50 protein-coding genes, 1 tRNA gene and 1 pseudogene are annotated in these 56,675 nt (G+C 69.1%); 14 read left to right on the forward strand and 38 right to left on the reverse strand.

Features of this window, described 5'->3' with window-relative positions:
* Positions 1-130: 130 nt before the first annotated feature.
* From AB0M02_RS29980 to AB0M02_RS30000, 5 genes and pseudogenes are all read right to left on the reverse strand, one after another.
* Positions 131-739: a transposase gene (locus AB0M02_RS29980; RefSeq protein ID WP_364232768.1), complete on the reverse strand. Its 609-nt coding sequence runs from the start codon at positions 737-739 to the stop codon at positions 131-133.
* Positions 625-1,209 (reverse strand): winged helix-turn-helix domain-containing protein, encoded by a 585-nt coding sequence (locus AB0M02_RS29985; RefSeq protein ID WP_364232771.1) that lies wholly within the window; start codon positions 1,207-1,209, stop codon positions 625-627. Before AB0M02_RS29985 ends, AB0M02_RS29980 begins: the two co-directional genes overlap by 115 nt.
* A 110-nt stretch (positions 1,210-1,319) precedes the next feature.
* Positions 1,320-3,704 carry a hypothetical protein gene (locus tag AB0M02_RS29990; protein WP_364232773.1) on the reverse strand — a complete coding sequence of 795 codons (2,385 nt, stop codon included), beginning with the start codon at positions 3,702-3,704 and terminating at the stop codon, positions 1,320-1,322.
* Positions 3,701-4,876, reverse strand: a complete 1,176-nt coding sequence (locus tag AB0M02_RS29995) for a DNA sulfur modification protein DndB (protein ID WP_364232776.1) — start codon at positions 4,874-4,876, stop codon at positions 3,701-3,703. Before AB0M02_RS29995 ends, AB0M02_RS29990 begins: the two co-directional genes overlap by 4 nt.
* 490 nt (positions 4,877-5,366) lie before the next feature.
* Positions 5,367-6,353 (reverse strand): annotated as a pseudogene (locus AB0M02_RS30000) (IS256 family transposase); the annotation flags it as partial.
* Between the two features lie 67 nt (positions 6,354-6,420).
* Here AB0M02_RS30000 and AB0M02_RS30005 point away from each other — a divergent pair.
* Positions 6,421-7,623 (forward strand): helix-turn-helix transcriptional regulator, encoded by a 1,203-nt coding sequence (locus tag AB0M02_RS30005; RefSeq protein WP_364232778.1) that lies wholly within the window; start codon positions 6,421-6,423, stop codon positions 7,621-7,623.
* Here AB0M02_RS30005 and AB0M02_RS30010 read toward each other — a convergent pair.
* The 6 genes from AB0M02_RS30010 to AB0M02_RS30035 form a co-directional block, all read right to left on the reverse strand.
* Positions 7,572-8,192 (reverse strand): dihydrofolate reductase family protein, encoded by a 621-nt coding sequence (locus AB0M02_RS30010; protein WP_364232781.1) that lies wholly within the window; start codon positions 8,190-8,192, stop codon positions 7,572-7,574. The two genes, AB0M02_RS30005 and AB0M02_RS30010, sit on opposite strands and share 52 nt — an antisense overlap.
* Positions 8,189-8,998, reverse strand: coding sequence for a metalloregulator ArsR/SmtB family transcription factor (locus AB0M02_RS30015; protein WP_364232784.1), 810 nt, complete (start codon positions 8,996-8,998; stop codon positions 8,189-8,191). Before AB0M02_RS30015 ends, AB0M02_RS30010 begins: the two co-directional genes overlap by 4 nt.
* A gap of 99 nt (positions 8,999-9,097) precedes the next feature.
* Positions 9,098-9,943, reverse strand: a complete 846-nt coding sequence (locus tag AB0M02_RS30020; RefSeq protein ID WP_364232786.1) for an LPXTG cell wall anchor domain-containing protein — start codon at positions 9,941-9,943, stop codon at positions 9,098-9,100.
* 87 nt (positions 9,944-10,030) lie between these two features.
* Positions 10,031-10,852 (reverse strand): LamG-like jellyroll fold domain-containing protein, encoded by an 822-nt coding sequence (locus AB0M02_RS30025; protein ID WP_364232788.1) that lies wholly within the window; start codon positions 10,850-10,852, stop codon positions 10,031-10,033.
* A 112-nt stretch (positions 10,853-10,964) separates the two neighbouring features.
* Positions 10,965-12,005: a hemolysin family protein gene (locus AB0M02_RS30030; protein ID WP_364232791.1), complete on the reverse strand. Its 1,041-nt coding sequence runs from the start codon at positions 12,003-12,005 to the stop codon at positions 10,965-10,967.
* A complete protein-coding gene (locus AB0M02_RS30035; RefSeq protein WP_364232794.1) occupies positions 11,998-13,332 on the reverse strand; it encodes a hemolysin family protein in 1,335 nt (444 codons plus the stop codon). Before AB0M02_RS30035 ends, AB0M02_RS30030 begins: the two co-directional genes overlap by 8 nt.
* 86 nt (positions 13,333-13,418) lie before the next feature.
* Between AB0M02_RS30035 and AB0M02_RS30040 the strand changes: the two genes are divergently transcribed.
* Positions 13,419-14,072 carry a GPP34 family phosphoprotein gene (locus AB0M02_RS30040; RefSeq protein ID WP_364232797.1) on the forward strand — a complete coding sequence of 218 codons (654 nt, stop codon included), beginning with the start codon at positions 13,419-13,421 and terminating at the stop codon, positions 14,070-14,072.
* Positions 14,073-14,119: 47 nt separating this feature from the next.
* Here the strand turns inward: AB0M02_RS30040 and AB0M02_RS30045 are convergent, their stop codons facing one another.
* Together AB0M02_RS30045 and AB0M02_RS30050 are read right to left on the reverse strand one after the other, a co-directional pair.
* Positions 14,120-16,255 carry a (Fe-S)-binding protein gene (locus tag AB0M02_RS30045; RefSeq protein WP_364232800.1) on the reverse strand — a complete coding sequence of 712 codons (2,136 nt, stop codon included), beginning with the start codon at positions 16,253-16,255 and terminating at the stop codon, positions 14,120-14,122.
* Positions 16,256-16,411: 156 nt separating this feature from the next.
* A complete protein-coding gene (locus tag AB0M02_RS30050; protein WP_364232802.1) occupies positions 16,412-16,678 on the reverse strand; it encodes a cell division protein CrgA in 267 nt (88 codons plus the stop codon).
* A 172-nt stretch (positions 16,679-16,850) separates the two neighbouring features.
* Between AB0M02_RS30050 and AB0M02_RS30055 the strand changes: the two genes are divergently transcribed.
* Entirely contained in the window at positions 16,851-17,660 is an 810-nt protein-coding gene (locus AB0M02_RS30055; protein ID WP_364232805.1) for a DUF881 domain-containing protein, read from the forward strand.
* 76 nt (positions 17,661-17,736) lie between these two features.
* On the opposite strand, the gene AB0M02_RS30060 is transcribed toward AB0M02_RS30055, so the two are convergent.
* Positions 17,737-18,600: a hypothetical protein gene (locus AB0M02_RS30060; RefSeq protein WP_364232808.1), complete on the reverse strand. Its 864-nt coding sequence runs from the start codon at positions 18,598-18,600 to the stop codon at positions 17,737-17,739.
* Between the two features lie 478 nt (positions 18,601-19,078).
* On the opposite strand from AB0M02_RS30060, the gene AB0M02_RS30065 reads away from it, so the two are divergent.
* The 3 genes from AB0M02_RS30065 to AB0M02_RS30075 are packed head-to-tail and all read left to right on the forward strand — an operon-like array spanning position 19,079 to position 20,945.
* Positions 19,079-20,005 carry a class E sortase gene (locus AB0M02_RS30065; RefSeq protein ID WP_364232810.1) on the forward strand — a complete coding sequence of 309 codons (927 nt, stop codon included), beginning with the start codon at positions 19,079-19,081 and terminating at the stop codon, positions 20,003-20,005.
* A gap of 3 nt (positions 20,006-20,008) precedes the next feature.
* Entirely contained in the window at positions 20,009-20,290 is a 282-nt protein-coding gene (locus tag AB0M02_RS30070; RefSeq protein ID WP_364232813.1) for a hypothetical protein, read from the forward strand.
* Between the two features lie 4 nt (positions 20,291-20,294).
* A complete protein-coding gene (locus AB0M02_RS30075) occupies positions 20,295-20,945 on the forward strand; it encodes an aminodeoxychorismate/anthranilate synthase component II (RefSeq protein ID WP_364232816.1) in 651 nt (216 codons plus the stop codon).
* A 66-nt stretch (positions 20,946-21,011) separates the two neighbouring features.
* Here AB0M02_RS30075 and pknB read toward each other — a convergent pair whose 3' ends face one another.
* From pknB to AB0M02_RS30110, 7 genes are all read right to left on the reverse strand, one after another.
* Positions 21,012-22,763, reverse strand: a complete 1,752-nt coding sequence (gene pknB, locus AB0M02_RS30080) for a Stk1 family PASTA domain-containing Ser/Thr kinase (protein WP_364232818.1) — start codon at positions 22,761-22,763, stop codon at positions 21,012-21,014.
* A complete protein-coding gene (locus tag AB0M02_RS30085; protein WP_364232820.1) occupies positions 22,760-24,115 on the reverse strand; it encodes a serine/threonine-protein kinase in 1,356 nt (451 codons plus the stop codon). Before AB0M02_RS30085 ends, pknB begins: the two co-directional genes overlap by 4 nt.
* 1 nt (position 24,116) lies before the next feature.
* Positions 24,117-25,616 (reverse strand): penicillin-binding protein 2, encoded by a 1,500-nt coding sequence (locus AB0M02_RS30090; RefSeq protein WP_364232823.1) that lies wholly within the window; start codon positions 25,614-25,616, stop codon positions 24,117-24,119.
* Positions 25,613-27,070 (reverse strand): FtsW/RodA/SpoVE family cell cycle protein, encoded by a 1,458-nt coding sequence (locus tag AB0M02_RS30095; protein ID WP_364232825.1) that lies wholly within the window; start codon positions 27,068-27,070, stop codon positions 25,613-25,615. The genes AB0M02_RS30090 and AB0M02_RS30095 overlap by 4 nt, the downstream gene beginning before the upstream one ends.
* Before the next feature lie 78 nt (positions 27,071-27,148).
* On the reverse strand, positions 27,149-28,513 hold the full coding sequence (locus AB0M02_RS30100; protein ID WP_364232827.1) for a PP2C family serine/threonine-protein phosphatase: 1,365 nt from the start codon (positions 28,511-28,513) through the stop codon (positions 27,149-27,151).
* Positions 28,510-28,992, reverse strand: a complete 483-nt coding sequence (locus tag AB0M02_RS30105; protein ID WP_364232830.1) for an FHA domain-containing protein — start codon at positions 28,990-28,992, stop codon at positions 28,510-28,512. The genes AB0M02_RS30100 and AB0M02_RS30105 overlap by 4 nt, the downstream gene beginning before the upstream one ends.
* Before the next feature lie 5 nt (positions 28,993-28,997).
* The gene (locus AB0M02_RS30110) at positions 28,998-29,783 is read right to left on the reverse strand and encodes a DUF3662 and FHA domain-containing protein (protein WP_014440161.1); all 786 of its coding nucleotides are present in this window, start codon (positions 29,781-29,783) and stop codon (positions 28,998-29,000) included.
* Positions 29,784-30,014: 231 nt separating this feature from the next.
* Here AB0M02_RS30110 and AB0M02_RS30115 point away from each other — a divergent pair.
* The 3 genes from AB0M02_RS30115 to AB0M02_RS30125 all read left to right on the forward strand — a co-directional run bounded on the left by AB0M02_RS30115 (position 30,015) and on the right by AB0M02_RS30125 (position 31,929).
* Positions 30,015-30,097: transfer RNA gene (locus AB0M02_RS30115), tRNA-Leu, on the forward strand.
* A 328-nt stretch (positions 30,098-30,425) separates the two neighbouring features.
* Positions 30,426-31,238, forward strand: coding sequence for a WecB/TagA/CpsF family glycosyltransferase (locus AB0M02_RS30120; protein ID WP_364232832.1), 813 nt, complete (start codon positions 30,426-30,428; stop codon positions 31,236-31,238).
* Between the two features lie 85 nt (positions 31,239-31,323).
* Entirely contained in the window at positions 31,324-31,929 is a 606-nt protein-coding gene (locus AB0M02_RS30125; RefSeq protein ID WP_364232835.1) for a hypothetical protein, read from the forward strand.
* On the opposite strand, the gene AB0M02_RS30130 is transcribed toward AB0M02_RS30125, so the two are convergent.
* The 3 genes from AB0M02_RS30130 to AB0M02_RS30140 all read right to left on the reverse strand — a co-directional run bounded on the left by AB0M02_RS30130 (position 31,926) and on the right by AB0M02_RS30140 (position 33,615).
* The gene (locus AB0M02_RS30130; RefSeq protein ID WP_364232837.1) at positions 31,926-32,384 is read right to left on the reverse strand and encodes a hypothetical protein; all 459 of its coding nucleotides are present in this window, start codon (positions 32,382-32,384) and stop codon (positions 31,926-31,928) included. The genes AB0M02_RS30125 and AB0M02_RS30130 overlap by 4 nt on opposite strands.
* A gap of 161 nt (positions 32,385-32,545) precedes the next feature.
* Entirely contained in the window at positions 32,546-32,764 is a 219-nt protein-coding gene (locus AB0M02_RS30135; RefSeq protein ID WP_364233286.1) for a DUF397 domain-containing protein, read from the reverse strand.
* A complete protein-coding gene (locus AB0M02_RS30140; RefSeq protein WP_364232839.1) occupies positions 32,734-33,615 on the reverse strand; it encodes a helix-turn-helix transcriptional regulator in 882 nt (293 codons plus the stop codon). Before AB0M02_RS30140 ends, AB0M02_RS30135 begins: the two co-directional genes overlap by 31 nt.
* Before the next feature lie 363 nt (positions 33,616-33,978).
* On the opposite strand from AB0M02_RS30140, the gene AB0M02_RS30145 reads away from it, so the two are divergent.
* A complete protein-coding gene (locus AB0M02_RS30145; protein ID WP_364232841.1) occupies positions 33,979-34,308 on the forward strand; it encodes a hypothetical protein in 330 nt (109 codons plus the stop codon).
* Positions 34,309-34,315: 7 nt separating this feature from the next.
* Here AB0M02_RS30145 and AB0M02_RS30150 read toward each other — a convergent pair whose 3' ends face one another.
* Positions 34,316-35,011, reverse strand: coding sequence for a PASTA domain-containing protein (locus tag AB0M02_RS30150; RefSeq protein WP_364232844.1), 696 nt, complete (start codon positions 35,009-35,011; stop codon positions 34,316-34,318).
* 143 nt (positions 35,012-35,154) lie between these two features.
* Between AB0M02_RS30150 and AB0M02_RS30155 the strand changes: the two genes are divergently transcribed.
* Positions 35,155-36,462: a Hansenula MRAKII killer toxin-resistant protein 1 gene (locus AB0M02_RS30155; protein WP_364232846.1), complete on the forward strand. Its 1,308-nt coding sequence runs from the start codon at positions 35,155-35,157 to the stop codon at positions 36,460-36,462.
* A 4-nt stretch (positions 36,463-36,466) separates the two neighbouring features.
* Here the strand turns inward: AB0M02_RS30155 and AB0M02_RS30160 are convergent, their stop codons facing one another.
* Positions 36,467-37,945: a glutamate-cysteine ligase family protein gene (locus AB0M02_RS30160; protein WP_364232848.1), complete on the reverse strand. Its 1,479-nt coding sequence runs from the start codon at positions 37,943-37,945 to the stop codon at positions 36,467-36,469.
* A 164-nt stretch (positions 37,946-38,109) separates the two neighbouring features.
* Positions 38,110-38,682 carry a YceI family protein gene (locus tag AB0M02_RS30165; RefSeq protein ID WP_364232850.1) on the reverse strand — a complete coding sequence of 191 codons (573 nt, stop codon included), beginning with the start codon at positions 38,680-38,682 and terminating at the stop codon, positions 38,110-38,112.
* A 101-nt stretch (positions 38,683-38,783) separates the two neighbouring features.
* On the opposite strand from AB0M02_RS30165, the gene AB0M02_RS30170 reads away from it, so the two are divergent.
* Positions 38,784-39,275: a MarR family transcriptional regulator gene (locus AB0M02_RS30170; protein ID WP_364232853.1), complete on the forward strand. Its 492-nt coding sequence runs from the start codon at positions 38,784-38,786 to the stop codon at positions 39,273-39,275.
* Positions 39,276-39,281: 6 nt separating this feature from the next.
* Here AB0M02_RS30170 and AB0M02_RS30175 read toward each other — a convergent pair whose 3' ends face one another.
* The 11 genes from AB0M02_RS30175 to AB0M02_RS30225 form a co-directional block, all read right to left on the reverse strand.
* A complete protein-coding gene (locus tag AB0M02_RS30175; protein ID WP_364232855.1) occupies positions 39,282-40,439 on the reverse strand; it encodes an acyl-CoA dehydrogenase family protein in 1,158 nt (385 codons plus the stop codon).
* A gap of 11 nt (positions 40,440-40,450) precedes the next feature.
* On the reverse strand, positions 40,451-41,974 hold the full coding sequence (locus AB0M02_RS30180; RefSeq protein ID WP_364232856.1) for an acyl-CoA carboxylase subunit beta: 1,524 nt from the start codon (positions 41,972-41,974) through the stop codon (positions 40,451-40,453).
* A 155-nt stretch (positions 41,975-42,129) separates the two neighbouring features.
* Positions 42,130-43,440, reverse strand: a complete 1,311-nt coding sequence (locus tag AB0M02_RS30185) for a chaplin (protein WP_364232859.1) — start codon at positions 43,438-43,440, stop codon at positions 42,130-42,132.
* Between the two features lie 275 nt (positions 43,441-43,715).
* The gene (locus AB0M02_RS30190) at positions 43,716-44,780 is read right to left on the reverse strand and encodes a hypothetical protein (protein WP_364232861.1); all 1,065 of its coding nucleotides are present in this window, start codon (positions 44,778-44,780) and stop codon (positions 43,716-43,718) included.
* A gap of 153 nt (positions 44,781-44,933) precedes the next feature.
* The gene (locus AB0M02_RS30195; RefSeq protein WP_364232863.1) at positions 44,934-45,812 is read right to left on the reverse strand and encodes a hydroxymethylglutaryl-CoA lyase; all 879 of its coding nucleotides are present in this window, start codon (positions 45,810-45,812) and stop codon (positions 44,934-44,936) included.
* A gap of 8 nt (positions 45,813-45,820) precedes the next feature.
* Positions 45,821-47,155, reverse strand: a complete 1,335-nt coding sequence (locus AB0M02_RS30200) for a biotin carboxylase N-terminal domain-containing protein (RefSeq protein ID WP_364232866.1) — start codon at positions 47,153-47,155, stop codon at positions 45,821-45,823.
* Between the two features lie 161 nt (positions 47,156-47,316).
* Complete coding sequence (locus AB0M02_RS30205) at positions 47,317-47,922, reverse strand: helix-turn-helix domain-containing protein (protein WP_364232867.1); 606 nt, start codon at positions 47,920-47,922, stop codon at positions 47,317-47,319.
* A gap of 48 nt (positions 47,923-47,970) precedes the next feature.
* Positions 47,971-50,751, reverse strand: coding sequence for a tetratricopeptide repeat protein (locus tag AB0M02_RS30210; RefSeq protein WP_364232870.1), 2,781 nt, complete (start codon positions 50,749-50,751; stop codon positions 47,971-47,973).
* Entirely contained in the window at positions 50,751-52,487 is a 1,737-nt protein-coding gene (locus AB0M02_RS30215; protein ID WP_364232873.1) for an HSP90 family protein, read from the reverse strand. The genes AB0M02_RS30210 and AB0M02_RS30215 overlap by 1 nt, the downstream gene beginning before the upstream one ends.
* Before the next feature lie 66 nt (positions 52,488-52,553).
* Positions 52,554-53,453 (reverse strand): sulfurtransferase, encoded by a 900-nt coding sequence (locus AB0M02_RS30220; RefSeq protein WP_364232875.1) that lies wholly within the window; start codon positions 53,451-53,453, stop codon positions 52,554-52,556.
* Between the two features lie 20 nt (positions 53,454-53,473).
* Positions 53,474-54,244, reverse strand: a complete 771-nt coding sequence (locus tag AB0M02_RS30225) for an SGNH/GDSL hydrolase family protein (RefSeq protein WP_364232876.1) — start codon at positions 54,242-54,244, stop codon at positions 53,474-53,476.
* Between the two features lie 101 nt (positions 54,245-54,345).
* Here AB0M02_RS30225 and AB0M02_RS30230 point away from each other — a divergent pair, with 101 nt between their 5' ends.
* Positions 54,346-56,079 carry a proline--tRNA ligase gene (locus AB0M02_RS30230; protein WP_364232879.1) on the forward strand — a complete coding sequence of 578 codons (1,734 nt, stop codon included), beginning with the start codon at positions 54,346-54,348 and terminating at the stop codon, positions 56,077-56,079.
* Positions 56,080-56,114: 35 nt separating this feature from the next.
* A complete protein-coding gene (locus AB0M02_RS30235; RefSeq protein WP_364232881.1) occupies positions 56,115-56,504 on the forward strand; it encodes a CBS domain-containing protein in 390 nt (129 codons plus the stop codon).
* Positions 56,505-56,675 lie beyond the last annotated feature (171 nt).

The following is a 56,675-nucleotide window of genomic DNA, read 5'->3' on the forward strand; positions in this document are numbered from 1 at the left end:
CCGCGGCCGGCGGACACACCGCACGAACCACCCGGCACTCCAACGCTCGACAGAACACTTGCCGAACGCAACGCCACACACCACAGAAAGGTTACGAAGACGACAAACTACCGCTAGACACCTTTCGCTGTCAGGGTCTGGCGGGGGCTGGTGGGGAGAGTCCGGTCCCGGCGAGGTAGGCGTCGGCCAGGTCGTGGCGGTATTGCATGCGTTTGAGCCGGTTCTTCACCGCGGCGGCGAGCGCGGTGGCGGTGCGCAGGCCGTGGTTGGCCAGGCTGCGTTTCATCGTCGACCAAACCTTCTCGACCGGGTTGAGCTCGGGCGCGTAAGCGGGGAGCTCGTAGACGCGCAACCACCGCCGACGGGCGAACGCGGTCCGGATCTCGGGGGTCTTGTGTAGTGACAGCCGGTCCCAGATGAGCACTATCGGTCCGGACAGTTGCTGATGAGCGGCGTCGAGCAGGCTGATCAGGCCGGGTTCACGGAATCCTTTCGGCTCACCCTTACGCCCACGGTAGAGCAACGTGCGGTAGATCAGCCGGCTGCGGTGGCCGGGCCGGTAGCAGCACAACCCGGCCACCGAGACCCGCACGGTGCCTTTCGCGGTCACCTTGACCACCGGCGTCATGCCCCTGGGAGCCCAGGTCGTGGCCTTGTGAGCTCGGAAAGCCTGCCCGCACTCGTCGGCGGAACAGATCCATGCGCCGCTTCCCGCGGCGACTCTTTTACCGCAGGCCACTGATACCTGCGCCAGTGGGCGATCTCTTCTTCGTCGCGTTCGATCGCCCGGTGGACCGGCATCTGCGCGGTGTAGCCGAGCCGCTGCATCGTTTGCCACGCGGTGGTGATGCCGACGCGCTGGTGGAACAGGGTGGCGATCAACGTGACCACCCGCGCGAGGGTCCACCGCTGGTCATCGCCGTAACCGGCCGCGGCCGGCCTGGCGTCCAGACGCTCGCGCAGCCGCTGCAGCTGGGTGTCCGACAGCCTCGGGTCCGGGCCTGGTGGCCCCTTCGAGGCCAGCGCGGCGGTCCCGCCGGCCGTCCACGCCCGCCGCCACTGATACGCCGACTTGTCCGACACCTCCAGGATCCTCGCGACCCGCGGCGCCGGCACGCCCGCCGCGAACAGGCCCGCGGCCTGCCAGCGGACCTGTTCCCGCCGTTCCCGCTGCGCCTCGTTCAGGCCGCCACCATCGCCGTACCGCATACCACCAGCACACCCGAAACCACCGAAACCGGTCGATCCCCCAAAAGCGTCTTCAATAGACCTGGCACAGACCCTGACCGCGAAAGGTGTCTAGCGGCTGAGGCAGAACCTTAGTCTTCCGCGTACTGCGACGTTTCGCCGCTGTCGCCGGCGTCGTTCACCCCTGCGGCCTTCTTGATCACCTGCTCGAACTCAGGCATGACCGCAAGCACACCTCGAGCGGCCGCTCGCGCTGCGTCGTGGAAGATCTCCGAGGGATACTCCTCGTCGGCCTTGTCCAGGCGCTGCCTGGTCTGGTCGAGGACGAGGAGCGCCAAGCCGACCCCTAAGGCGTAACGCTCTCGCGGGCGGCTCAGGTCGTCGATGTCGCGGGAGCGGGCTGCAATGTAGGTCTTGAATGCCGGGTACTGTTCGTTAAGCTGCACCACTGGAATCTTGGCGTCGCCGAGGCCAGCGACGTGCTCGAAGCCCTCGATCGTGATAGCCACGTCCGCAGCGCGGACATACTCCACGTCGCCGACGTCGCGCTTCTCCCAGCCGTCGACCGATGTGTGGTCTGCCCAACGGAGCACAACCTCGCTGCCGGGTCCAGACCCATCGGACCCGGCAGAGCCTCCGGTGGCACGGCGTCCGTTGCCAGCGCCGCGACCCTGGATCTCCGCAACGACGTCGACCTTGGTCGTCCAGGTCAGCTCCGATCCGAGACCTCCCGCGGCGCGATGCCAGTCTCGCAGCGCCGCGGTCAGCTCGTACCGTCCTGTAGCGGCCGTCTCGGGCACTGTCAGCATGACCCTGACGCGACCAGCGCGGCCGCGCCCAACGGTGATTTCACGCGGGCCGATGTCAGGATGGTCGGTGGTGACTACGAGAATCCCCCGCTCATCCGCCCAGAACTGGTCTACGACATCGACGACGAAACCCACTGAGCGGGTCTGACCCAGCTCGACCTTGATCTCGGCCGGGCCCTCGACCCTGGTGGGGTTGGGGTGCAAGGTGATGGGGCGGCGGCCGCCAGGGGAGCCACCGCCGCTGCGGCCCCCCTTGCCGGGTCCGCCGCCGTTGCCGCGGCCACTGCCACCGCCGAAACCGGTGGCCTGGAACGCTGCGCCGATGCGACGCCCAAGGTCGGCCGACAGGGCCTCGCCGCCAGCGCTGAGCGCCTCGCGAACCAACCGGTCGTTCTCGTCCTTAAGCTCGTCCCAGTCGCTCAGGAAGGCACCGACCGCATCCTCGAGCCGAATCGCGTCATCGGTGCGAACCAAGTCGTTGCGGTCGGCCGTGAACAGGCTCGTGCGGACGAGGATGGGCAACTCGTCGGTCTCGACCACAACCAGTACTCGGTCATGAATCTTGTGAAGCTTCGTGCGGCGCCGGAACTCTGCCGGCGTCCAGTGATGGTGGACCTGCCCGTTCGACGTGAAAAGCACCGCGTGGTCACGCGCCGCGAACTTGTCGATGCCGCTGGCCTCTCTGCGCTTGTCGAACAGCACAAACCTGACTGGAAGGTGCTGAGTCTGACCAGCGGCACGGAATGGAAGAACCTGCGAGGCGGACGGCAGCGCGGTCGCCGTCCCCTGCTCAAGCCGGCGCTCGAGACCGCGCAGGATCGTGCTTCGACTGCGGTCGGTCTCGTTCGTGAACAGCACCGGCATGACCGGCGCGAACAGACGCGTGTCAGCCACAGTGTTGAACGAGCGTTCGTCACGCTCAGTCTTTCTTTGGATGCCGTCGGTCCGGTAAGAGATCAAGGCCAGGTGAGTGCCGGGTTCAAAGCCAGGAACCTTCTCGGCCGGGCACGACCACGGTTCCGCGATGTCGCCGGCGTTTTCCCACGGGGCATCGACAAGGTACATCGCGGTTTTGCCCTTCGTGTTGCTGCGCCACTCCACCACTGCAACTGAGATCACATCTGGCTCATCCTCGGCAAGCAGGTCAGGATGGCGGCGAGTGACAAGCACGACCGCGCCGGCGTTGCGGTAGGTCATCGCGCCGCCCATTCCGAATGCGCCCTGCAAGTACAGCGCGTCTTCCTTGTGGCCACCGCCGAGACGGAAGATGGTACGGGCGATCATGTCCGGTGTCAGACCGCAACCCTTGTCCCGGAACACCGGCGTCAGGCGCTTGGTCTTGCTGGCTGGAGGGTCGGATTCCCGCAGACGGACGGTAACCTGACTCGCCACATCGCGCTCCTCGACGCCGTAGAGCAACGTGCTTGCAGCCTCCCTGGGCGTCTTGAAAGGAATGTCTGTGGCTTCCCCGTACTCCTGCAGCGCCAGCAGCTCGAGCACCGCATCCTGCATATTCGTGACCAGCTCGATGAGCTTGTAGTCGTAGGAGCCTGATGACCCCATCAGCCCGTGGTTGTTCCAGGTATCCGCCAGAGGCCGGTACTCTTCGCCGCCCAGCGCTACGCGGAGCATCGACTGCACATTCATGGCGTCCTGCACCGTCGCGGCGTCGAGCGCGGCGTTAACAATCTGTGCCGGGGTAATCATCGAGAAGATCCCGCCTTAGTATTCGCGTTGTCGTGCGGCGAGGCGCCCTTGGTGCGGACTTGGCGTCCACGGTGGGAGTCGGGGTTCAGCAGAGCGTCGGAGACGTTGTACGCAAATTCTTTCGCGCCACCCACCGCGAACCGCCCGAGGGCATGGTTGGCCTTGCCCGCGATGCCGTCCCACGGATACTGGGGTCCGTTCGGCGTGGGTACAACACGGTCCCAGCGGACCGACTGGAGGCGCTCGACGACCTCGACGACGCTGAGCGCGGACACGTCGTCGCGGCGGATGCCATCCGGCATACAGGCGTTGGCTAGGACCCCGATGCCCGCCATGATCGACGGTGCCGGAAGTACGGTGGTCTTGCGGCCAACGGCGTCGAGGTACGGCTCGATCACCTTCGCAATCCGAGCCCACACCTTAGTCACGGCGGCGGTCAGCTCTTCCTCCCCTACCGAGGTCGGCAGCTCGTACGGCTTGGAGCCGAGCTGAATGCCGGGCCGTCCCGCGACCGTCGTTAACACCCCTTGACGCAACGCGGACAGCGTGACCTGCTCAGGATCCTTCGCGCCGAGCTGCCGAGCGTTCGTGGCCACCCGGAGCCCGGTGGCATCGATGACGCGGCGCGTCAGGGCGGTGACTGGGTCATACGAGTCACGCTCAAGCGCCTCGCTGCTACTCATCTTCACGCCGTAGGTGTTGCGGTCGTGCAGCTGCTGCTGCGCCCACTCCGTCGATCGCGCCGAGTGGATCACCACCGGGACGACGTAGTTGAGCACCTGCTCGTCGTCGGACTGAAGCAGATCGAACCAGGCGCATAGCTGGGTGTCCGAGTCAAAAGCAACCAGCTGCTCGCCCCACGGCAAGTAGGCAGTTCCACCGACGACTTCGATCTTCTCTGGGGTCCAGCCCTCGATCGGCGGCATCGAGCCGGGCCGACGACCTGTAATGGTCTCGTGGATGTAGGTCCGGTAGGCGGCGACGTTCTTCCGCTTCTTCGCCTGAGTCTTCATCAGCCTCTGCACGAGTTCCCGTCTCTCCGCAAACTTGCGCACCTGCGGCAGCGCTTGCAGCACGACTGGATTCTCGGCGACATAGGGGTTTAGGAACACGTTCGGCAGCTGCGCAACGCGCAAACCAGTCAGGAACCGATGCGGGTCGAGCATCGACATGCCTAGCAGAGGGATCCCGTCCGGTGCGGAGTTGGGAGTGGTCACTAGGTCTCCTCGAGTGGGATTATCGTTAACTCGAGTTCCAGAGTAACAGCTCGAGTATGCATGTCAAGAACTCGAGTTCCGAGGCGGCGTCTATCACGGCTCCCCGACCTCATCGCCGATCGACGCTGTGACCATGTTCGACGTGCCGACACGCAAGGCTTCAGCTGCCGTGGCTCTGCTCGAACGCAGTTGAACGCTGCGGATGCACTCCTTACCCCGGCAGGTGTTAAGAGACGAGCCCGACGCGGACCCGTCCTGCGTCACCGGTGCAGAGGAGAACACTGAAAACGGAGGGGCACGGCATTGGTGCGGCAACGTCACCCACCTGGTCCCTGTTTCAGCAGCTAAATACGTGCAGGCGCTAATCTTGAAAACGGTGTGGGGAACGGTCACGTCCGCTGGCGTGGTGTAAGAGGCGGCCAGCGCTGATCCGTGCGCGTTGACCTTATGCGGCGATTGCAGTCGTTTCGACGGTTTCGATGTCGTGTCGTTCGGCATTGATGCTGTTCAGACGTGCTTTGCCAAGGATCTCCAAGCCCATGTAGCGGCGGCCCTCGACCCATTCGTCGGTCTGCTCGGCCAGGACCGCGCCGACGAGCCGGATGATCGCGTCCCTGTTCGGGAAGATCCCGACGACGTCGGTGCGGCGGCGGATCTCCTTGTTCAACCGCTCTTGCGGGTTGTTGGACCAGATCGGGCGCCAGAGCTCGCGGGGTAGGTGGCGAAAGGCAAGCAGGTCGGCGCGGGCGTCGTCGAGGTGCTCGGCGGCGGCCGGGAACTTCTCGCTGACGCTGTCCAGGACCCGCTCGAACTGGGCCGTGACCGCGGCGGTGTCGGGCTGGTCGAAGATCGTGCGGACCAGAGTGGCGACCCAGGGTTGCGCACTCTTCGGGGCCTTGGCGAGAAGGTTTCGCAGGTAGTGGGTGCGGCATCTCTGCCATTGAGCGCCGGGCAGCGCCGCCCCGATCGCGCTGACGAGGCCGCGGTGGGCATCGGAGATGATCAGGCGGACGGCCGGACAGGCCGCAGGCGGTCAACGAGCGCAGGAAGGCCAGCCAGCCGGCGCCGTCCTCGTCGGATGCGACGCCGCGGCCGAGGACCTCGCGGGCGCCGTCGGCGTTGACCCCGACCGCTACCAGGGCGTGCACGTTGACCGTGCGGCCGTGTTCACGGACCTTGACCAGAGCGTCGGTCCACACGAACGTGTACGGCCCAGCATCGAGGGGCCGGTTGCGGAGCGCCTCGACCCGGGCGTCCAGGTGCCGGGCCATCTCCGAGACCTGAGACTTCGACAGCGACTTGACCCCGAGCTGCTCGACCAGCCTCTCCATCCGCCGTGTCGACACCCCGAGCAGGTAGCTACCCCGAGCAGGTAGCTGGTAGCGACCACGCTGACCAGGGCTTGTTCGGCCCGGCGGCGGTGCTCCAGCAGCACCATCAAACCACGCGGTGGTACAGGGACGAACCACGTCCGGGGCCGCCGGGGATAGCGTCGGGGTATGGGGCTGCGGCGCGGTGGGGAATCGGGGGTTGGGGAGCGGATTCGCCAGCGGCGGCTGGTCAAGGGGTGGAGTGTTCGGTTCGCGGCCAGTCGGGCCGGGGTTTCGCATGCCACCTGGAGTCGGATCGAGCGGGGGCTTCAGGCGGCTGACAACCGGTTCATGCTGGCGGGCATCGCTGCCGCTCTCGAATGTTCGCCGGCGGACCTCGTGGGGGTGGATGTTCCGGCGGAGGACCGGCTGGCGGCTGCCGCGCGGGCCGGCGTGGTGGGGTTGCGGCGGGCGATCGTCGACATCGATCTGAGTGATCCGCCCGGTGGGGCTGCGCCGGAGATCAGCGAGCTGCGGCGCGGGGTTGAGCTGGCTGACGGGCTGCATCAGGCGTGTGACTACGCGGGTGCGGCTCGGCTGCTGCCGGGGTTGTTGCGTGACCTGCACACGGAGACGGCGGGGCCGGACAGCCGGGAGGCGCTGCGGCTGTTGTGTGAGGCCGCGTCGATCGCGTCATCGGTGCTGCGCAGTCTCGGGTGTCCGGCGGATGCGTGGTTGAGCGCGGAGCGGTGCCGGGACGCGGCGGAGGCGGCCGGGGATCCGCTGCTGCGCGGGCACGCCGCGTACGTTCTGGCCAGGTCGGCGGTCGCCTGCGGGTCCTATCAGCGGGGGCAGACGCTCGCGGAGCGGGCCCTGGACGACTTGAGTGGGGAGCTCGGCCGGCCCGGTGGGCTGGAGATGCTCGGCTCGCTGCACCTTGTGGCCGCGCTGGCCAGCCGGTGCCGGGACAGCCTCGAGGACAGCCGGGACCATCTGGACGGGGCTGCCGAGCTGGCGCGGCGCACCGGCGAGACCAGCACGATGGGCATGTTCTTCGGTCCCACCAACGTGGACATCTGGCGGATGACCATCGAGGTCGGCAACGGTGATCCGGGCCGGGTCGTGGAGATCGCGCGGCGTACCGATCCGGCGGCGGTGCCGGCCGGGGTTCGGCAGGTGTTCTACTACGCCGACACCGCGCGGGCGCTGACCCGGATCGGCGGCCGGGATCGTGAGGCGATCCGGTTCCTGCTCACCGCCGAGCGCGTCGCGCCGCAGCATGTGCGCACCTCGGACGAGATTGCGGAGACCGTGCGGGTTCTGCTTGAGCGGTCCCGCCGTCAGGCGGGCGGGACCGAACTGCGCGGGCTGTGCGAGCGCATGCGGTCGTAGACAAGAGCCAGCTCGCCGTGAACGCCGCTCTCCTGGCTCACGAGAGTCCAGTCGGCGGCGGGCAGACCGTCGGTGAAGAGGCGGGGGCCCGCGCCGAGGGTGACCGGGAAGATCATCAGGGCCAGACGGTCGACCTGGTCGGCGGCCAGCAGCGACTTGATGACGCTCGCGCTGGACAGGACGAGGATGTCGCCTCCGGGAGCCGCCTTTAGTTCGTCGGCCACGTCGGCCGCCGGCGCGGAAAGGACGGTGGTGTTGTCCCACGGCGCCTCGGTCAGCGTGCTGGACAGGACAGTCTTCTCGCAGGTCACCAGCCATTTCGCGAACGCCTCGTCGCGCGGGTCGGCGCCTTCCATGCCGATGACGGTGGGCCAGAAACCCATGAAACCTTCAGCATTCGTACGCCCGAGCAGCGCTGTCGTCGCCGGCTCCCAGAGGCTCGTCAGGTGATCGCGTGCGACGTCGGAGACGGCGTAGGGCATCACCCAGCTCATGTCGATCGTGTTCTCGGCACGTGCGTAACAACCGTCCAGCGAGAGGCTCATGTTGGTGACGACTCGGCGGGTCATTGCGGACTCCCATCAATAGCTGTCGTGAGTTTGTCGAGGCTCTGCCCGAACCCGATCTCGATGCCGGCGATGAAGTCGGCGGCGTCGACGGTGCTGCCGGTGACGCGGTATTGGACGTCCAGATCGACGCCGTCCGGTGCGGCACGCAGGTCGAGGTCGACCAGCGCGGTGAAGGCGACACCACCGCCGGGCAGCAGCGGGCTCAGTCGGTACGCAAGGTGCTCGCCGGCCCGGACCTCGATCACCTCGCCCTCGGCACGTCCCACCACCACGTCCGAGCCGTCAGCGTCGTCGACGTCGCGATACTCCTGGACGATGCGGCCGCCGGGCCGGGCCTCGAAGACGAACTCGGAGATACGCAGGTCGTCCGGAGCCCACCAGCCGGCGAGCAGAGCGGCGTCGGTCAGGTGGCGCCACAGCTGCTCGGGTGAGGCGGCCAGGGAGCGCCGGAACCGGAACTCCCGCTCGTCGGCCCAGCCCGCCCGGTCGGCCGCCAGCCGCTCGGCCCGGACAGTGCGGCCGTAGCGCTGGAAGCCCTCGGCCTGTTCGGCCTGGTCGGCCAGTCGGGTCAACTCGGCGGCGAGGTCGCGGAGAGCCGCGGGACGCAGCTGGTAGACGCGCCGCTGGCCGATCCGCTCGGAGGCGACGGCACCCGCCCGCTCCAGCGCCTGGAGGTGCTTGGTCGTCTGCGGCTGGCGCGCCCGCGCGAGCTGGGCCAGCACACCGACGGGACGAGGCCGCCCGGCCAGCAGGCTCACGAGGCGCCAGCGTGCCGGATCGGCCAGCGCGGCGAGGAGTTCGTCCATGCCCAAATCATTCCCAGAGAAGAATATTCTTGTCAAGGAATACTGTGGCTGCGGAAAAGGGCCGCTCGATCGTGGGGATCGAGCGGCCCGGGGAAGAGGTCAGGCGGTGAAGCGGGTCCGGCGACGGCGAGCCAGCACGAAACCGACAGCACCGACGGCGAGGAGCGCGGCACCGATACCGGCAACCAGGCCGGTGGAGGAGCCGGTCACCGGAAGACCGCCACCATCGCCGCCGTCACTGGTCGGCGTCGCGGCGGGAGCCGAGGAGGTCGAGGTGGCGGAAGGAGTGGCCGAAGCGGTGGCGGAAGGAGTCACGGTGGGGCTGGCGGTCGGCTTCTGCACCTTCAGGTACAGGAAGCCGAGCGGGTGCGCCTTCTCCCGGAAGGTGAGCTGGTGCGGAACCAGCGTCACCTTGCCACCGGTGCCGCGGGTGGCCTCACCGGCGGCGTTGCTCTTCTTGGCGGCCGCGTCGATGCCGCCCATCTTCTCGACGGCCGCCTTCGTGTGCCAGAAGTAGTTGATCGAGCCGAGCTCTTCCTCCCACGTCGGCTTCGACGACGCGGCGATGGTCGACTCGGAGAAGGCGTACGTGGTCCGCGCCGCCAGAGGCGCGTCGAACTCGCACCACGCGCCGTCGAGGTTGCTGTCCACGTAGTACGCACAGTTCTCGAAGCGGCGCAGCAGGTCCGCGTCGTCGAGGGCGCGGATGTGCACCACCGCGCCGGGCAGCGCCTCGGCCGTCGTGTTGCCCACGCCCAGGACCGAGGTGGAGACCTCGCCCGGCTTGAGGGAGTCGACCTTGATCTTCCCGTTCGCGTCCAGCTCGGTGAGCGCGTCCAGCGCCGACTGAGTGGGTTCGTCGGCGTATGCGGGCCCGCCGGCCAGACCGGACACGAGCCCGGCGAGGCACAGGCCGAGTGCCGCCCGCGCAACCGTCTTCATCATGGAGACCCCCGTGAGTCCTCATCGATTTCCAGAGCGCGGGTGAGGTTAGCGGACATCGATGAAAGAGATCGACCCGGGTGGCGAAGTTCAGCCGATGTCCACGAACACGTCATCGATCGAGCCGGCGAACTGGTCGTTGCCGAAGCCGGGTCCCTTGCCCCCGATGCGCAGCGGTTCGGTGTTGGCGATCGTGAGCATCGGCGGCACCGGCACCCAGGCGCGTGGCCGGCCGTCGACGATCATCGTGAGGCGGTTCGGTGAGCGGCGGCACTCCAGGCTGTGCCAGGTGCCGTCGGCCACGTCGACGAACGGCTCGGCTCGGTAGATCCGGGCACGCTGACCCGCGATGACACAGCTCGGATGGCCCTGCCGGTGATCGACCTGCAGCTTGAACTGGCTGACGCCACCGACGGAATATCCCTTTTGGACCACGTTGGCGCCGTCAGCCAGGTCGCCGTGAGTCATCAGGACCGAGGCGCCGTACCGCAGTGGGCGCCGGCCGGGGTTGAGGTTGTCGTCACGAGTGCCTTCGAGGATGGCGCGGGGGCAGTCCCGCTCACGCGGCAGAGCGCACCGGTCCGGATAGACGACCGCAAGACCACCGCGCTGGGGTACGAGCCGAAGCCGCCCACCGTTCTGCCCGAGCGCCCGGAGCAGGTGCCGCCCGGTGGCGTCCGTGATCGGGCGACCGGCACCACCGTCGAAGGTGTACCGCACGGTCGTCGGAGTCTCCGCCACCCCGATCCGGCCCGGCGCGGTGGTCAGCGGAGCAACGGTGGGTGGGGTACGCACGACGCTGCGCACGGCTTTCACGGCACCCGCATCCGCCGACGCGGCCGGGATGTGGAGTGCCAGAACGAGGGCTGACAGGGCGCCGATGTGTACGACGCGCCGCCGAGAGTGAAGCATGGGGGATATTGTCCGGATTACCACTTGCCTGCCCAAATGAAACTCCGGACCCGGTCAAATGCACCCGTACGCGTTCGCCCGAAATACCGACACCGAATCGGGGAGGCCCGACTCAGCGCGCCCGGCTCACCGGCTGTGCCGCCCCGGCGGGTTCACCGACCACGGCGTGCAGCACGTCGTCTAATGTGATCACTCCGAGCGGGCGCCGGCCATCGCTGACCAGCACGATGTGCAGCCGGTCGCGGCGCATGGTGAGCAGCAGGTCGGCCAGGCTCCGCTCCGGGGCGACGACGGCGAGCGGGCGGATCACCTCCGCCGGGATCGGCAGGTGGCGCTGCGTGGCCGCGAAGCCGAGGACGTCCTTGATGTGCACGAAGCCCAGCACCCGGCGGGTGTCGCGCTGCACGACCGGGAAGCGTGACCGGGCGCTGCGGGTGGCCACCGCCTCCAGGGTCGCCGGCGAGACGTCGTCCGCCACCGTGGTCACCCGCGACCAGGGCAGCAACGTGTCGGCGGCGGTGCGGTTGTTGAGGCCGAGCGCGGCGTGGATCCGTGCGTACTGCTCCGACCCGAGCAGGCCCTCGGTGCGCGCCTGCGTGACCATGCCGGCCAGTTCCTCGGCCGTGAAGACCGTCTTGACCGCGTCGGTGGTCTCGATCTTCCAGAGGCTCAGGATGATCCGCGACGCCCAGCGCATCGCGGTGAGCAGCGGCTTCGTGGCGGTGCAGAACGCCAGCATGAACGGGCCGAGGATGAGCGCGGAACGCTCCGGCCCGGCCAGCGTGATGTTCTTCGGCACCATCTCGCCGATCACCGTGTGCAGGAACGTCACAATCATCAGGGCGATCACGAAGGCGACCGGGTGCACCGCGTTGTCCGGCAGGCCGGTCGCGGCGAACGGGCCCTCCAGCAGGTGGGCGATCGTGGGCTCGGCGATCGCGCCGAGCACCAGCGTGCAGATCGTGATGCCGAGCTGGGCGCCGGCGATCATCAGCGGGATCTGGCTCATCGCGGCCAGCGCCCACCGGGCCGCCTTCGAGGTCTCGGCGAGCGGTTCCAGAGCGGTACGCCGGGAGGCGATCAGTGCGAACTCGCCGCCGACGAAGAGACCGTTGCCGACCAGCAGCACCGCCACGAACAGCAGCTCAGTCATCGGCGGGCTCCGGCGGGGCGACCACGCGGACCTGCTCGATGCGGTGCCGGTCGACCTCCATGACAGTGAACTCCCACCCGTGCTCCTCGTACGACTCGCCGACGACCGGGATGTGGCCGAGCCGGGCGAGGAGGAAGCCGGCGAGCGTCTCGTACGGCCCCTCGGGCAGGCGGAAACCGGTCTGCTCGAGGACCTCGTCCTCGCGGAGCAGACCGTCGGCCAGGTACGTCTTGTCGCCGCCCGGCGCGGTCACCTCCTCGCTGCCGATCTCGTCGAGGTCGGTGTCGTGCTCGTCGGCGATCTCACCGACCAGTTCCTCGATCAGGTCCTCGACGGTCACCACGCCGTCGGTGCCGCCGTACTCGTCGACCACGATGGCCAGGTCGGCGTCCGCGGCGCGCAGGGCGGCCAGCACCTTGTCGAGGCTGAGGCTCTCCGGTACGTACACCGGCTCCTTGGCCAGCGTGGAAACTCGGGTCGAGGCGCGGCGCTCGGGCGGGACACCGAGGGCCTCGTTCACGCCGACGACGCCGGTCACCACGTCGAGCGTGTTCTCGTACACCGGAAAGCGGGTGTGCCCGGTCTCCCGGGCCACCGTGATCAGATCCGCCGCGCTTGCGGTGATCTTGAGGCCGACCACGTCGACGCGCGGGGTCATCGCCTTGGCCGCCCGCTTCTCGCCGAACCGGATCGTGCGGCGCAGCAGCGTCGCGGTCTCGTTGGGCAGCGCCCCGGCGCGGGCGCTGATCGCCGCGAGCAGGCCCAGCTCCTCCGGCGAGCGGGCGCTGGCCAGCTCCTCCTGCGGCTCGATGCCGAGACGGCGGACCAGCCAGTTGGCCGTGCCGTTGAGGACGACGATCAGCCACTTGAAGAGCGTGGAGAACCCGCGCAGCGGCGCCGCGGTGAGCAGGGCGACGCGCATCGGGCGGGCCAGGGCGGCGTTCTTCGGCACGAGCTCGCCGAAGAGCATCGAGAGGAGCGTCGCCACGACCAGCGCGCACACGTGGGTGACGGTCTCGGTGGCCGACCCGGCGATCGGCTCCACGATCGGGATGAACAGCTCGGAGAGGGCCGGCTCGGCCAGGTAACCGGTGAGCAGCGCGGTGAGCGTGATGCCCAGCTGTGCCCCGGAGAGCTGGAAGGAGAGGCCGTGCAGGGCGGTGCGTACGGTCCGGGCCCGGCGGTCACCCGAGGTCGCACGCTGCTCGATCTCCGCCCGGTCGACGGTGACCAAGCCGAACTCGGCGGCCACGAAAAACGCGTTGCCACCCGTGAGCAGCACGAAAGCCACCAGCGGGAGCACCGCGGTCAGGAACAGGCCGTCCATGATCGCTTCACCTCGGCCATCATTCTGCCGGATTGCCGCCAACAGGTACCAACCGCGCCCGTGACGAGGGGGATTACCGTCAGGGAATGAGTCTCCTCGACGAGTTCATGCTTCTCGCGCACGACCGGCTGGGCCGCCGGATCGCCGATACCACCCGCCTCGACTACGGGCTGGGCGGCGCGGTGCTGCTGGAGCTGGCGATGGCCGAGCGCATCGACGTGGTCGACAAGAAGGTCGCTGTCCTGGACCGGTCGCCGATCGGTGATCCGCTCGTGGACGCCGGGCTGGCCCGCATCGACGCCGACAGCCGGCGCCGCAAGGCCGGCCACTGGGTGAACAAGCTGGCCAAGGGCACTCGGCAGCAGGTCCTGGACCGACTCGTGACCACTGAGGTCCTCGACGTCGAACGCAGCACGGTGCTGGGGTTCATCCCCAGGACGCGGTATCCGTGGGTCGGCGGCCACGAGGCGGTCGCCGCCACCGACGCGCGGGAACGGATGCGGGCCGCGCTTCTCGGGGCGACGCCGGACCCCCGTACATCTGCTTTGTGCTCTTTGATCGCCGCGGTGGAGATCGACCGCAAGCTCTTCCCGGACATGGACCGAAAGGTGGTCCGCAGGCGCCTCAAGGAGATCAGCGAGGGCGCGTGGGCCGCCGCGGCGGTGCGCAAGGCGATCCAGGAGGTCCAGGCGGCGATCACCGCTGCCGCCGTCGCCGGTGCGGTCGCTGCCGGCAGCTGAGACGACGATGGCCGGCCGCAGCGGCGACCGGCCATCCGAAGCGTTGGTCAGGCTTCCTGCTTGAGCGACCGCAGCAGCACCGTGGCGACGTCGACGACCTCGACCTCGTCCTGCTTGCCCTTGCCGGTCACCCCGTCGCCGATCATCGTGTAGCAGAACGGGCAGCCCACGGCGATCGTCTTCGCGCCGGTAGCGAGGGCCTCCTCGGTCCGCTCGACGTTGATCCGCTTGCCGATCCGCTCCTCCATCCACATCCGGGCGCCGCCGGCGCCGCAGCAGAAGGAGCGTTCCTGGTTGCGGGGCATCTCGACGAGGTTGGCCGCTTCGCCGAGCACCTCACGCGGCGCGTCGAAGACCCGGTTGTGCCGACCCAGGTAGCAGGGGTCGTGGTAGGTCACGTCACCGTCGATCGGCTGGACCGGGGTGAGCTTGCCTTCCTTCACCAGATGCGCGAGCAGCTGCGTGTGGTGCACCACCTCGACCTTGAGGCCGAGCTGTTCGTACTCGTTGCCGAGGGTGTTGAAGCAGTGCGGGCAGGTCGCGACGATCTTCTTGACCTGCGCCTCCTGCAGCGTCTCGACGTTCTGCTGAGCGAGCATCTGGAAGATGAACTCGTTGCCGATCCGCCGCGCCGGGTCACCGGTGCAGGTCTCGCCCTCGCCGAGGATGGCGTAGCTGACACCGGCCTCGTTGAGCAGCGTTGCCACCGCGCGAGTGGTCTTCTTCGCCCGGTCCTCGAAGGCACCCGCGCAGCCGACCCAGAACAGATACTCGAAGTCCTCGGTCTCGCCGACGCGCGGCACCTCGAAGTCGAGACCCTTGGTCCAGTCCTCGCGGGTGTTCTGCGGCGCTCCCCACGGGTTGCCCTTGTTCTCCAGGTTGCGCAGCATGACGCCGGCCTCGGAAGGGAAGCTCGACTCGATGAGCACCTGGTAACGGCGCATGTCGACGATGTGGTCGATGTGCTCGATGTCGACCGGGCACTGCTCGACGCAGGCACCGCAGGTGGTGCAGGACCAGAGCACGTCCGGGTCGATGACGCCGTTCTCGTCGACGCCGCCGATCAGCGGGCGGTCAGCCTCGGCCATCGCCAGCACGTCGACGCCGGCCAGCTGCTCCTCGGTGCCCTTCTCCTCGCCCATCAGATCTTTCCCGCCTCCGGCGAGGAGATAAGGGGCTTTTGCGTACGCGTGATCGCGCAGTGACAACACGAGGAGTTTCGGTGACAGCGGCTTGGCCGTGTTCCACGCCGGGCATTGCGACTGGCAACGACCGCACTCTGTGCACGTCGAGAAGTCCAGCAGGCCCTTCCAGGTGAACTGCTCGACCTGGGCGACGCCGAACTGGTCCTTCTCCGGGTCGGCCTCCTCGAAGTCGAGCGGCTTGCCCTCGCTCATCATCGGCTTGAGCGCGCCGAGACCGGAACCGGCCGGCTTCTCCGGGCTGCGCTTGAAGTAGATGTTGAAGAACGCCAGGAAGCGGTGCCAGGCCACACCCATCGTCGGGTTGAGCGAGATGGTGATCAGCCAGGTCATCGAGATGCCGATCTTGATGAGGGCGGCCCAGGTGGCGCCGTCCTCCCAGGCCGGCAGCACCGCGCCGACGGCGTGGCTGACCGGAGTGGCCCAGAGCGGGTACTCGAAGTGGTCGGTGGCGACCTTGAAACCGCGGATCAGGAAGCCGAAGAGCAGCACGCCGACGATGACGGCCTCGACGAAGTACGCCTGCCACATGGTCGAGCCGAGGAACCGGCTCCGCTTCACCGCGCCGGGCTTCTGCCGCTGGCGGACGAACACCAGGTACAGGATGCCGATCATGCCGAGGATGCCGAACCACTCGGTGACCAGGCCGAAGATCGTCCAGTGGCCGACGAGCGGCAGGCCCAGCTTCGGGCTGACGACCTCGAAATACGCCTCGAGGACCAGCAGCGACAGGATGACGAACGAGACCATCACGAACCAGTGGGCCGCGCCGATCGCGCTCCACTTCAGCATCCTGGTGTGACCGAGGGTCTCGGTCAGCATGGTCCTGGTCCGGGTCTTCGGCTCGGCGAACCGGGCCGGTTCCGGCTGACCCTGGCGGATCACTGCGGTGATCGTGAGAACGGCTCGGACCGCCAGGTAGACGGCCACCACGGTGACCGCCCCCGCTAAGACGGTGGCGACGATCTGCGCGATGCCCATCTGCGTTGTGCCTCCTCGGTCCGGCCAGTGCGCCAGCCCAATGTTACCCACGAGTAATAGACGAGCGCGCGTCGCGGGTCAAGCAAAGCGCACCCCACGCGGAGCGGGGGTGCGCTTACTTTCGGCGTTTTTGACCCTTCTGACCTAAACCAGAGGTCAGCGCCAGCGGGACAGCAGCCCCAGCGAGGCGACCATGCAGCCGAAACCGACCGCAAGGTTCCAATAGCGCCAGCTCTCGACGGGCCACTGCTGCGACGAGAGGTAGTAGACGACGAGCCAAGCGATGCCGATGACGATCAGGCTCACTGCGGTGACTGGCAGCCAGACCGGACTCGGCTTCTTGGATGCAGCCGCCTTCACCGCCGGGCTGATGTCCGACGGCGGGGTGTAGACCTTCTTCTTGCGAACCTGAGACTTCGGCACGGTGCTCTCCTGAGGGCAACAAGTGGTGAACAACCCACCGCTGAGCGGCTCCGGGATCCCCGAATGCTGCCCGTGGCGAATACTGTTCGACAGCTAGCGTAGTCAAGTCGATGCGGAGACAGGCACCCGCCGGGGCAGGAAATACCTCGGCGTCGGTTCTTGAGGGGGCTGGGTGGTCTTTCAAGGGGGAGGCGATGCCTCCTGGCGACTAGTGCTGCGCCGTGCCGCGCGAGGCCTCCGGCCCCGTCGCGACCAGCGCAGAACCATCTGGTCCGCGGGCGTTCCGCTGATCGCTTTGGCTGCGGGTCTGCTCTTCACCACCTCAGCGACAACAGCAGACGGTACGGCGTTGCGCGACGACCGCCGGCCACAACTGACTCAGTTGATCACTGAGAAACGCAAGCGCCTTGCCTCGAGCCAGGAGGAGGCCGCCAAGCTGATGGCCGACGTCGACCAGGAGACGGCTCAGCTGGCCGAGGTGGACGAGCCGGTCGCGACCGCCCGGGAGAACGTGGCCGCCATGCGCCAGCCGGCCGGCTTCACGGCATTGCGCGGCCCCGGCGTCACGGTGACGTTGAACGACTCACCACGAAGGGGTACGGACTTCGGCGACAACGCCCCGGACAATGACGATCTCGTTGTTCACCAGGGCGACGTCCAGGCCGTGGTGAACGCTCTCTGGGCAGGTGGGGCGGAGGCTATGACGATCATGGATGTCCGCGTGATCTCCACGAGCGCGGTACGCTGTGTCGGCAACACGCTGCTCCTTCACGGCCAGGTCTTCTCACCCCCCTTCAAGATCACCGCGATTGGCGAACCCACAGCGATGAGTCAAGCGTTGGAGTCGTCAGAGGGAGTCAGGCAGTTCCGGGAGGCCGTCGCCGACTTCGGGCTCGGTTACACGGAAAAGGTGGAGAAGAACGTGACAGTGCGGGCGTACGACGGATCGACCGACCTCCGATCGGCGCAGGCTGCCCGGTGATGGTTCCCCCCGAGCAGTCCCCGAACCCGCCCGGCAAGGGCCGCCACCGCGCACCGGATGGCGACGCGCAGACCGCTTACATCCCCCGGATCACCGACGCCTCACCGGACGGTGTCCCCGGCGGGCCACTCGCGCCCCCGGTCGGCCTGGGCGGCAACGTCGACCCGCGTCCCGCGCGGTCGCCTCTGCCCATCCCGGCTCCGGCGGGTCCGGGCGTGACGGGCACACCACCCGTAAACGGCACAGGATCCCCGCTACCGGCCGAAAGCCCGGTGGGCGGCACCGCGGTGGCCCCGCTGCCCACGCGAGGCGCAGCCGCCCATTCCGAGCCGGTTGCGCCACAGAGCGGCGGCGGCTGGCAGGGCGGCTCAGCCACCGACCCGTCGGTGACCGCGCAGATCGGCGCCCCTCTGGAGGCGACCGGCCGCCGCAGCGCCCCGGCCGAGACCTGGCCGACCGCGGCACAATCGAGCGCCCCGGCCGAGACCTGGCCGACCGCGGCACAATCGAGCGCCCCGGCCGAGACCTGGCCGACGGCCGCGCGAACGAGCGCCCCGGCAGACAACTGGCCGACAGCCGCCCGGCCGGTCGCGCCGGAGCCCTCATGGCCGAGCGCACCGGCGGAGACACCCGCCTGGCCGACGGCAGCGCGAACGGACGCTCCCGCCGGCGGCTCGGGATGGGACGCCGCGACGAGCTGGAACAACGGGGCGGGCGCGACCGCGATGCCGCGCGGGTGGGACGAGAGCGCCCGAGCCAACGCCACCACGCCGCCCCACGGAGCCACTCCGTCCAACGGGAGCACGCTGCCCAACGGGGGAATGCCGTCGAACGGGGGAATGCCGTCGAACGGGGGAATGCCGTCGAACGGGGGAATGCCGTCGAACGGGGCCGCTCCGGCGCCGGCCGGGCCGGCCGCGGCCTGGAACAGCACGGCCACGGCAGCTGCCGGCCAGATCAATCCCGGTCAGGTCAACGGAACGCACACGGTCGCGGCCCCCACCGACAGCACCACCACCGCGTGGCTGCCGACCGCGAGCCCGGCCCGCCAACCCGCGACCCCGCCGCAGGCGACCCCGCAGCAAGCTGCCCCGCAGGCGACGCCACAGGCAGCAGGGGCCGCACCGGCGGCGTGGGCTCCGGCGGTTGCCGCGCCGACAGCAACGCCCGCAGCGCCGGCGGCATGGGCTCCGGCGGTTGCCGCGCCGACAGCAACGCCCGCGGCGCCGGCGGAGTGGGCTCCGGCTGCGGCCGGGCCGATGCCGGCGGGGGCAGCGCCTGTTGCGCCGGGTGTGGTGCCAGGGGTGGCGGGGACGGGGCGGACGAGCGATCCGAGTCCGACGGCTGTCATCCGTACCATTGACGCTCCCACCGGCTTGCTCCCCGCATTGCCGCAGGGTGCCCCGCTTCCTGGCAAAATGACCGCTCTCCCGCCCGGCGGGGCCGCTCAGGCCGCCCGCGACGCAGCCGGCCCCGACGCCGCACTCGGCGCCGCATCGGTCAGCGCGAGCCCCTCGGTCCGCCCCGGCGGACCGGACGACGTCCCCGCCGAACAGCCCGCGGAGGCCGAGGAGCCCAAGCGCGGCGAGCGGGTGGTCAAGCTGCGCCCGGAGCAGACCGACGAGGGCTACAAGAGCGTCTACTCCGAGCTGACCCGCCCGACGATCGGCTCCCGGATCCGGACCGGCATCCGCACCTCCGGCGAGCTGATGATCACTTTCGGCCTCGTGGTGCTGCTGTTCGCGGGCTACCAGGTCTTCGGCAACTCGGCCAAGGTGCAGTCCGAGCAGGACAACCTGGAGCAGGAGCTGGACCAGGCCTGGGCCGACCCGACCGTGGCGCCCACCACCAGCAACGTGAAGGCACCGGCCGCGCCGAAGGACGGCCTGGTCGGGCGCCTGTACATCCCGAAGCTGGACAAGAAGTGGGTGGTCGTCGACGGCGTGCAGCCGGACGACATCCGCTACGCGCCGGGCCACTACCCGGAGACCGCCAAACCCGGTCAGATCGGCAACTTCTCGGTGGCCGGTCACCGGATCAAGAAGATCTTCTGGCGGCTCGACGAGCTCAAGGACGGCGACGTGATCGGCGTCGAGACCAGGGACAGCTGGTACGTCTACCACGTCTACAAGTCCGAGGTCGTCAAGCCGCATCAGGTCGAGGTGGTCGCCGCGGTTCCCGGCAAGCCCAAGGCGAAACCGACGAAGGCGCTGCTCACGCTCACCACCTGTAACCCGAAGTTCAACAACTACGAGCGGCTGATCGTGCACGCCGAGCTGGTGCAGACTGTGCCGCGCGATCCGACCAAGGCCGACGCCGGCATGCCGGCGGAGATGAAGGCGTAACCGATGTACGCGTGGATCTGGCGCAAGCTCCCGGGCAACCTCTGGAGCCGGGTGTCCCTGTCCCTCGTGCTGGTCTCCGCGATCGGCGCGCTGCTCTGGTACGTGGTCTTCCCCTGGGCGACGCCGCTGCTCCCGTTCGACGACGTCCAGGTCGAGGCCGGCACCGGGCAGACCGACTCCGGGCAGGTCGACTCGGACTCGGTCATTCCCGGCGAGGGAGAGGCACCCGAGGAGATTCCGTACAGCGTGACCTCCAACCACCCCGAGCCCAGCCCCAGCAGGTGATGACGTGCGCATTCTGGTGATCGACAACTACGACTCGTTCGTCTTCAACCTGGTGCAGTACCTCGGCCAGCTCGGCGCGGAGTGCGAGGTCCGGCGCAACGACGAGATCTCGGTCGGCGACGTGGGCGGGTTCGGCGCCGCCGGCATCCTGCTGTCGCCGGGCCCGGGTGAGCCGACCCGTGCCGGGATCATGATGGACGTGATCAAGGAGTACGCCGGGAAGATCCCGATGTTCGGCGTCTGCCTCGGCCATCAGGCGATCGGCGCCGCGTTCGGCGCCACCGTGGCCCGCGCCCCCGAACTGCTGCACGGCAAGACCTCCGAGGTCCACCACAAGGGCGTCGGCGTTCTCACCGGGCTGCCCGACCCGTTCACCGCGACCAGGTACCACTCGCTCGCCGTGCTCCCCGAAACGCTGCCCGCCGAGATCGAGGTGACCGGCCGGACCGACTCGGGCGTGGTGATGGCGATGCGGCACCGGGAGCTGCCGATCGAGGGCGTGCAGTTCCATCCGGAGTCGGTGCTGACCGAGGGCGGTCACACCATGCTGGCGAACTGGCTCGCCTCGTGCGGCCTGCCGTCGGCCCTGGAGAAGGCCCCGGCCCTGGCCGCCGAGGTGGAGGCCCGCCGCCGGTCAGCGTTCGCGACCGTCTGAGCAACGAGTCTGAAGCGAGGCACGAAAAAGGCCGGTAGCCCGCGGGCTACCGGCCTTTTGTCACGCTTACTCGCCGCCGTCGGGACCCCCCGACGGGGTGTCGGTCGGATCCGGCTCACCGTCGGCCTGGACCACCACGATGATCACCGTGGTGCTCTTCTCGACCTTCTTGTTGCCCTTGGGGTCCTGGTCGATGACCGTGCCCGGGTCGCCGCCCTCGGTCACGAACCGCGGCTCGACGTTCAGCCCGTCCTGCTCGAGGAGCGCCTGCGCGACCTCCTGCGACTTGCCGATCACGTCCTGCACGACGACCAGGCTGTTGTTGGAGACCCGCACCGTGATCTTCGTGCCGGGCTCGACCTTCTTGCCGGCGCTCTCCACGGAGATCACTTCACCCTTGGGCTTCTCCGAGTCGACCGGCTTGATCTCCGGGTCGAGGCCGACGCTGCGCAGCGCGGTCTCGGCGGCGCTCTGGTTGCCGCCGACCAGGCCCTCGGGCACCTCGACCGGCTCCGGCGCGTTGCACACCTGGTAGGTGACGGACGCGTTGAGCTCGATGGCCGTGCCGGCCTGGACGGACTGTGTCTTGACGGTGCCGTCGCACTCCTTGTCGACGACCGGGTCCTCGGCCTGGACGTTCGTCAGCTGCGCCCGGGCGATCTCGGCCTGCGCGTCGGCCGGGCTGAGCCCGACCAGCTTGGGCATCGCCACCGTCTGCGGCGCCGCGTCGCCGCCCGGATCGTCGTCGCGCTGACTCATCGCCAGTGCGACGCCCAGGACGACCACCACGAGGAAACTCAGCCCGGCCAGCACCGCCATGACCCACGACGACTTGTTCTCCGGCTTGCGCGGCGGCGCTACCGAAGCCGGGATCGACCGCTGCATGGTGGTCGCGGCCTGCGGCTGCCACTGGTTCGTCCCGGACATCGCGACGGTCTCCGCCTGGCTCATCACCGGCGTCGCCATCACCGGACGGCCGGAGACCGCGCGCAGTGCGTCCGCGCGCATCTCCTGGGCACTCTGGTACCGGTTCAGGGGGTTCTTGGCGAGCGCCTTCAGCACGATCGCGTCGACGTCCGGCGGGACCTCGCGGTTGATCGTGCTCGGCGGGCGGGGGTCCTCACGCACATGCTGATACGCCACGCTGACCGGGCTGTCGCCGACGAACGGCGGGTGGCCGACGACCAGTTCGAACAGGACGCAGCCGGCCGCGTACACATCGGAGCGTGCGTCGACCGACTCACCGCGCGCCTGCTCGGGCGAGAGGTACTGAGCCGTGCCGATCACGGCGCTGGTCTGCGTCATGGTGGTGGCGCCGCTGGCCAGTGCCCGGGCGATACCGAAGTCCATGACCTTGACCTGGCCGTTCTGCGTGATCATCACGTTGCCGGGCTTGATGTCCCGGTGGATGATCCCGTGCCGGTGGCTGAACTCCAGAGCGGCGCAGATGTCGGCGATCATTTCCAGCGCGCGGCGTGGTTGGATGCGCTGTTCCTGTGCGAGAACTTCCTTGAGGGTCCGCCCGTTGACGAACTCCATGACGATGAACGGGAGCTTCTCGCCGGTGGCGGACAACTCCTCGCCGGTGTCGTAGACCGCGACGATCGCGGGGTGGTTCAGCGCGGCCGAATTCTGCGCCTCACGCCGGAACCGCTCCTGGAACGTGGCGTCGCGGGCCAGGTCAGAGCGAAGCATCTTGATCGCCACGTCACGGCCGAGGCGCAGGTCGCGCCCCCGATGCACCTCAGCCATACCGCCGTAGCCAAGCAGCTCGCCGACCTGGTACCTGCCACCTAGCAGGCGGGCCTGCGCCGTCATAACGTCTGTCGTCCTTCGTTCAGTCGGATCCGGCCGAGCTGGGCGTCGGCCTTCATAAGACGGTACGACGCCACCAACACTGGGTCAGCGACCACGCCCGAGCGGAGGATAGCCGTAGACCTGCTGTGATAGCCCAGCGTGTTGTCCGCGGCGGTAGTGCCGTTGCCATGTCGTAACAGGAAAGAGATGACCCCGGCGCAGAGCAGGACGAGAAGAGCCAGCACGACGGCCAGCACGACCAGAACCTGCCGGCCGAAGGTGCTCTCCGGCTTGGCGGTCGGCGAGACTGGCGGTGGGTACGCGTTCACCGGCGGTGACGACTGTGGCCGATACGGCGGTGGCGGCGGAGGTGAAGTCGGGACGGACGCGGCGCCACGGGCACCCGAGACCGGTCGCGGCACCGAGGCACGCGCCGCGGCACCGGACTGCGGGCGGACCGCCGCCGGACTCGTGGGCCGCGCCTGCTGCTGATGCTGCTGATGCTGTTGCTGCGGGTGGTGCTGCGGCTGCGTCACGGGCTGCTGCGCGGCCGTGGTCAGCGAGGACGCAGCCTGCCGTGCGACCGTGGCCATCGCCGAGGCGCTCGGCCAGCGCGCGGTCGGATCCTTGGACATGGCACGTTCCACAATGGCCCGTACCGCGGGCGGGATGTCGCCGGGCAGCGGGCGCGGATTCTCGCGGACGTGCTTCATGGCGATCTCGATCGGGGTGGCCCCGTCGAACGGCCGGTGACCGGAGAGGCACTGGTACGCGACGACGCCGAGCGCGTACACATCGGAGGCCGGCGTGGCGACGTCACCGGCGGCCTGCTCCGGCGAGATGTACGACGCCGTGCCGAGGACCGCGCCGGCGACCGTGAGCTGCCCGACCAGTGCGGAGCGGGCGATGCCGAAGTCGGTCAGGACCAGGGTGCCGTTCGGGCGTACCAGAAGGTTTCCGGGTTTGACGTCGCGGTGCACGATGCCGTTGCCGTGCGCTGCATGCAACGCGTCCGCGGCCTGCGCGACCAGCGCCATGGTCCGCGCCGGTGTCAGCCGGCCCACCCGGCTCAATGTCCGGGAGAGCGCGTCACCCTCGACGTACTCCATCACCAGGAAGGCGATCTGCTGGTCGCTGCCGTAGTCGTAGACGTCCACGACGCCCGGGTGGTTGATGGTGGCCATGGTCCGCGCCTCGCCGCGGAAACGCTCCGCGAACCCCGGCTCGTCGAGGAGCGCCGGCAACAGGATCTTGACCGCGACAGTACGGCCCAGCACCTCGTCGGTGCCGCGCCAGACATCGCCCATACCCCCGCCGGCGATCCGCTCCTCCAAGCGGTACCGCCCACCGAGCGTGACCCCCGGGCGGATCATGTCAGTCCCCTCCCCGGCCCGCCGCGGCCTTCATGATGAGCCCGGCGATCCGGGCAGCCTCGGCACTCGCGTGACCACCGGGCACGTTCTCCAGCATGACGCAGACCGCGGAAACCGCCTCACCCTTCTCGTTGAACGCGAAGCCGATGAACCAGCCGTGCGGGTCGGCACCCTCCGCGTTCTGGGCGGTACCGGTCTTGCCCCCGACGGTGAAGTCGTCGATCCGCGCGTTCTTGCCGGTGCCGTTCTCCACGACACTGACCATCATGTCCTTCAGTTGAGACGCGACATCACCCTGGATCGGTTCACGCAACTTCTCCGGCTGGGCCGTGTAAATCGTCCGCAGGTCCGGGCCGAGCAGCTTCTGCACCAGGTAGGGCCGCATCTGATCGCCGCCGTTCGCCACCGTGGCGGCGATCATCGCGCCCTCCAGCGGCGTCATCCGGACGTCACGCTGACCGAGCGAGGACTGGGCGAGCGCGGCGGTGTCGGTGCTGCCGTCCGGGTTGGCGATGTCACCGGTACGGCTCGCGGCAACCGCGAGTCCGTCGCCGCTCTCCAGGTCACCGACCTTGAGCGCCTCGTCCTCAAAACCGAACGCCTTCGCAGTGTCCTTGACCTTGTCCGCGCCAAGCTTCACGCCGAGTCGCGCGTAACCGGTGTTGCAGCTGGTCGTCAACGCGTCCTTCAGGGTGATCTGCCGGCCGGGGCAGACCTCGTCCTCGGAGTTGCGGATGGTCGCGCCGCCCTCGCGGTAGACGCTGCCCGCCTCGATCTCGGTGGACGTGTCGTAACCGTTCTGCAGAGCCGCCGCCGAGACGATCACCTTGAACACCGAGCCGGGCGGCAGAGTGTTGGCCACCGCTCGGTTCAGCAGCGGCTGGTCCTTGTCGCCGTTGAGCTTGTCGTACGCCTTCTTCGCCGTCGCCGGATCGTGATTGACCAGCGGGTTCGGGTCGAAGCTCGGCATCGAGACCATCGCCTGGATCGCGCCGGTACGCGGATCGATCGCGACCGCCGCGCCCTTTTTCACCCCGCGCTCGTTGTTGGTCATCTGTTTCCAGGCGGCCTCTTGAGCCTTGGCGTTCAGCGAGAGCAGGACGTTGCCGCCGCTCATGCTGTCGCCGGTGAACATGTTGCTGATCCGGTCGGCGAGGAGCTTGTCGCTCTGCCCGGAGAGGAAGTCGTTCTCGCTCGCCTCGATGCCGACCGCGCCCAGACCGACGGGCTTGTAGCCGAGCACCGGCGCGTAGATCTCCTTCTTCGGGTAGACCCGCAGGTACTTCAGGTCGTCCGCGGTCTCCTTGTTCTCGGCGACGGCCTGGCCGCCCACCTGGATCACGCCGCGCGGAGTGTCGTACTCGGCGATCATCACGCGGTCGTTGCGGTAGTTCGTGCGGTACTCGTCGGCCTTGTACGCCTGGATCCAGTTCAGGTTGGCGAAGATCAGGCCGAAGAGGACGAGGATGACGACGCCGGAGCGGCGAAGTGGTGCGTTCACGGCTTGATCACCTCCGTCATGGCGCCGTGCAGCTGGGTGGGTGCCTTCTTCGGTCCGGGCCGTTCCGGGCCACTGCCCGTGGCGGCCGGGCGCCGGGCGGCGTCCGAGATCCGTAGCAGCATCGCGATGAGCAGCCAGTTCGCCATCAGCGAGGAGCCACCGGCGGAGAGGAACGGGGTGGTCTGACCGGTCAGCGGGATCAGGCCGGTGATGCCGCCGAGGATGACGAAGACCTGCAGGCCGAGGGTGAACGCCAGACCGCCGGCGACCAGCTTGCCGAACGAGTCGCGCACCGCCAGGGCCGCGCGCAGGCCGCGCTCGACGATCAGCAGGTACGTCACCAGCAGCGCGGAGAGGCCGAACAGCCCGATCTCCTCGCCGAGCCCGGCGAAGATGAAGTCGGTGCGCACCTCGGGCACCTCACCCGGCGAGCCGGCGCCCGGTCCGCTGCCGAACAGGCCGCCGGAGCCGAGGCCGAGCAGGCCCTGGACCAGCTGGTAGCTGCCGCCGACCCGGTTGTAGTTCTCGTCGTCGAACGGGTTCAGCCAGACCTCGGCGCGGTCGTAGAAGTTCGCGAACGGGCCGCCGACCGAGGCACCCAACAGGTACGCCACGTAGACGCCGCCGAAGAACAGCAGCAGACCGATGATCAGCCAGCTGGCGCGTTCGGTGGCGACGTAGAGGGTGACGATGAACAGCCCGAAGTACAGCAGGGCGGTGCCGAGGTCCTTCTCAAAGACGAGGATGAGCAGGCTGAACAGCCACACCGTGACAACCGGGCCGAGGTCCCGGCCGCGCGGGAAGTCGATGCCCAGGAAGCGGTGGCTGGCCAGCGAGAGCACCTCACGCTTGCGAACCAGGTAGTACGCGAAGAACGAGACCAGGGCCAGCTTGGCGAACTCACCGGGCTGGATCGAGACGCCGCCGACGCGGATCCACAGCTTCGCGCCGTTCACCTCGGAGATGCTGCTCGGCAGCACGGCCGGGATCATCATGAGGACGATGCCGGCGAGGCCGAGCGTGTAGGCGTACCGAGAGACGATCTTGTGGTCGCGGATCACCAGGAGCAGCACCGCGGCGAGGATCAGCGAGAGCAGCGTCCAGGCCAGCTGACGGCCGCCGGTGTCCGAGAAGATCCCCGGGATCGGCTGGTCGGTGGCGATCGCCCGGGCCAGGTCGAGGCGGCGCAGGAAGCCGACGCCGATCCCGTTGATCAGAGCCACGGCCGGCAGGAGCACCGGGTCCGAGAACGGCGCGGTGAACCGGACCACGACGTGCAGGCCCAGGAAGAGCAGGCTCAGCAGCGCGGCCGGCACCCAGAAGTTCGGCTGCAGCGAGTCGAACTGGTTGGCCTCCACGGTGGCGCTGAACACGGCCACGATCACCATGGCGAAGGCGAGCAGCCCCAGTTCAGCGTTACGGCGTGTCTTCCATCCCGTCGGGATACGCGACATCTCGCCCGTGTTGGCGGGCGTCGGAGCCGGTACGGCGGGCGCGGTCAAAAGATGAATCCCCAGACGTGTAGGCCGTGCTCAGTTGACAGTCCGGCACGCGACCGGTTCACCGGCGGCCGGAGCACTCGCGGACGGTTGGGCGTTGGGAGTGGCGCTGGTCGGAGCCACCGACGGCTGGGCGCCGGCGGGAGTCGACGCGGCGGTGGACGGCACCGTGCCGTCCGGGGCGCAGACCGGCTTCAGGTTCGGGTTCGACGGTTCGTCGCTGGTCAGGTCGGCGAGCATGTTCTTCGCGTCGACCTGATCCTCGGCGTGGATGCCCTGCTTGACGCGCTCCTGCGCGACAGTGGTCAGGTCATCGAGCCGGACGGCGCTGGTCTCGCTGAGCGTCGACAGGTCGAGCCCGGCGATCTGCCCCGGAACACCGCGGAAGATGGCGATCTGCCCACCGTCGGTCGCACCCACGTAATACTGATCCTGGGTGTACTGCCAGCCGGCCCAGAGACCGCCGCCGAGCACACCGAGCAACAACAGCACCATGAGAGTGGTTCGGACCGGATGGCCCTGCGGCTCGGGTTCAAATCCGTTCGTCGGCTCCGGCTGCGCCGGGCGTGGCGGCGGTTTCAGCGCCGCGGCACGGGCCGCCGACGTGGAACTGTCCGCGACCGTGGTGTTGCCCCGGTCGAGGGAGGCCGCACCGCCGACGATCGGCGACTGCTCCACGATGTCGTCTATCGCATCCGCGATGATCACCGTGATGTTGTCCGGCCCGCCGCCGCGCAGCGCGAGCTGGACGAGCCGCTCGACACACGCCTTCGGGTCGGCGAGCTCCCGCATCGTCTGGCCGATCGTCTCCCCGCTGACCACGCCGGACAGGCCGTCGCTGCAGATCAGGTACCGATCGCCCTTGAGCACTTGGCGCACCGAGTACTCCGGGTCGATGTCCCGGCCGTCCAGCGCACGCGTCAGCAGCGAGCGCTGGGGGTGACTGCTGGCCTCCTCGGGACTCACCCGGCCCTCGTCGACCAGCATCTGAACGTACGTGTCGTCCTTGGTGATCTGCGAGAACTCACCCTTGCGCAACAAATACGCTCGGGAGTCGCCGATGTGCACCATGCCGAACTTGCTGCCGGAGAAGAGCACCGCGGTCAGCGTGGTGCCCATGCCCTCCAGCTGCGGGTTCGCGTCGACGGTGTCACGCAGCTGCTGATTTGCTGTTCCGACGGCATGCCGCAGGGCGTCGACGAGCGCGTCACCAGGGACGTCGTCGTCGAGTGGCGCCATGGCGGCGATGACAATGTTGGACGCGACGTCACCAGCAGCCATGCCGCCCATGCCGTCCGCGACAGCAAGAAGCCGCGGCCCGGCATAGACGGAGTCCTGGTTCAGGTCTCGGATCAGACCGCGGTCGCTCTGAGCGGCATAGCGCAGGGTCAGGGTCATGGCCGTAACTCAAGAGAAGTGCGCCCGATCCGGATCGGAACGCCAAGGGGGACTGGAGTAGGTCCGGAGACCTTACCGCGATCAAGATAGGTGCCGTTGGTCGAGCCGAGGTCCTCCACGAACCACTGCCCGTCCTGCGGCACCAGCCGGGCGTGCCGAGCGGATGCGAAGTCGTCGGTGATGACGAGCGTCGAATCCTCGGCCCGACCGATAGTGATCTGGGCTTCACCGAGTGTGATGCGAGTGCCGGCCAGATTGCCGGCGGTCACGACGAGTTGCCGCGCCGCCTTACCGCGCTTCGCCTTCGCCGGCCGGCCCTGGAGCACCGCGCCACCCACCCCCCGAGGGCTGGCGACGATGCTCTTGGACCGGACCCCGGAGAAGAGATCCCGCCGGATCACCCCGACCACTGTGAACACGAATATCCACAGCAGGATCAGGAATCCGAACCGGGCGACGGTGAGGACGAATTCGGGCAAGGTCGCTAGCCGTCCACTCGGAAGGTGAGCGTCGTGGTGCCGAGCTGGATCATGTCGCCCGGGTTCAGCGCGACCGCGGAGACCCGCTGGCCGTTGACCATGGTCCCGTTCGTCGACCCGAGGTCGGTCAGCACGACCTGGTTGCCGTCGTAGTCCAGCCGGGCGTGGCGGCGCGAGATGCCGACGTCCGGCAGTCGCAGGTTCGCCTGGTCGCCACGACCGATGACGGTCGAGCCCATCTGCAACGGGTAGGTCCGCCCGTCACCGGAGACCAGCCCGACACTGCGCGGGCCGCCGTGACCACCGTGCGGCGGGTAGCCGCCCTGCTGGTCGTACGGCGAGTACTGCGGGCCGGCGTCATACGCGGGCTGTTGCACCGGGGCTACCTCGCCGCCGGTGTACACCTCCGCGGTGACACGGAACATGCCCGTGTCCAGGCCGTCGCCCCGCTCGATCTCGACGATCACGTCGCCGTAGACCGTCCAGGCCTGCTCACCGATGAACTCGGCCTGGGACTGCGCCAGCTCCTGGGCCAGCGCGGCCGCGTATGGCGCCAGACGACTGTGGTCGTACGGCGAAAGATCGATCACGTAACGGTTCGGCACGAGAGTGCGGCCACCGGCAAGGATGGCCTTGTGCGCCTCGGCCTCCCGCTGCATGGCATTCAGAATCTCAACAGGGTGCACGACACCCTTGAACACCTTCGCGAAGGCCCCTTCGACCAGGCCTTCCAACCGCTTCTCAAAGCGCTGCAGCACGCTCACCGGCTCCTCCTCGGGTTCCGAGGACATGATGGTATCCGGCGACCGCTTGCGCATCTGTAGCCCAAGAGCAGCCGGCACTTCTGACCCTCGTATGACCGCCTGCGACGCCGTGCTAGTGTTCTCTGCGTCGCGGGCGGTATCAACTCGCTTAGTGACGTGCGACAGCGTAGTCTGTCGCAGCCAGTTACAAAAAGCAGGCTCGACCCGCCTGCTTCGGTCGCCAAAGGTCAGATATATGATCTAGGGGACAAGTCACATGGGGATGTGGCGGAATGGCAGACGCGCACGGTTCAGGTCCGTGTGTCCGAAAGGACGTGGGGGTTCAACTCCCCCCATCCCCACGAAGGTGCAGGGGCTCTGTGTTTGCGGGAAGCGCAAACCGGGGCCCCTTCGTCATGCTAGCCGGGGGGCCGAGCCCCCCGCACCCCCCACGTTGCGGTGGGAGCTGTGGAAAGTGCCTGGTCGCTGTGGGTGAATTTTCAAGATCTTTCATTTGTACGGCGTGAGCTTTCACTTCAGAGTGTTTTTACCCCCTGTTCAGGTGGTAGTAGTGGCTGTCACCCGGGTGGGTCGGTGATGTTGTGCTGTTCGGCACTTGGGTGTCAGCTGATTCACAGGGCGGTGAGGCTATGCTCGCCGTCTGTTGTCGCCAACGCTGGAGAGTCGTCCGTGATCGATGTTGCCCAGGGTAAGCGGAACGTGTTGGGCGTGCTCGTCGACGTGACGGACTATGCGTCGGCTACGGCGCGGATCGTTGAGGCGGCTCGGGAGCAGCGGGCGTTCGCGGTCACGGCGCTGGCGGTGCACGGCGTCATGACAGGCGTAGAAGACCCCGCGCACAACGCCCGTCTCAACTCCTTTAATCTTGTTACGCCGGACGGGCAGCCGGTGCGGTGGGCGTTGAACCTGTTGCACGGGGCCGGGCTCACCGATCGGGTGTATGGGCCGACGCTCACTCTCAAGGTCGTGGAGCAGGCGGCTGCTGAGGGCCTTCCTGTTTATCTGTACGGGTCGACGCAGCCGGTTCTGGATCGGTTGGTGCCGGCGTTGCAGGGGATGTTTCCGGCTCTGAAGATCGCGGGGGTGGAGGCGTCCAAGTTTCGGGCGGCTCTGCCGGGCGAAGAGGTGGAGATCGCGGAGCGGATCAAGGCTTCCGGGGCGCGGATCGTGCTCGTGGGGCTCGGGTGCCCGCGCCAGGAAGTGTTCGCGTATGCGATGCGTCCGCTTTTGGACATGCCGCTGCTGGCGGTTGGCGCGGCGTTCGACTATCACGCGGGGCTGCTGAAGAACCCGCCGGCGTGGATGCAGAAGTACGCGCTGGAGTGGCTGTGGCGTCTCGGCCTCGAGCCGAAGCGACTGTGGAAGCGCTATGTGCTGCTCAACCCGGCCTACCTGGGGCGGCTCGCGGCGCAGAAGGCCGGCCTGTGGAAGGCGACGGCACCGGAGGCGGCCACCGCGCCGGTGCACGGGTTCGCGGTCTGATCTCTACCCCTACGGGTGCCCGGTGGGGGCCTGGTCGGGGCATATCCCGGTTTCGGCGACGCCGGAATCGGTGAACGCTGTCGATGTGAACACCGCAGTGGACGTCATCCTGATCGGCATCCTCGCCGCCGTCTGGCTCGCCGCCGGACTGCTGGTGGACGGCCTGCCCACCGCCGGCACGGCTCACCAGCTGCGCCGCCGCGCCGGACTCCTCACGCTTCTGGTGGGCGCGGGTGCAGCGGTGTTCGTCGCTGTCCCACTCGTCGCCGAGCTCGTGCCGGGCCTGTCGTCGGCGCCGTCGGCCGCACTGCTCCCGGCCATACCCGCCCTGCTCGTGCTGACCGCCACGGTGCGGCGCCTCAGCTGGGTGCGGCGCGGTGCGGGCGCGTTCGCGACCGCACCACTCGCCCCGGTTCCGCCCGCGCTGCGCGCCGCCGCAGCACACCCTCTGGTGGCCGCGCCGCTCCAGGTGACCGGACTGACCGCGCTGATCGGCCTGCCGATCGCGGCGGGGCTGGTCGAGCTGCCGGGCGCCGGGACCTCGGGCATGGCCGGCATCGCCGTCACGGTGGTCGCGATCCTGGTCCTGGCCATCGGCATCCGCGCCGCCCTGCGGCACAGCCGTCTGGCCCCGCTGGTGATGGCGCCCCTGAGCCGCGGGCGCAGCCGCGTCCCGGCCGACGCCCGCTAGGACTTCTTCGCCTCTTGCACGTACAGCAGCTCCAGAATGGAGCGTGCCGCCTCGAACCAGCGGTCCAGCCAGTCCGACGCCGGGAGCGTGCCCCGGGCCGGCAGCTCCAGCAGCAGCCCGCGCAGCAGCGGGTGGTCGGCCATCGACTGGCTGCTCGACGAGCTGCTCTCGGGCCAGGATCCGGAGCTGAAGACCGGCTCGGTCAGGCCCTGCAGGTCGAGCGAGGGCAGCTTCGCCGCCCGGTCGAGCGCGCTGGTCGGCTCGATACTGTGCGAGCGCCCGGGCGACCGCGTCGGGAGCCCGGAGCTGCTGCTGCGCGACACCAGTTCGCCGTCGCCGCCGTCCGCGGCCAGCGCAGCATCCCGCCGGTTCTGCCGGTACGCGCTCACGCCACCGCTGAATCGGTCCTGCGCCGTCGACGAACCGTTGCTGAGGTTCTCGGAACCAATCGTCATTTCTCTGCCTTGCCTCGTTCGGTGATCGTCCCGGCCATCAGCGCGGCCCGCTCCGCGCTTAGAGGCTTCAACGAGGCGGGTCGCGCACGGCGACGGGAAAAACGGGCAAATAGCTACGGCCGGCTCGGGTGCGACGCGCACCGAGCCGGCCGTTCACAGGGTCAGAGGTCGAACTCGCCGTCCTTGGCGCCGCCCACGAACGCGTCCCACTCGGCTGCCGTGAAGATCAGGGCGGGTCCCGCCGGGTTCTTGGAGTCGCGTACCACGATCGCCTCGTCGACGAACGCCACCTCGACGCAGTTGTCACAGTTCGGGCCGCTACGCGTGCTCTTGAACCACTCGGCGCGGCTCAGATCGACCCGGAAACCCTTCGTCTCGATTTCCACAACGGCTCCTCTATCAGCATCTCGATCATGTCGATGGACTCGTCCGGATCCAGGGCCGAGTCTCGGATGGTGTCGAAGACGGTGACGTACTTACGGAGTTCGTCGTCCTTCTCCAGGAAGAGCCCGCCGGCCGCGTTCTCGGCGAACACCACGGCGGGATCTCCGTCCGAGGGGAAGTCGAGAATGGCGAACGCGCCGTCCATGCCCGCGTGTGCGCCGACCGAGAACGGCAGGATCTGGAGAGTCACGTTCGGCAGCCGCGCGGTATCGACCAATTGTCGCAGTTGGTCCCGCATCACCGCGTCGCCACCGACCGGTCGACTCACCACCGCTTCATCGAGCACCATCCAGAGATCGATTGGATCGTCCTGAATCAACAACGACTGCCGTTCCATGCGGACGCGGACCCGTTGCGCGTTTCTCTGATCGGTGTCATCCCATCGGGCGGACCTGATGAGTGCCATTGCGTAGTCCTCGCTCTGCAACAGGCCCGGAATGACCTGTTGCTCGTACGCCCGAATTGATCTCGCCTCGGCCTCCAGGCCGACATATGCGCTGCTCAGGACCGTGGAGAACGGGTGCCACCACCCTTTCTGCCGCGCGTCTCGTGCAATTTGGACCAATTCGTCGGCAATACCTTGCTCTACGCGGTAAATGTCCAACATGGCCTGAACATCGCCCTGCGTTGCCCCGGTATGCCCGGTTTCAATGCGCGATATCTTGGACGTCGAGCAGCCGAGCCGCTCCGCCACCATGTCGATGGTCACACCGGCCGCCTCGCGGTACCTGCGCAGTTCCACTCCGAGGCGACGACGGCGAACGGTGGGACTGCGGCGTCGATTCACTCGATCAGTCTCCCCGCCGAGTTCTTGATCGTTCAAGCACATTGGATGATCACGGAGGATCACCAAAGGCTGACATGCAACTTGCATCGACAGAACTGGTGGTGCAATCTTTCCGTAGGCCCTGCATCACTTAATGTTCTTGAGGGAACAGGGCAAGTCAGGCATTAACCTCACAACGACGTCCGATACGGGGCGCCGAGACACTGGCAGTCTGTTGTGGACTGCCGCCCGAGACCTGGGTGGCGTGATCGGCGATAGTGACGTTCCGCAACCGTCTTCGATGGTTGGCACTGTCGAAGGCTTGCAAAGGTGTATCAGACGGGCAGACTGGTGCATCTGTGTCACAAGCTATTACCACCCCACATGAGTCTCAGGGCAGGAGATGACGTGGTTCTTCCTCGGTCCGGTGATGTCATCCACGTGACGAAGGCGGCCAGCGTTCAGTTCACATCGCCGATGCTCTTCCGGGTCATCCGGGTCCATGACTGGCCGACGTACGAGGGCTGGGTGTGGCTCGACGGTTACGAGCTCAACTCGGCCGGCGACGCGGTCGAGCGCCGCTCCATCTTCGTGCAGGTCAACGGCCTGCGACCGGTCGGCAAGGCACCGGATCCGCGGGCGCGCAACGGTGGCCGCCATCCCGTGACGCGCCCGGCCGCGGTCCCGACACGGACCCTGCGCGCCAACCGCTGACGGTGGTCTAACGAGGCGTCGCCGATGGGGACGACGGCGCCGGATCCGTCGTGCCCGGTTGGGCGACGACCAGCGTGACCCGGGTGTCCGACGGCACCAGCCGGCCCTCCGGCGGGTCACTGTCGATCACCGTCTCCGGCTCGGCGTCACTCGGCCGCCGGATCACCCGGTACGTCAGCCCGGTCCGCTCCAGCGCCGCCTGGGCGTCCTCGAGCGGCATCCCGCGCAGCGCCGGCACGGTGACCTCGCGGTCGACCGGCTCGGTCGTCGGCGGCGTGGACGCGGTCGTGGTCGGTGGTGTGGTGGGCGCGCTGGTCCGCGAGTCCCTGGTCGGCGTTGTCGCCTCGGTGACGGGCGCCGACGGTGTCTCCGTGCCGTTGCCGGAGTTCTGCACGATCACCGCTATTCCGAAACCGAGCAGGCCCAGGAGCAGCAGTGCCGCGATGCCGACTGCAATCGGCGTCCACCATCGCTTCTGCTCCTCGGCCGGCCCGAAGTCGGCCCAGTCGGCCTCACCGGTCTCGAACGGCTCGGTCTCGCCGCGCCTCGGTGGGCGAACCTCGGCTCGGCCGCTCCACACCGACCGGTCGCCGTCATCCGATCGGGGGCCCCCGGACGAGGGATTCGGGGCGGCGTCCATCGGGCGCGTCTCGTCCGGGCGCGGGGCATCCTCGTCCCGGCCGGGCGGTCGCTCCTCGGGCATCGCCTGTTCCTTCCGCTTCCCCCGCCAGTAGTCCGTCGCTGCGTCAACGTATCGAATCTTGGGGGCATGTGGGGCTGTCCACCGGGGGAAACCGGATCTCAGGGAATTCGCAGACATCGGCGGCTGCCAGTACAGTGCCCGGCATGTCCGACAGGGGCTTGACAGCACAGGCCGGCGCCGCAGCGGGAATCGCCGCGGGTGCGGGAGCCGCACAACTGGGTCTCGGCTACGGCCTCGGCGTCATCGCCTGGCCGGTCACCGCCGCCGAGGCGGAGAGCGTCTGGCTGGGCAGCCTCGGCTGGGCCACCTGGATCACCGCGAGCGCGACCGTCCTGGGTGCGGTGATCGCCGGGCGGCTGCAGCCGGCTCCGCCCGGTCGCTGGCGTGTCCTCTGGAGATTCGTGCTGGCGGCCTCCTCGGCGCTGGGCGCCCTCGTCTCGGTCGCGCTGGTCGCGCTTCCGGCCCGCTCGGCGGTACGAGCCGACACGCTCTCCCCCCAGGTGGTCGCCGGTGGCTACGCCCTCGCGGGGCTGCTCGCCGGCCTCGTGGTGGCGTTCTGGGCGGTGTCCTCCAGCCCGGTCGCCGCCAACCTGATCGGCACCGCGCTCTGGCTCTGGGCACTGGCCATCGCCGGTGTCGCCGCCGAACTGGCCAGTGGCCGTGACTTCGCGACGTACCTGACGAGCTGGCAGTTCGCCGAGTCGGTGAGCCCGATGCGGTACGGCGGTATCTACTGGCCGAGCGCCCTGCTGACCCTGGTGGCGGCGTTCGTCATCGGCCTGGCCGCGTCCTGGCCCGCCGCACGCCGCGGCGAACTCGGCCTCGGCACCGCGATCTCCGGCGCTGTCGGCCCGCTGCTCGTGGCCTTCTCCTTCCTACTGCTGGCACCGCAGCTCACCGCGGCCATGGGCCCGCTGCAGTCGGCCTACCTGATCGCGCCGTACGCGGTCCTCGCCGGCCTGGGCGGATCGGCGTTGACCGTCACCGTGGAGCAGGCGCGCCGCAACCGGCAGCAGCGCGTGGCCCGCCCGGCCGCCGGAGCGCTGCCGAGCGGCTCCTCCGACGACGAGCCGGACACCGCCGTCATCCCGGTCCCGCGCGCCTCCACAACCGGTCCGACAGCGAAGCCCGTCGCTCCGCCGCCTGCGCCTGCGCCTGCGAGGCCGGTACCACCTGCGCCTGCGAGGCCGGTCGCTCCGCCGCCGGTGAAGCCGATCACGGCCCCGCCGCCGCCCGCGAAGGCGACCGGACGTGCAACGGCACCCGAAAAGCCAGGTAAGTCCGATACTCCCAAGCCCGGTGACTCCCTGCTCGGCCTCACCGACCCGGAGATCGCCGAGGCCGCCCGCCCGTCGGCGAAACGGCCGGCACCACGCAAGTCCGGCAACACGATCACGCCGCCACCGGCCAACCCGACGATCGCCCGGATCAACCCGGACGAGAAGCCGTAAACAGCTAGTCCACCGGCCAGGTGTGCACGGGCTCGTTCAGCCGCTGCAGGTCCAGGTATCGCTGCGTCATCTCCCGTACCGCCGCGAAGCGATCCCCGTTGCCGCGCTGCTCCGCCGCACGGACCGCTTCCGTCTGCCAGGTCGCGCCATTGCGCCGGGCCCGGCACCGGCCCTCGATGATCCCGAGAAGCCGGTCCCGCTGCGCCGGATTCACCCCGAACCGGTCAAGGCCCGCATGGGCCTTCGGCAGCAGCGTGTCCATGACCAGCTCGGTGACCGGCACCCGGCCCGACCCGGGCCAGTGCATCGAGGCGTCGATGCCGTCGCGCGCACCGTTGCGGAAGTTCTCCGTCGCGGCCGCGAAGTCCAGGCGGGACCAGATCGGGCACTCCTCCTCGGCGAGCTCACCGACCAGTCCGAAGTAGAGAGCCGCGTTGGCCATCAGGTCCACCACGCTGGGGCCGGAGGGCAGCACCCGGTTCTCCACCCGCAGGTGCGGACGTCCGTCGACCACGTCGTAGACCGGGCGGTTCCACCGGTAGACCGTGCCGTTGTGCAGGCGCAGCTCGAGCAGCCGGGGAATGCCGCCGGCATCCCAGACCTCGGCCGGCTCCTCGTCGAACATCTCCGGCAGCAGCGGCGGGAAGAACCGGACGTTCTCCTCGTACAGGTCGAAGGCCGAGTTGATCCATTGTTCGCCGAACCACACCCGGGGGCGCACGCCCTGTTCCTTGAACTCGTCCGGGCGGGGGTCGGTGGCCTGCTCGAAGAAGACGATCCGGGTCTCCGCCCAGAGCCGCCGCCCGTGCAGGAACGGCGAGTTGGCGCCGAGCGCGACCTGGACGCCGGCCAGTGCCTGCGAGGCGTTCCAGTACCGGGCGAAGTCGGCGGGCGCGACCTGCAGGTGGAACTGGACACTGGTGCAGGCAGCCTCCGGCGCGATCGAGTCGCTGGTCCCCCGGTACCGCTCGACACCCCGGATGTCGATCCGGAAGTCGTCACCGCGCGCGCCGACGATCTCGCTGTTCAGCGCCTTGAACCGCTCGCCGGCCGAGAGGTTCCCGGGCACCAGGTGCTCGGGTGCCAGGGTCGGCAGCATGCCGATCAGCGCGAGCCGGCTCTCCGCTTTCCGGGCGCACTCGGCCGCGTGCCGCAGACCGTCCAGAATGTCGTGTTCGTAGTCGCCGAGGCCGTCACCGGCGATGTGCCGTGGCGGCACGTTGAACTCGATGTTGAACTTGCCGAGCTCGGGCTGGAACCGCGGATCGCACAGGTCGGTGAGGATCTCGGCGTTCCGCATGATCGGGCCGGCGTCCCCGTCGACCAGGTTGATCTCGATCTCCAACCCGGTCGTCATGGTGCCGTGGTCGAACGCGTCCGCGTCGAGCATGCGGCCCAGGACGTCGAGGCAATCGCGGACCTTGTGCCGGAACCGCACCCGGTCGTACGGCGAGAAGACGGCGTTCACCAGATCTTTGCCCATGGGCCCTCCCGGACAGCCAGGGACGAAGCGGACGTCGGTCACCTCTCTGTGAACGAACGCTTGCGTTCGGTTCACACTGCCATCCCGGCGGGCCAACCGCCAGACGAACCGAGGCGCCGCCGGAACCCCGGCGACGCCTCGGTTGTGGATCAGTCAGATATGGATCAGCCCTGCTGGAGGACGGCCTCGCCCTCGATCTCGATCTTGACCTTCTTGCTGACCATGAAGCCGCCCGACTCCAGGGCGACGTTCCAGGACAGGCCCCAGTCGTCACGGTCGATCTCGGTGTGCGCGCTGAAGCCGAAGACGTGCTGCCCATACGGGCTGGTGGTGGCGCCCTCGAACTCGACGACCAGCTCGACCGGACGGGTCACGTCCTTGATCGTGAGCTCGCCCTCGAGCACGAACTCCGCGCCCGAGTGGGACTTCACACCGGTGCTGCGGTACTCCATCGTCGGGTACTTCTCGACCTCGAAGAAGTCGCCGGTGCGCAGGTGGTTGTCGCGGTCGACCTGACCGGTCTCGACGCTGCCTGTCTTGATCGACGCGGTTACCGAGGAGTCCAGCGGATTCTCGCCGACCACGATGGTGGCGCTTGCCTCACCGAACTGGCCGCGGACCTTGCTGACCATGAGGTGCTTCACCACGAAACCGACCCGCTTGTGCGCCGCGTCCAGCTCGTAGGTGCCGGCGGCGGGGATCTGAAGACCTTCGAACTCACGGGTGCTGACGGTCATGACACTGCCTTCTCTCGAAGCTCTGCGGGGATGCTTGTCTGACGGAGCAACTATATGCTCCGCAATATTCCTCCTGTCAAGTGCCTGCTACTGTCGAGAGCGTGAACAGTGACCTGGACGACCCACGCCTCACCGCAGTCGGGCTGCTCGCGGAGGCGTACACGGGCTTGATGAACCGGCTGACCGTGCAGCTGGAGGAGCACCGCCTCTCCGGCGTGGAGTTCGAGGTGCTGATGCGCCTGGCCCGATCACCGGGCCAGCGCCTGCGGATGACCGATCTGGCAGGTCAGACGACGCTGTCCACCAGCGGCGTGACACGGGTCGTCGACCGGATGGAGCGGGGCGGCCTGGTGCGGCGCGAGGCGTGCGCGAGCGACCGGCGCAGCTCCTACGCGGTGATCACCGACACCGGCAGCCAGCGGCTCGCCGAGGTCCTTCCCGGCCATCTGGAACTCGTCCAGAGGTGGTATGTGGGATTGCTCACCGAGGAGCAGATGACCCAGCTGCAGGGCTCGCTGCGCACCATTCGGGACACGGTCAATCCCTGCGCGGTGGCCGGCAGCACCGAAACGGAAACGGTCCTGCCGGCCTGAGACGGGCTAGAGCCCGAGCCCTCGGGCGATGAGCATCCGCTGGACCTCGGACGTGCCCTCGCCCACTTCGAGGATCTTGGCATCGCGGTAGAAGCGGCCCACCGCGGACTCGTTCATGAAGCCGTACCCGCCGTGCACCTGGGTCGCGTACCGGCTGTTCTCCATCGCGGCGTTGCTGGCGTTCAGCTTGGCGATCGCCGCGAACCGCTTGAAGTCGCTGCCGGCCAGCATCCGGGCGGCGGCGTCGTAGTAGCCGAGCCGGGCCGTGTGCGCGCGCAGATCCATGTCCGCGATCAGGAACTGCACGGCCTGGTGGCCGCCGATCTCGCGGCCGAAGGCGGTGCGCTGCTTCGCGTACGTGACCGACTCGTCCACACAACCCTGGGCCAGCCCCACCGAGAGGGCGGCGATCGCGATCCGGCCCTCGTCCAGGATCCGCAGGAACTGGGCCAGTCCCCGGCCACGCTCGCCGAGCAGGTTGGCGGCCGGCACCCGGACGTCGTCGAACGACAGCTCGTGGGTGTCCGAGGCGCACCAGCCGACCTTCGAGTACTGCGGCGCCACGGTGAACCCGGGTGTGCCGGACGGCACGATGATCGTGGAGAGCTCCTTGGTCCCGTCCGGGTTCGTCCCGGTCACCGCCATGACCGTCACCAGGCAGGTGATGTCGGTGCCGGAGTTCGTGATGAACGCCTTGGTCCCGTTGATCACCCACTCGCCGGCCGACTCGTCGAGCACCGCCCGGGTGGTGGTGCCCCCGGCGTCCGAACCGGCGCCCGGTTCGGTCAGGCCGAAGGCGGCGAGGCTCTCACCGCTGGTCAGCCGGGGCAGCCAGGTGTTGCGCTGCTCGGGTGTACCGAACCGGTAGATCGGCATGGCGCCGAGCGAGACGGCGGCCTCCAGGGTGACCGCCACCGAGCTGTCCACTCTGGCCAGTTCCTCGAGGGCGAGGCAGAGCGCGAAGTAGTCGCCGCCCATCCCGCCGTACTCCTCGGGGAACGGAAGCCCGAAGAGTCCCATCTTGCCCATCTGCCGCACGATGTCGTACGGAAAAGACTTGTTCTCGTAGTGCTCGGCGATGACCGGGGCGACCTGCTCCCGAGCGAACGCCTGCACGCTCTGACGCAACTCCTCGTACTCGTCGCCGAGCCGGAAGTCGACCATGACGATCCTCTCTAGACAGGAGTGACGCCGTGCCGGCGCCGGGAGAACGCGCGTTCCTTGTTGCGTGCCGCGGCGAAACGGCGGACCAGCTCGGCCCGGAGATCGCCCGGCTCCACCACGGCGTCCACGACGAGTTCGCTGGCCAGGCGCATGATGTCGATGTCGCGCTCGTACTCGGCGCGGCGCTGTGCGACGAAGGCGGCCCGCTCATCGGGGTCCTCGATCGCCGCGATCTTGTTGGCGTAGACCGCGTTGACGGCCGCCTCGGCACCCATCACGGCGATCTTCGCGGTCGGCAGGGCGATGGTGGCGTCCGGCTCGAAGCCGGGACCGGCCATCGCGTAGAGACCGGCGCCGTACGCCTTGCGGACCACGACACAGATCTTCGGCACGGTGGCCTCGGAGATCGCGGTGATCATCTTGGCGCCGTGCCGGATGATGCCCTGTTTCTCGACGGCCGTGCCGACCATGAAGCCGGGGACGTCGGTCAGGAAGAGCAACGGCACATTGAAAGCATCACAGAGTTGGACGAACCGGGTGGCCTTGTCGGCGGAGTCGACGAAGAGCACGCCGCCCTTGAACATCGAGTTGTTGCCGACGACACCGACCACCTCGCCGTCGAGACGGGCGAACCCGACGGTCAGCTCGCGGGCCCAGAGCGCGTGGATCTCGAAGAACGAGTTCTCGTCGACCAGGCCTTTCACGTACCTCCGCATGTCGAAAGCCTGCCGCTCGCTGGCCGGAACCAATGCACTCAGATCGATGCCGGCAGGTTCCGCGCTCGCCGCCGCGGGCGGGCGAGCGGTCCAGTTGCCCGGAAGGTACGACAGATAGGTCCGCACCACGTCGAGCGCCTCGCGCTCGGTCTTGCAGAGGAAGTGGCCGACGCCGGACTCGGCGCAGTGCACCCGGGCCCCACCCATCGCCTCCAGGGTGGTCTTCTCCCCGGTGACCATCTCGACCATCCGGTCGGAACCCAGATACATGCTGGCGTTGCCCTCGACCATGGCGACCACGTCGCAGAACGCCGGAATGTAGGCCCCACCGGCCGCCGACGGCCCGAACAACGCGCAGACCTGCGGGATCGAGCCGGAGGCGCGGACCTGGTTGTGGAAGATCCGGCCGGCACCGCGCGGGCCGGGGAAGAGGTCGACCTGGTCGGTGATGCGCGCGCCGGCCGAGTCGACGAGGTAGACCATCGGCACGCCCTGCCGATACGCCCGCTCGATGATGCGGATGATCTTCTCGACCGTACGGGCACCCCAGGAACCGGCCTTGACCGTGGAGTCGTTGGCCATGACGCACACGTCCCGGCCGTCGATCCGGGCGACTCCGGTGATCACGCCATCCGCGGGCAGTCCGTCGGCGAGACTGTTGGCATAGAGCCCGTCCTCGACGAACGAATCCTCGTCGACCAGCAGCGCGACCCGCTCCCGAGCGAAGAGCTTGCCCTTGGCGGCGTTGGCGGCGTGGTACCGCTCGGCACCGCCGGCCAGCACCCGCTTGCGCACTCCCGCGAGCGCGTCGCCGTCCATCGGCCCTCCCTTAACGGTCGTTAATCCTTAACGAGCGTTAGGCTAGCTCACCGGCAGCGCCGCGGCAACGACGAACGGGAGCCCCCGCGGATGCGAGGACTCCCGTTTCGCGCTTCAGTGAACTCTGCTTCAGTGAGCAGGGTCAGTGCGCTGGGTCAGCGCACGGCCTGGAGCAGGTCGAAGCCGCCGAGGCCGCCGGTGCCGATGCCACCGAGGTCGTCGACCAGGGACTTCTCGGTCATGCGACCGCCCTTGTCGCCGTACTTGGCCGGCTTCTCGCCGCCGTAACCCTTGTCGCCGCGGACGTCGCCCTGGTCGTTGTAACCCTGGTCGCCACGGACGTCGCCCATGTCGTCCTGGTCGTTGTAGCCCTGGTCGCCGCGGACGTCGTCGTCCTTGTCCTTCTGGCCGTAGCCCTTGTCGTCGTCGTAGTCCTTGTCACGGTCCTTGCCACCGTTGCCGGGGTAGTTGCCGTGCGGGCGGTGGCCGTTGTCACCGATGACGTCGTCACCGACGACGTAGACCGGCTTCTGCTGGCCCGGGCGGATGACCCGAACCCGGCGGACGTCGTTGCTGGTGCTCGCGCCGATGCTGTTGGAGCAGACGCCGTACGACGACGCGGAGCCGAGCAGGGCGCCGAGAGCGTTGCCGCACGCGTTGATCGGAACGTTGATCGGAACGGCGACGTTGTTGCCGCTGACGATGCCCCGGTTACCGGCGGCGACCTGGCTCACGCCGGCGACGCCACGGGCACGGACGCGAGTGCGGTCGCTGTCGCAGCAGCCGTTCTCGGCATGCTTGCCCTCGAGGTAGACCTTGCCCCGGCGGACGGAACCGATGTGGTTGCTGCACACGCCCGTGCCCTGCGCGAATCCGATCACCGCGATCGCGTTGCCGCACGCGTTGATCGGAACGTTGATCGGAACGGCGACGTTGTTGCCCGAGATGAAGCCGCCGTTGCCGTACGCGACCTGGCTGACGGTGCCCACGCCCGGGCCGAGGCCGAAGCCGCGGTCGCTGTCGCAGCAACCGTGCTCAGCGCGGGTGCTCTCGATGTAGTTCCCGCTGACGCCGTAGCTGCGGGACCCACCGATCACGGACACGGCGTTGCCGGTGAGGTTGATCGGGATGTTGACCGGGACCGCGACGTTGTTGCCGGACCCGATGCCGGAGTTGCCGTACGCGACCTGGCCGACGTCACCGGCGCCGCCCTTGTGGCCGCTCTCCTGGATGTAGTTGTAGCCCGCGCCACGAGCGTCGGCGTAACCGAGCACGCCGATGCCGTTGCCGACCACGTTCACCGGGATGTTGATCGGGATGGCGACGTTGTTGCCGCTGAGGATGCCCCCGTTGTAGGCGGCCGTCTGGTCGACGTCGGCCTGCGCGGCCGCAGCCGGGGCGAGCAGCAGGGCACCGGCGGCCAGGACGCCGACGCTCAGAGTCTTACGAACCCACGTCTTCTTCATAAGAAAGAGAAGCCTTTCGCAATGGTCAGAATTGATTCCGATATTCAATTAGAAATGGTTCCGGGAACCTCTGTTTTTGGGCGCAGCGGTGCCCTGGCTCGTTTTCTCCGGCCCTGACCCCGCCTGTCGACACGCGCCCCTTTTGCCGGCGCTTCGAGCAGCGGTGAAGTGATTACCTGGGCTGTCCGCGATTCGCCGCCTGTGCGCAGGCGGGTGAGGAATCGGAGCGCCGGTGGGTGCGACGGCCGGGAGGATGGTGGCCGCCGGTGCCCTCACTAGTCAGGTGAGACGGTCGGTGCCTCGGCGTCGTGACGCCGGACCTCGACCTCGGGTGCGGGCCGGCGCAGCTGGAAGTCCACCGCACCGTTCGCGACCCGGGCCGGGAGGACGGCTGCCGAGCCGACCTCCGGAGACGATCCCGACGCTCCGGCCGGGATGCCGCTGACTGCCCCGAGGTTCATCCGCACCGGCTCCGGCCCGTCTCCGGGCGGCTCCTCGCGAATCGTTTCCGGCGTTACCGGCCGGAGGGCCGGAATGTGCCGTTGAACATGGGACCCGGGGGTGGTCTCCGCGTGCCGGATCCGCTTGACAGCGGCCGTGGTCCGCGAGACCTGAGTGCTGTTGCCCGCCGCGGCGAGCGTTTCCGGCGACACCGTCACCCGGGCGCGCTCGGCGCCTTTCCGGGCGTTCGTGCCACCGGTCGCCGGCGTGACATCCGCCGGCGATTCGTCCGGCGTGATCTCCGCCGGTTCCGGCTCGGTCACGGGATCCGCGGCGTTCTCCGCCGGCTCGGTCCGCGTCCGGTCATCCGCCGTTCCGCCGCTGGTACGCGGCGGGGCGATCACCGTGCGCAGGACCTTGCCGACGGGTCCCGCATCGATCGCGGTTCCGTCGTGCACGACCTCGTCGAGCGTCCCGACCGGCCCGGACAGCACCCGTTCCGGCGCTGTGAGGATCGACGTCACAGCGTGGCGCCGGTGGGATTTCGATGCGGACTCCAGCGGCTGGACGGCCGCCTTCAGGAGTCCGCCGACTGCAGCATCATCATCTCCGGACACCGTCGCGACACTGTGCAGCGCGGACCCGAGCAGCGAGCCGGACGGCTCGGAGTCAGGGTCGGCCGCGTGTGCGGCGGAGCCGGTGAGCAGCCAGGCCGCACCGGCCAGGCCACCGACCACGAGTGCACGCAGGACCCACCGGGAACCGGTGCGTCCCGCGCGGCGCTCCGGCCGCCGCTCCGCCCCCTGGGTTGGGGACGGCATGAGCGCGGAGTCGCCGCGGGCGATCGCCGCGGGACGGCACGCCGTGCGCGATTCGCGCTCGACCTCCCAGCCCGCCATGATTCACCCCTCGTCGTTGACGCCTTATACGCCGGTTTTGGTCCGCATGAGGCGGAACAGGCGATATTGGCCACTCGGTATTGGTAACGACGGGGGCGAGCCGGAAGTCACGCGGACAAATCAGAAAAATGATCGCAGGAATAGGGGCGAGAATCACACCGTCCGAGTTCGCGGACCGGCGCGCAGAACGCCGGACGGCAACGGGCGTCCTACGATCTTCTCGGCCAGCTCAGCCGCCTCGATCAGACGATCGAGGTCGATTCCGGTGTCCACGCCCATGTCGTGGAGCATGTGCACCACCTCCTCGGTGGCCACGTTCCCGGAGGCGCCCGGCGCGTACGGGCACCCACCGAGCCCACCCGCGCTGGCGTCGAACTCGGTGATCCCCAGCTCCAGGGCGGTCAGGATGTTCGCGAGACCCGTACCCCTGGTGTTGTGGAAGTGGAGAAGGTCCGGGCGCACGGCCGAGAGAAGATCACGCACCCGGCGCGGAGTTCCCATGCCCGTGGTGTCGCCGAAGGCGATGCGATCGGCGCCGTCGGCGCGGACGCGAGCCACGATGCCCGCCACCCGGTCCGGATCGATGTCGCCCTCGTAGGGACAGCCGAAGCTGGTCGCGACGATCACCTCGAGCGTCGCGCCCGCGTCGTGCACCAGCGGGATCAGCTGAGCGATGTCGTCCAGCGACTCCTCGGTCGACCGTTTGAGATTGCGCCGGTTGTGGGTGTCGCTGGCCGACACCACCACCTCTATCTCCCGGAAACCGGCGGCGATGGCCCGCTGTGCCCCGCGGGTGTTCGGGATCAGCGCCGAGTAACGCACATCCGGGTGGCGGTGCACCCGCGACCACACCTCGTCGGCGTCGGCCATCTGCGGGATCGCCCTGGGATGCACGAACGAGACGGCCTCGATCCGGCGCACACCGGTCTCACTCAGCGCGTCGATCAGCCGTACCTTCGCGTCGGCCGGCACCGGGTCCTCGTTCTGCAGGCCGTCCCGGGGTGCCACCTCACGGATCGAGACCGTGCTCATGAGTCAGCTCACCTCATCCGGGAGACGATGCCGGTGTCGTAGTCACCGGAGAGGAACTCCTCGTTCTCCAGCAGCTCGGCGAAGAACGGCAGATTGTTCTTGGGGCCGGCGATCCGGAAGCCGGCCACCGCGGCACGGGCTCGGGCGATCGCCTCGTCCCGGTCGGCGCCGGAGAGGATGAGCTTCGCCATCAGCGAGTCGTAGAAGGGGGTGACCGTGGTGCCCTCGGCATACCCGGAGTCGACCCGTACGCCCTCGCCGGCCGGTTCCTCCCAGGTCGCGACCTTGCCGGGGCCGGGCAGGAAACGCTTCGGGTCCTCGGCGTTGATCCGCAGCTCGATGGCGTGACCCGTGGTGGGCCGCTCCAGGTCCACATTGGGCGCCAGGCCGGACGCGATGCGCAGCTGCTGCTCGACGAGGTCGACACCGTGGATGATCTCGGTGATCGGGTGCTCGACCTGGAGCCGCGTGTTCATCTCCAGGAAGAAGAACTCGCCGGAGGCCGGGTCGAGCAGACACTCCACTGTGCCCGCATTGCGGTAGTTGACCGCTTCGCCGGCTTTCGCGGCTGCTGCCAGGAGTCGTGCCCGCAGCTCCGGGCCGACCGCGGGGGACGGCGCCTCCTCCACCAGCTTCTGGTTCCGGCGCTGCACCGAGCACTCCCGCTCGGAGAGGGCGATCACCCGGCCGTCGGCCAGCCCGAGGATCTGCACCTCGACGTGGCGGACCCGGGGGAAGTAGCGCTCGATCAGCACCGAGCCGTCGCCGAACATCCGCTCGGCGAACGCGCGGACCTTGTCGTACTCCGTACGCAGGCCGGCCTCGTCGTTCGCGACCGCCATGCCCATGCCGCCACCGCCGGCGGCGGCCTTCACCATCACCGGGAAACCGATCTCGCCGGCCGCAGCCAGGGCGGCCTCGACGGTCGCCGCCGGCTCCTGGGTGCCGGGCGCGACGGGCACACCCGCTGCGGCCATCAGGTTCCGGGCGTTGATCTTGTCGCCCATCGCGCTGATCGCGTCGGCGCCGGGTCCGACCCAGATCAGGCCGTTGGCCTCGACCGTACGGGCGAAGTCCGCGTTCTCGCTCAGGAAGCCGTAGCCGGGGTGGATGGCCTGCGCGCCGCTCGACTTGGCGGCGGCCAGGATGGCCTCGGTGTTGCGGTAGCTCTGGGCCGGGTTGGCCGGGCCAACACAGATCGCCTCGTCCGCCTCGGCGACGAACGGCATCTCCGCGTCGGCCTCCGAGTGGACCGCGATCGTCCGGATCCCCAGCCGGCGCGCGGTCCGGATGATCCGGCGGGCGATCTCGCCCCGGTTGGCGATGAGAAGCGACTCGATCATGGCGCTCTTTCTCTCGGTTCGTTCACCGCCCGGCAGGGGTCTCCTGTCCGTCCGGTGCTGCCGATGTGCTCGCCCCTACTAGCGTGTGGCTTTCGGGTGCGGAGCGCAGCTCGTTGCGTGTGGCTTTCGGGTGCGGAGCGGGGCTGAAGTTCACACGCTGGTTAGTGGCCGGTTAGGGCGTGGATGGTCGCGTCGCGCAGCAGGTCGGCCCGCCGGCGCCGCTCCACCTCGCCACCGAGGAACGGCGTCGAGTTCATGAGGCCGAACGCGGCGTGCGCCAGCACCCGCGCCTCCGCCGCCTCCAGCTCGGGGCGCACCCGGGACAGCACACCGACCCACTCCTCGACATAGAGCCGCTGGAGCCGGCGGATCTGCCGGCGCGGCTCGTCCGGGAGGCGATCCAGCTCGTGCAGGTGCAGAGCGATCACCGCGGGGTTGGCCAGCGCGAAGTCCACGTGGAAGTCGATCAGGTCGGCGAGCGCCGCCTCGGCCTCCTCGGGATGCCGGGCGACCCGCTCCTGCCCACCCTCCAGCAGGCCCTCGCTGACCGGGATCAGCGCGGCGACCAGCATCGCCTCCTTGCCGGCGAAGTGGTGGTAGAGGGCTGGGCCGGTGACGCCGGCGGCGGAGCCGATGTCGTCCATGGAAACGCCGTGATAGCCGCGGGACGCGAAGAGTCCCACCGCAATCTCCAGGATCTCGTCGCGGCGCGACCGCCGCCGGGGCGCCGGCGGGGTCGTCCGGTGCCGCTGTTCAACCGTCGTCACTCGGCAACTGTAACCCGATGTCAAGCCCGTACTTAACGGTCGTTCAGCCTATTTTCCGGCTGCGCGGGCCTCCTCGAGCAGCTCGGTGGCCCAGTTCCGGGCCGGTGCGTCCGGGCGCATCCCGGCCACCACCGCCTCGAGGATCTCGCGTGCCTCGGTGGCCGATCCGGACCGCAGCAGCGCCTCGGCGAGCATCCCGGCCACCCGGTCCGCGTCGTCGCCGGCACCGATCTCCCGCAGCCGCTCGGGCGCACCGCGCAGGTGCGGCACCGCCTCCGCGTAGCGCTCTCCGCGCATCAGGAGATTACCGACCTCGAAGGCGAAAATGGACCGGCCCCACCGGACTCCCGGCTGTTCGGCCAGGTCATCGGGGAGTTCGGCATAGCGCTCGGCGGCCAGACGGATGACCTCCTCGGCCTCCTCGACCTCGTCAGCGTAGTGGTGGGCCATCAGCCGGCGGCGCAGCAACCGCAGCTCGCCGACCGGGTCACCGGACTCCCGCAGGGCCTCGCCGGCCGCCCGGAACGTCAGTGCCGCCTCGCTGTCGCGGTCCAGGTCGTAGAGGAGCGCACCGGCCTCCTCGCCGATCTGCCCACGGCCGGCCGGGTTGTCGGCGAGCCTCTCGATCAGGTCGCGGAACGCGGTCAGCGCGCGGTTGATGTCGCCGAGATCACGGTAGAGACCGGCCAGCAGGAACCGGGTGTCGTTGGCGGGCTCCTCGAACCCGAGCCGCTCGAAGCCGAGCAGCGCCTCCTCGGCCACCTCCACCGCCTCCGCGAGACGGCCGGCCATCCGGTAGGCCTGGGCGAGGTCCTGCCGGGCGAAGGTGCCGCCCTGGTCGAGTCCCTGCTCGGCGCAGAGCGCCACCGCCTCGACCAGGTCGTCGATCGCGGCGTCGGCTCGATCGAGCCGCATCAGCGCACGCGCGCGCTGGACCCGGGCGTTGAGCTCGGCGCCCATGACACCGGCGGCCAGCGCCTCGTCGAGCGCGGTGACAGTCAGCTCGGGGTCGTCGCTGTACTGACCCGTGACCGCCGCGGCGAAGGCGCTCATCGTCGCCGGGCCGTGCTCGCGGTAGAAGTCCCACCCGGACCGGGCGGACTCCAGCGCCTCGTCGTGGCGGTGCGCCGCGCCCCGGTTCTGGGCCCGTACCAGGGCGTGATGAGCGAGCCGGCGCGCGTCGCTCCCGGCTTCGGCGGCGTGCTCGTCGGCACGGTCGCCGGCCTCGTTGGCCTCGTCGACCCGGCCCGACATCAGGTAGAGCCGGGACATCCGCAGCCAGGCACCGGCGCGGTCCTTCGGCTCGCCGTGCTCGTCGTGGTACGCCACATCGGCCTCGGCGGCGGCGATCCCCTCCTCGGGCGCTCCGCTGAACCCGCGCTGCAGGCCGATCTGCGCCCGCATCTTGAGCGCCTTCCCCGGCTCGCCCGCCTGCTCGTAGCGGTCGGCGGCGCGTTCCCAGAGCTCAATGGCGGTGTCCCCGTCGTCGGCACGGGCTCGCTCGCCACGGAGCCGCCAGAGCCGTGCCGCGAGCGCGGCGTCCTCGGGCTCGGGGAACCGCTCCTCGAAGGCGTCCACGACGGCCACCATGGCCTCGCGCTCGTCCTCCTCCCAGCGCTTCTCCGCCAGGTCGAGCAGCTCGGCGGCGGAGAGCTGCGGGACCTCGATCGGCTCCGCTGCCTGCTCTTCCTTCGGCTCGTCCCCGGGGGAAGGCGCGACGGTCCGCCGGGCGGTCGCCGACAGCGTCAGCTGGACGTCGTACGGCTTCGCGGTGAGCGTCTCGCTGATCAGCGTGCTCTGCCGGTCGGTGCCGTTACGGGCGTCGAACCGGCCGGCCAGCTCGGCCGCCGCTGCCGCCAGCTCCTCGGCCAGCGCCGCGGCGGTGACGTCGTCGTGGCCGCTACGGCGGATCGGCGAGTCGCCGTGGCCCAGCTCGGTGATCCGGCGCAGCAGCGCGGCACCCGCCGCCGAGAAATGCATCGCGGCGGCCGGCGAGGGCGCCCGGTCCAGCCAGTCGACGTGCCGCTGGAAGATCTCCAGGCCTCGGTGCTCGTTGCCGGTCCGCGTGCAGAACCGGATGTGCTCGGCGATGCCCCACAGGTCGGCCAGGTTGTTCCGCTCGATCAGGTAGGCCCGGCGGTGGGCGTCGGCGGCCTCGTCCGGGCGGCCCGTCTTCAGGTACGCCACCATCAGCTCGCTGAGGATGCCCTGCGGCTGCTCGGTGCAGTCCAGATCCTCGGCGAGCGTGGCCACGCCCCGGTCGACGGCCTCCTCCCACCGCTCGCGGCTCTTCAGATAGCGAACCAGGGTCGTCGGGTCGCAGCCGGCGCAGTCCGAGAGCGAGTCGCGCGGCGTCGCCTGCCACTTCTCGAACCAGCCGTCCGCCTCCTCGAGGTGACCGACGTGCCGGGCGACCAGGTAGCGGTGCTTGTAGACGGCCTGCAGGCCGTGTCCGCCCTCCCGGTAGCGCCGTTCCATGTCGTCGAGCACCGCGTACGTCCTGGCCAGCGGCACCTCGGGGAAGTCGGTCAACGAGTTGACCATGGTCTTGAACAGCCAGAGCAGGCTGTGCATCCACCGCTGGTGGTAGGGCGCGGGATTGCGGTCGAAGTCGGCGACGCACCAGGAGAAGGTGGGGAACGCCTTCACCGGCTCGCCGCCGTAGATGTACGCGTTCGTCGCCAGCAACCGGGTGCGGAACGCCAGCTCGGGAACGCCGGCCGTGTCCACGTGCCGCAAAACCTGCTCGATCAGGGCGATCTGAGCGGCGCCGTACGGCAACTGGCCGGCCTCGTGGAGCAGGTCACGGAGTTCCTCGGCGGTCTTCATCAGGAGTCCTCCCCAGGGACGGCGCGGTCGAGCAGACCGAGGAACGACGTGGTGAGCAGCGCGGCGTCGGACGGCCGGATCGGGTGGTGGCCGAGCATCAGCGCCTGCCCGTACAGCGACTCGACGGCCAGGCCGGCCAGCTCGGCGTCGGCGAGTGCGGCAACCCGGCGGACCAGCGGATTCCGGTGGTTCAGGACGAGCTGCGGGCGGTCGGTCGGCACCGTGCGGGAGAGCGCGTCGAGCACGCCGCCCCACAGGTCGTCCGCCTGGTCGCGGCTCGCGGTGAACTCCTCCTGGAACGCGGCGGCGCGGCTGACCAGGTAGAGCGCGGGCAGGGTGACCGGGTCGAACGCGCGGACCACGACCTCGCAGCCGAGCCGGTCGAGACGCCGCTGCGCGATCGCCAGGAACGGGCGCAGGCGCAGCTCGGTCTCGGCGTCCAGCGGCAGGAACCGGGTGGTCAGGTCGGCCGGGTCGAGGCGTTCCGCGGTGGTCTGCGGGTCGGTGGCGGCGAGGCGCTCGATCAGGTCGGCGTCGTACACGTACCCACCGTTGATGAGGCCGACGTCCTGGGCGGCGGCGACGGCGGCCAGCTGCCGGAACTCGTCGTCGGTGGCGGCGTAGCGCAGCGTGCCGAAGCGCTCGCGGAACTCGGCGAGGGTGATCTCGCCCATGTTGGTACGCATCGGGTACCACTGTTCGACCAGGTGCAGCATCTCGTCGTCGTGCAGGGCCAGCGCCTTGACGGCGAGGTGGTGCACGCGCAGGAACTCGCCGAGCCGGCGCGGATCGGTCGCGGAGAGCCGGACCAGCCAGCCCCGGATCTGGTCGGCGATCGCCTCCCGCGTCTCGGCGAGCTGGCCGTCGTCGTAGAGCGACTCGCGGCTCGCGGTGGGCCGCAGCTCGGCGCTGTCCACCACGCACCGGGCGAAGAACGCCCACTCCGGCAGCAGGCCCTCGACGCTCTCGGCGAGCAGCATCCGCTTCAGATAGACCCGGTGACCGCCGCGGCTCGCGGGGTTGACCGGGGTGGGCAGGACGAAGGCGGCGCCGGTGAGCCCGGCCGCCGGCACGTCCAGCTCGATCACGTCGAACGGGCGGAAACCGAGGGTCCGCTCCGCCCAGGCCATCCGGTCGGCGTGCGGCAGCTCCCACGGCAGTCCGCCGCCGGTGGTCGCCCGGCCGTCGACGGTCACCTCGACGGGGAGGAGCGAGCCGTACTGCCGGGCGAGTTCGGTCACCGTCGTACTCGTCAAGAATTGTTCGGCGCCGCGGCGCGGCAGCAGGGTGACCGTGGTCCCCGGCTCGCGGTCCTCGGCCGGGCCGACCGCGTAGCGACCGTCGGAGAAACCGGTCCAGAGGACCGGCGGCGCGTCACCACGCCGGGTGTGCACCCGGATCTCGTCAGCGACCATGAAGCAGGAGAGCAACCCGATGCCGAACTGGCCGAGGAACTCGTGCCGGGCGAAACCGAGCTCGTCGCGCTTGGAGCTGCGCCCGATGGTGGCCAGCAGCTCGTGCACCTGCGCCTCGGTGAGACCGATGCCGTTGTCGCTGATCCGCAGCGTGTCGCCGGTGACGATCTCCACGCGCCCGGCGTGCTCCGGGCCGACCGCGGTGATCGCGTCCACGGCGTTCTGCAGCAGCTCGCGGACGTAGACGCGGGGGCTCGCGTAGAGGTGGTGGCTGAGCAGATCGACGATGCCCCGCAGGTCGACCTGGAACGTGTTGCTCACGGGCGTGCACGCTACCGTGATCCACTGACAGAAACGGTGCCGCTTTTCAGACGGCACCGTTTCGATTCAGCTCAATCCGCCGCGCTCGGTGCCCTTGACGATCGGGGCGCGCACCAGGTTGCCCCACTCGGTCCAGGAGCCGTCGTAGTTGCGGACCTGCGGGTATCCCAGCAGGTGGTGCAGGACGAACCAGGTGTGGCTGGACCGCTCGCCGATCCGGCAATACGCAATGATGTCGTCTGCCGACTCCAGGCCCAGCTCGTCGCGGTAGATCTTGACGAGCTCGTCGTGCGGCTTGAAGGAACCGTCGTCGTTGGCCGCCGACTTCCACGGCTTGCTCACCGCACCCGGGATGTGGCCGCCGCGCAGCGCGCCCTCCTGCGGGTACGCCTCCATGTGGGTCAGCTCACCGGTGTACTCCTGCGGCGACCGGACGTCGACCAGCGGCCGCCCACTGGTGATGTGGCCCATCACCTGGTCACGGAACGCCCGGATCGCGGTGTCGTTGCGGACCGGAACCGGGTACTCCGCGGTGGGGCGGGTGGTCTTGTCCCGGGTCAGCGTGCGGCCCTCGGCCGCCCACTTCTGGCGGCCGCCGTCGAGCAGGCGCACGTCGCGGTGGCCGAAGAGGCTGAAGACCCAGAGCGCGTACGCCGCCCACCAGTTGAAGTTGTCGCCGTAGAAGACGATCGTGTCGTCCCGGCCGATGCCCTTGGCCGCGCACATCGCGGCGAACGCGGCCGGGTCCAGGTAGTCACGGGTGATCTGGTCGTTGAGCTCGAGGTGCCAGTCCACCTTGACCGCGCCCGGGATGTGCCCGGTGTCGTAGAGCAGCACGTCCTCGTCCGACTCGACGACGACCAGGCCGGGTGTGTCCAGGTTCTCGGCGAGCCACTCGGTGGTGACCAGTTTGTCGGGATGCGCGTACGCCTCTAGCGCCTGCGCCGGATCGTTCGGAACGGACATGTCTGTCACGCTAGCGCTTTCTAGTCACTGATCGGGGCGAGCGCCGGGCGCTTCGCCGTGATCAGGTCACCGGACGACTGCCCGCGCAGGTGCCGGGTCACCCACGGGGCCAGGTGCTCACGTGCCCACTTCAGGTCGGCGCTGCGTGCCAGCCGCCACGGCGTGGGCTGCGGCGCCGGTGGGACCAGCATCCAGTCCTCCTGGACGCCGACGTCGAGCGCGGCCAGCACGTGCCCGGCGACCCGGCGATGCCCGGCCGCGGACAGGTGCAGCCGGTCCTCGTTCCACATCTCGCGGTGCAGGAACGCGTCGTCGGCGAAGAGGTCGATGAGGTGTGCTCCCTGCCGCGCGGCGATGTCCCGGATGCCGTCGTTGAGCAGGGCCGCCCGCGGCGCGATCATCCGCTGGCCGCCCGGGATGTGCGCGGCCACGTCGGCGAACCGGAAGAGGACCACGTCGGCGCCGGTCGCCCGGATCCGCTCGACGGCCCGCTCGGCCCGTCCGAGCAGCGCCGGCAGGTCCACGCGTGGGCGGAGCACGTCGTTGCCGCCCGCCGCGAAGCTCACCAGGCCGGGCCGCATCGCCAGGACCGGCTCGAGCTGTTCGGTGAGCACCTGGTCGAGAAGGCGGCCGCGGATCGCGAGGTTGGCATATCCGAAGTCGGGGCCGGAGTCGACCGCCAGTCGTGCGGCCACGAGGTCGGCCCATCCCCGGTAGGTGCCGTCCGGGTACTCGTCGCACATGCCCTCGGTGAAGCTGTCACCCATGGCCACGAAGCTGCGCCAGGTCATGCGGCCCAGCTTTCCACCGACGGCGAATGAACTGAACGTGATGCTGGCGACACGGGGTTATGCGGGTGCGTTCGTCGTACCCGATCCCTAGGCTCGTTCCCGTGCTGCTTCGAATGTCCAGCTTGCTGCTCAAAACCCTGCGCGAGGAGCCGGCGGACGCGGAGGTGCCGAGTCACCGGCTCCTCCTGCGCGCCGGCTTCGTCCGCCGTGCCGCGCCGGGCGGCTACACCTGGCTGCCACTGGGGAAGCTCGTGCTCGACCGGGTCACCGACGTGATCCGCGCGGAGATGACAGCGGCCGGGGGCCAGGAGGTCTCGTTCCCCGCGCTGCTGCCCCGTGAGCCCTACGACACCAGCGGCCGCTGGACGGAGTACGGCGAGGACATCTTCACGCTGAAGGACCGCCGTGGCGCCGACTATCTGCTCGCGCCCACGCACGAGGAGATGTTCACCCTGCTCGTGCAGGACATGACCGGGTCCTATCGAGACTTTCCGCTCGTGCTCTTCCAGATCCAGACGAAGTATCGGGACGAGGCCCGTCCCCGCGGCGGTCTGCTGCGCGGCCGGGAGTTCCTGATGAAGGACGCCTACTCGTTCGACCTCACCGACGACGGCCTGGTCTCGGCGTATGCGACGATGCGCGCCGCCTACCAGCGGATCTTCTCGCGGCTGGGGCTGGAGCACACGATCGTCTCGGCGGTGTCCGGTGCGATGGGCGGCTCGGCATCCGAGGAGTTCCTGGCAGCGGCCGAGGTGGGCGAGGACACGTTCGTCGGCTGCACCGCGTGCTCCTACGCCGCGAACACCGAGGCGGTCGTCACACCCGCGCCGGCGTCCCGGCCGTTCGACGCTCCGGCGCTGCAGGCGCACGACACTCCCGGCACGCCGACCATCGCGTCGCTGGTGGACTTCGCGAACGCACAGGAGCTGGCCGGGCGGACCGACTGGACCGCGGCCGACACCCTGAAGAACGTCGTGGTGACGGTCCACCACCCCGGCCGGCCGGACGAGCTGCTCGCGATCGGCGTGCCCGGCGACCGCGAGGTCGACCTCAAGCGGCTCAACGCCGCGCTGGCCCCGGCCACCGCGACCCTCTTCGACGACTTCGCGTCCCGCCCCGACCTGGTCAAGGGCTACATCGGCCCGCAGGACCTCAAGGTCCGCTATCTGGCCGATCCGCGGGTCGCTCCCGGCACCGCCTGGCTGACCGGGGCGAACGAGTCCGGCCGGCACGCGACCAACGTGGTGTCCGGGCGCGACTTCACCCCGGACGGCACGATTGAGGCCGCCGAGGTGCGCGCCGGCGACACCTGCCCGTCGTGCGGCGCCGGCTCGCTGACCATGCGACGGGGGATCGAGATCGGGCACATCTTCCAGCTCGGCCGTCGCTACACGGACGCGTTCGGCCTGGACGTGCTCGGCTCCGACGGCAAACCGGTGCGCCCCACGATGGGCAGTTACGGCATCGGGGTGTCGCGGGCCGTCGCGGCGATCGCCGAGCAGCACGCCGACGAGCGCGGTCTGATCTGGCCGGCCGCGATCGCGCCGGCCGACGTGCACATCGTCGCGGCGGGGCGGGACGGCCAGGTGGAGGCGGCGCTGTCGCTGGGCGCGACGCTGGCCAGGGCGGGGGTCCGGGTTCTCGTCGACGACCGGCCCAACGTCTCGGCCGGGGTCAAATTCACCGATGCCGAGCTGATCGGCATCCCACGGTCCGTCGTGGTCGGGCGCCGTCTTTCAGAGGGGTACGCGGAACTGCGCGATCGGTCGACCGGAGGCAGGGACGAGGTGCCCCTTGTGGACATCGCGCGTGTGATCACGGCGGAGCTCGGGTAACCATGTCACTTCTGAGTCGGAGGAGCGGCAGGGGCATGGTGAGGCTGGTCGCGGACGCGATGACCCGACGGGTGATCTATCTGCCGGAGGACACGCCGCTCGACGAGGCCGCCCAGGTCATGCGCGATCAGGCGATCGGCGACGTGGTGGTGACCCGCGGCCCGACCATGGCCGGTGTGGTGACCGACCGGGACATCGTGGTGCGGGCGATCGCCGAAGGGCTGTCGCCGTCCACGACCACGCTGGGCGCCATCGCCTCCCGTGAACTGATCATGATCGAGCAGAGCGCCACGATCGAGGAGTCGGTTCAGGCGATGCGATCCCGTGGTGTCCGGCGGCTCCTGGTGTGCGACGCCGATCGCAAGGTGGTCGGCATCCTCAGTCTCAGCGACGTGGCCCTGCTGCCGAACACGGCCGCCGCCTGAGTATCGGACTTCGCTGCCCTGCCCTCGTTCCGCACCGCGGGTCGCCCGGCCACCGATCTCCGCCCGGCGGTCGCGGCACAGGCTGGGGGTGGCAGGCGGGTCGCGGGTCCTGCTCGGCGGGGCGCGATTTCCGTACCCCTGAAAGATGCGTGAGAAAGTCGCCTGGATCTC

The organism is Actinoplanes sp. NPDC051861 (assembly GCF_040681145.1).
Taxonomy (GTDB): domain Bacteria; phylum Actinomycetota; class Actinomycetes; order Mycobacteriales; family Micromonosporaceae; genus Actinoplanes.

Coding starts and splice junctions, on each gene's coding strand:
- AB0M02_RS29985 (WP_364232771.1), bottom strand. CDS start 1,209: ATGCGGTACGGCGATGGTGGCGGCCTGAACGAGGCGCAGCGGGAACGG.
- AB0M02_RS29990 (WP_364232773.1), bottom strand. CDS start 3,704: ATGATTACCCCGGCACAGATTGTTAACGCCGCGCTCGACGCCGCGACG.
- AB0M02_RS29995 (WP_364232776.1), bottom strand. CDS start 4,876: ATGTCGATGCTCGACCCGCATCGGTTCCTGACTGGTTTGCGCGTTGCG.
- AB0M02_RS30005 (WP_364232778.1), top strand. CDS start 6,421: ATGGGGCTGCGGCGCGGTGGGGAATCGGGGGTTGGGGAGCGGATTCGC.
- AB0M02_RS30010 (WP_364232781.1), bottom strand. CDS start 8,192: ATGACCCGCCGAGTCGTCACCAACATGAGCCTCTCGCTGGACGGTTGT.
- AB0M02_RS30015 (WP_364232784.1), bottom strand. CDS start 8,998: ATGGACGAACTCCTCGCCGCGCTGGCCGATCCGGCACGCTGGCGCCTC.
- AB0M02_RS30020 (WP_364232786.1), bottom strand. CDS start 9,943: ATGATGAAGACGGTTGCGCGGGCGGCACTCGGCCTGTGCCTCGCCGGG.
- AB0M02_RS30025 (WP_364232788.1), bottom strand. CDS start 10,852: ATGCTTCACTCTCGGCGGCGCGTCGTACACATCGGCGCCCTGTCAGCC.
- AB0M02_RS30030 (WP_364232791.1), bottom strand. CDS start 12,005: ATGACTGAGCTGCTGTTCGTGGCGGTGCTGCTGGTCGGCAACGGTCTC.
- AB0M02_RS30035 (WP_364232794.1), bottom strand. CDS start 13,332: ATGGACGGCCTGTTCCTGACCGCGGTGCTCCCGCTGGTGGCTTTCGTG.
- AB0M02_RS30040 (WP_364232797.1), top strand. CDS start 13,419: ATGAGTCTCCTCGACGAGTTCATGCTTCTCGCGCACGACCGGCTGGGC.
- AB0M02_RS30045 (WP_364232800.1), bottom strand. CDS start 16,255: ATGGGCATCGCGCAGATCGTCGCCACCGTCTTAGCGGGGGCGGTCACC.
- AB0M02_RS30065 (WP_364232810.1), top strand. CDS start 19,079: ATGACCGCTCTCCCGCCCGGCGGGGCCGCTCAGGCCGCCCGCGACGCA.
- AB0M02_RS30070 (WP_364232813.1), top strand. CDS start 20,009: ATGTACGCGTGGATCTGGCGCAAGCTCCCGGGCAACCTCTGGAGCCGG.
- pknB (WP_364232818.1), bottom strand. CDS start 22,763: ATGACGGCGCAGGCCCGCCTGCTAGGTGGCAGGTACCAGGTCGGCGAG.
- AB0M02_RS30085 (WP_364232820.1), bottom strand. CDS start 24,115: ATGATCCGCCCGGGGGTCACGCTCGGTGGGCGGTACCGCTTGGAGGAG.
- AB0M02_RS30095 (WP_364232825.1), bottom strand. CDS start 27,070: ATGTCGCGTATCCCGACGGGATGGAAGACACGCCGTAACGCTGAACTG.
- AB0M02_RS30100 (WP_364232827.1), bottom strand. CDS start 28,513: ATGACCCTGACCCTGCGCTATGCCGCTCAGAGCGACCGCGGTCTGATC.
- AB0M02_RS30110 (WP_014440161.1), bottom strand. CDS start 29,783: ATGTCCTCGGAACCCGAGGAGGAGCCGGTGAGCGTGCTGCAGCGCTTT.
- AB0M02_RS30130 (WP_364232837.1), bottom strand. CDS start 32,384: ATGACGATTGGTTCCGAGAACCTCAGCAACGGTTCGTCGACGGCGCAG.
- AB0M02_RS30145 (WP_364232841.1), top strand. CDS start 33,979: ATGAGTCTCAGGGCAGGAGATGACGTGGTTCTTCCTCGGTCCGGTGAT.
- AB0M02_RS30150 (WP_364232844.1), bottom strand. CDS start 35,011: ATGCCCGAGGAGCGACCGCCCGGCCGGGACGAGGATGCCCCGCGCCCG.
- AB0M02_RS30155 (WP_364232846.1), top strand. CDS start 35,155: ATGTCCGACAGGGGCTTGACAGCACAGGCCGGCGCCGCAGCGGGAATC.
- AB0M02_RS30160 (WP_364232848.1), bottom strand. CDS start 37,945: ATGGGCAAAGATCTGGTGAACGCCGTCTTCTCGCCGTACGACCGGGTG.
- AB0M02_RS30165 (WP_364232850.1), bottom strand. CDS start 38,682: ATGACCGTCAGCACCCGTGAGTTCGAAGGTCTTCAGATCCCCGCCGCC.
- AB0M02_RS30175 (WP_364232855.1), bottom strand. CDS start 40,439: ATGGTCGACTTCCGGCTCGGCGACGAGTACGAGGAGTTGCGTCAGAGC.
- AB0M02_RS30180 (WP_364232856.1), bottom strand. CDS start 41,974: ATGGACGGCGACGCGCTCGCGGGAGTGCGCAAGCGGGTGCTGGCCGGC.
- AB0M02_RS30185 (WP_364232859.1), bottom strand. CDS start 43,440: ATGAAGAAGACGTGGGTTCGTAAGACTCTGAGCGTCGGCGTCCTGGCC.
- AB0M02_RS30190 (WP_364232861.1), bottom strand. CDS start 44,780: ATGGCGGGCTGGGAGGTCGAGCGCGAATCGCGCACGGCGTGCCGTCCC.
- AB0M02_RS30195 (WP_364232863.1), bottom strand. CDS start 45,812: ATGAGCACGGTCTCGATCCGTGAGGTGGCACCCCGGGACGGCCTGCAG.
- AB0M02_RS30200 (WP_364232866.1), bottom strand. CDS start 47,155: ATGATCGAGTCGCTTCTCATCGCCAACCGGGGCGAGATCGCCCGCCGG.
- AB0M02_RS30210 (WP_364232870.1), bottom strand. CDS start 50,751: ATGAAGACCGCCGAGGAACTCCGTGACCTGCTCCACGAGGCCGGCCAG.
- AB0M02_RS30220 (WP_364232875.1), bottom strand. CDS start 53,453: ATGTCCGTTCCGAACGATCCGGCGCAGGCGCTAGAGGCGTACGCGCAT.
- AB0M02_RS30225 (WP_364232876.1), bottom strand. CDS start 54,244: ATGACCTGGCGCAGCTTCGTGGCCATGGGTGACAGCTTCACCGAGGGC.
- AB0M02_RS30235 (WP_364232881.1), top strand. CDS start 56,115: ATGGTGAGGCTGGTCGCGGACGCGATGACCCGACGGGTGATCTATCTG.